Raw genomic sequence first — 56,065 nt, forward strand, 5'->3', positions numbered from 1 at the left:
AGCGCGTCGGCGAGCATGCGCTGCGCTGCCACCTGGTCGCGGATCGTCAGGTACGGGAAGCGCGAGCCCCACTCCGAGCCGTCGGGGCTGAACGATGCGGGCCCCGTCGAACCCTGGCAGCCGCCGAGCACGTTGGGGGCGAGCACGAACCAGCGGTCGGTGTCGATCGCGAGCCCCGGGCCGACGATGCCGCCCCACCAGCCCGCCGTCGCGTGGCCCGGGCCGGGAGGGCCCACGAGGTGGCTGTCGCCTGTGAGCGCGTGCGGCACGAGCACGACGTTGGAGCGGTCGGGGGCGAGCTCGCCCCAGGTCTCGTAGGCGAGGCGCAGGTGCGGCAGCGAGCGGCCCGACTCGAGCTCGAGCGGCCCGAGGTCGGCGAAACGGCGCTCGCCGGGGTCGTCGCCTTCGCGCCACGCGCCCGTCGTGGGAGGAGTGCCGCGCAGGGCGCGACGGCTCGCCTCAGTGATGAAAGCCGAGGGCACCGTGTCTTCGCTCGTCTGCCAGTCCATGCTCAGACCATTCTGTCGCAGTCGCGCCCGGTCGCTCGTCGCATGACGACGGGCGACCGGGCGCGGTGCGGAGACGAGCGCTGCTAGCGGGAGCTCGCCGCCGAGACGGCGCGCGCTGCCGCGAAGCCCGACTCGAGGTCGGCGAGGATGTCGTCGACGTTCTCGAGGCCCACCGAGAGGCGCACGAGGCCCGGCGTGACGCCCGCGGAGAGCTGCTGCTCGGGCGTGAGCTGCGAGTGCGTCGTCGAGGCGGGGTGGATGATGAGGCTGCGCACGTCGCCGATGTTGGCGACGTGGCTGAACAGGCTCACGCTGTCGACGAGCGCGCGGCCGGCGTCGACGCCGCCCTTGAGCTCGAAGGAGAGCACCGCGCCCACGCCTTTCGGCGCGTACTTCAGACCCGCCGCGTACCAGGGGCTCGAGGAGAGCCCCGCGTAGTCGACCGTCGCGACGTCGTCGTGCGCCTCGAGCCACTCGGCGACCGCCTGCGCGTTCTGCACGTGGCGCTCGAGCCGCAGGCTCAGCGTCTCGATGCCCTGGATGAGCTGCCAGGCGTTGTCGGGCGAGATCGCCGAGCCGATGTCGCGCAGCAGCTGCACGCGTGCCTTGATGATGTACGCGATGCCGTCGCCGAGCACGCCCGTGTAGCTCGCGCCGTGGTACGAGGGGTCGGGCTCGGTAAGGCCGGGGAACTTCTCCACGTTCTGCGACCAGGCGAACTTTCCGCCGTCGACGATGAAACCGCCGATGACGGTGCCGTGCCCGCCGAGGAACTTCGTGGCCGAGTGCACGACGATGTCGGCGCCGTGCTCGAGGGGGCGGATGAGGTACGGGGTCGCGATGGTGTTGTCGACGATGAGCGGCAGGCCGTTCTCGTGGGCGACCCCGGCGACCTTCTCGATGTCGAGGATGTTGACCTTCGGGTTGCCGACCGTCTCGCCGAACAGCAGCTTCGTATTCGGGCGGATGGCCGCCTGCCATGCCTCGGCGTCGTCCTGGTCCTCGACGAAGGTCACCTCGACTCCGAGCTTGGCGAGGGTGTACTTGAACAGGTTGTACGTGCCGCCGTAGACGCTCGAGGAGGACACGATGTGGTCGCCGGCGTTGGCGATGTTGAGCACCGCGTAGGTCGTCGCCGACTGCCCCGAGGAGAGCAGGAGCGCGGCGGTGCCGCCCTCCAGCGCGGCGATGCGCTGCTCGGCGACATCCTGCGTGGGGTTCTGGATACGCGTGTAGATGTTGCCGAACTCGGCGAGCGCGAAGAGGTTCTTGGCGTGCTCGGCGTCGTTGAAGACGTAGGCGGTCGTGCGGTAGACCGGGGTCGCTCGCGCGTTCGTCACCGGGTCGGGCTGGGCCCCCGCGTGGATCTGCTGCGTTTCGAACTTCCAGGTGTCGGTCATGGTGGCGCTCCCTCGGGTCTGCGGTACGTGACTGCGACCGTACGGCCACGGTTGCGCGCGGTCAACGGTGGCCGACACACGCCGTAACGTGGGCGTCTCCCCGCTGCGCTCAATCCCGGCGTGCGCCGGTCGGGTCGGTGCGGGAGGGCCCGAGCCGCATTGGTCCCGTCGTCGTGTCGATCTCCTTGTGCAGCAGCCACCGGGGCCGCGGCTCGACGAGGGGCCGCGCCGCCCACCGCACCCAGGGGCTCGCCAGGGCGAAAGAGATGCCGACAGAGATCACGGTCATCACGAGCAGCCACGGCCAACCGGTGAGCTCGTCACCGATGGCGCCGGACTCGCGGATCGGGTAGAGCACGAACGAGTGCAGCAGGTACACGTACATGGTCGCCTGCCCGAGCGGCGTGATGGCGAGCCGACGGCGCGGCACGAGCGCGAACACGCACGCCGAGAGCAGCGTGGCGAGCGCGATCAGGCTCAGGCGCACGGCACCCGCCCACCACTGGTCCTCCCCGAGCGCCGCGTAGGAGTCGGCATAGAAGAACCAGAAGCGCAGATCGGCGGCGCGCCAGGTATCGATGAAGGCCCACAGCACGGCAGCCCAGATCGCGAGGATGCCGAGGGCACCCAGGCGCACGAGCGCCGCAGGAGCCTCGACGGCGCGCCAGCGCTCCACGACTCCCCAGTCGCTCAGCTTCCAGCCGAGCACGAAGAACGGCAGGATGCCGAGGGCACGCGAGAGGGAGAACGTCGAATCGACGGCGGAGAGGTACCCGACGCCGACGGACACGATCACAGCCCACAGGAGCGGCCAGCGCAGCAGCGCGAGGTACGGCAGGATCAGCCGGAAGATTCCGAGCGCGAGCAGGAACCACAGGGTCCACGACGGAGTGGTCGGGTCGAGGGAGACGCGCCCCTCGACCACGTAGTGCAGCAGGCTCCAGATCGACTCGAAGATGATGTAGGGCACGACGATGTCGGTGATGACGCGCCGCATCTGGCGTGCCGTGGGCGGCCCCGACTTCGAGAAGTAGCCGCTGATGATGGCGAACAGCGGCATGTGGAACGCGTAGATGAACAGGTACGCGACGAGCCCGGCATCGGAGTCGTAGGTGAAACGCTGAATGCCGTGCCCGACGACGACGAGTGTGATGGCGATGAACCGCGCGTTGTCCCACACGGGCACGCGCGAGGTCGCGGTCGATGGAGCCCCCATGGGCAGGAGGGTACGCCGCCGGGCTCGGAGTACCGTGGGCGCATGCACAGCAGACGCGCAGTCATCACCGGAGCAAGCTCGGGCATCGGCGCGGCGACCGTGCGCCGACTGCGTGAGGCAGGCTGGTCGGTGCTGGCGGTGGCCCGCCGGGACGACCGCCTCGCGGCGCTCGCGGAGGAGACCGGATGCTCGGTGCGCGTCGTCGACGTCACGAGCGACCACGATGTGGCCGCCCTGCGTACCGCGCTCGCCGACGACATCGCCGAGTCGGGCCACCCGCTCGATGCGCTCGTGCTCAACGCCGGCCTCGCGATCGGCGTCGACCCCGTTGCGGAAGGAGACGCCGCCGACTGGGCGCGCATGTTCGAGGTGAACGTGCTCGGAGCCCAGCGGGTGCTCGCCGCCCTGCTGCCTCTGCTGCGCGAGGGAGCCCACGCGCGGGGATTCGCCGACGTGCTCGCCGTCACCTCGACCGCCGGCCAGCGCGCCTACGAGGGCGGCGGCGGTTATGCGGCGTCGAAGTTCGGCCTGCGGGCCATGATGGACACGCTGCGTCTCGAGCTCGCCGGCGAGCCGATCCGGGTCGCGCAGGTGGCCCCTGGCATGGTGCGCACCGATGAGTTCACCCTGAACCGCCTCGGCGGGGACGCCGAGCGTGCTGCGGCTCTCTACGATGGGGTCGAGCATCCCCTCACGGCCGACGACGTCGCCCTCGTGATCGCGCAGACCCTCGCCCTGCCCGGCCACATCAATCTCGACGAGATCACCATGCGCCCGCTGGCCCAGGCCGCGCAGCACAAGCTCATTCGGGGTCCGCTGCGGCCGCGCGAGGCGCCGTAGGAGTGACCAGCGCCGCCTCGCCCGCGACGACCTCGTCGCTGAAGGCGAGCTTCGGCACGGCGAGCAGCAGGATCGCGCTGAGAAGAGCCGTGCCGCCGCAGATCGCGAACACCGTGAGGTACCCCGCGTAGGTTCCGACGGTCTCGATCGCGGCCTGGCCTCCCGCGTAGATGAGGACGACCGCGAAGACGGCGGAGGCGAAGGAGCCGCCGATCGTCTTCGTCGTGTTCGTGAGCCCGGCGGCGATGCCGGTCTGGCCGAGCGGCGCGGCGGCGGAGGCGGCGGCGGGCAGCGCCGCGACGAGCGCACCCGATCCGATGCCGGCGACGACCATGTTGAGGGTCACCTGCAGGGGTGTGGAGTTGAAGGGCAGGAACAGCAGGTAGCCGGCCGCGATGAAGCTCGTGCCCACGATGAGGGCGATGCGCGGGGTCGTGCGGTTCGACAGCACGGGGAACAGCAGCGCGCCGACGATCATGGCGATGAGGTAGGCGCCGATGATGTTCGAGATCGCCGAGGAGGACAGCCCCAGGCCGTAGCCGACGACGGGGTCGGTGCCGGCGTACAGGCTCAGGGGAGCTTGGGCGCCGAGGATGCTGATGCCCAGCAGGCCCGCGACGAGCTGGATGGGCCACATCGACGGCTGGCGCAGCACGCGCAGGTCGATCGCCGGGTCGGGGTGGCGCAGCACCCAGCGGCCGAAGGGCAGCAGCAGCAGAACCCCGACGAGCATGAGCAGGTACACCCACCATGCCTCCGGCCCGTTGATGCGCAGGAAGGTGAGGCCGCTCGTGATCGTCAGCAGCGCGATCGTGAGCAGCACGAAGCCCACCGTGTCGAGGCGCCGACCCGGGATGGGCGTCGACTCGGGAACACCAAAGAGGATCGCGAAGAACGCGGCGGTCGTCGCCGCGGCGGGCACCGAGAGCGCGAGGGGCACGTTGCCGCCGACCGCTTCGAAGAAGCGGCCGCCGCCGAGCGCGCCCGCGATGGCGCCGGCTTCGAGTGCGACGACGAGGAATCCTGCCGCGCGGCGCGTCTGCGAGGCGCCGCGCTTCTCGCTGCGGCCCCGATCGAAGATGAGGGCGACCTCCAGCGGCAGCCATACGACGTAGAAGCCCTGCAGTGCCCACGCGGCCAGGAAGCTCCAGAAGTCGGCGGCGAACACGAGCCACCAGCTCGCACCAGCGGTGAGCACGGTGGAGATGAGCAGCACCTTCTTGTGCCCGATCATGTCGCCGAGCTTGGCGAGAATCGGCACCACGAGGGCGCTCAGCAGCAGCTGCGCCGCCTCGAACCAGTTGAAGTCGGGGTCGCGGATGCCCAGGTACTCGACGAGGTCGGGGATGAGCGGGATGTAGTAGCCCTGCAGCACCCCGCTCACGAACTCGACGAAGAACAGGTACCCGACGAGCCCGAGCGTGATCGCTCCCGACCGTCCGCGCAGCAGCTGTGCCATTCGGCGATGCTAGCGTGCGGCATCCACAGGTCGATGCCCGGCCCGCTAGCGTGATCGGATGAGCACGCCCCGGCCCCTGCGCGACCTTGTCGCGGCCGATTGGGCGGATGCCCTCGCCCCCGTCGCGCCGGGCATCGAGCAGCTCGGCCACTGGTTGCGGGCCGAGGTCGCCGAAGGTCGCCCGTATCTGCCGGCCGGGCCCGCCGTGCTGCGGGCGTTCAGCACTCCGCTCGCCGACGTGCGCGTGCTCATCGTCGGGCAAGACCCGTACCCGACGCCCGGCCATCCGATCGGCCTGAGCTTCGCCGTGGAGCGCTCGGTGCGGCCGCTGCCGAGGAGCCTGGTCAACATCTACCGCGAGCTGCACGACGATCTGGGCGTCGCACCTGCCGAGCACGGCGATCTCTCGGCGTGGCAGAGCCAGGGCGTCCTTCTGCTGAACCGCGTGCTCACCGTGCGGGCGGGTGCGAGCGGCTCGCACCGCGGCCGCGGTTGGGAGGAGGTCACGGAGCATGCCGTCCGATCTCTTGTCGACCGCGGCGGCCCGCTCGTCGCCGTTCTGTGGGGGCGGCAGGCGCAGTCTCTGGCGCCCGTGCTGGAGGGTGTGCCGATCGTCGCGAGTGCGCACCCCAGCCCGCTCTCCGCGAGTGCGGGCTTCTTCGGGTCACGGCCGTTCAGTCGCGTCAACGAGCTTCTCGACTCCCAGGGCTCTGCGGCTATCGATTGGTGCCTGCCGTCGTAGGCTGAGGGCGTGCTGGAGGAGGAGTACCAACCGCGTCGGCGGCTGCCGCGCCATCTGCGCCCGGCCCCGCCGCCCGAGCCGACGTTCAGCTTCAGTGTGCGGCCCGCGACGGAGGCCGACCTGCCCCACATACGCGAGATCTACAACCACTACGTCGCGAACAGCACCGTGACCTTCGACGAGAAGCGCTGGACCCTGCGCGGTCTGCGCGCGAAGTTCGCGCACGTGCAGAAGCTCGGCTTTCCCTTCATCGTCGCCGTCTCACCGACCGATCAGGTGCTCGGCTTCGCCTACGTCTACCCGTGGAAGGAGAAGGCGGCCTACCGGTACACGGTCGAGAACTCCATCTACCTCGGGCCCGCGTCGACCGGCAAGGGGCTCGGCACGGCACTCCTGGAAGAGCTGATGGAGCGCTCGCGCGAGGCCGGGGTCAAGGAGATCATCGCCGTGATTGCCGACCGCGGTGCGGACGCGTCGATTCGCCTGCACGAGAAGTTCGGGTTCCGCCAGACCGGCGCCATGGGGCGCGTGGGCTTCAAGTTCGACCGCTGGCTGGGCATCGTGCTGCTGCAGAAGTCGCTCGGGCCCTCGAAGAGCCAGTCGGCGGACGCACGCCGTTGAGCGCCCGCCGACCGAGCTACTGGTAGACCTCGCCGCGAATCTCCTCGGCGAACATGACCGCCTCGTCGTAGAACACCTGGCCGCCGAAGGCGCTGATGACGGAGATCCAGCTGTCGGCTCGCACCTCGTTGTAGATGGCGGGGGCGCCCTGCTCGTCGCCGAGCAGACCGTAGGTGATCGCGCCGTCCTCGAGGGTGCTTTCGTTGAGGCCCTGCGCGGTGAGGTCGTCGACCACTCCGGCGCGCGTCGCGGGGTTCAGGGGCGCGACGCTGATGAGCAGATCGGCGATCTCGCCATCCGGATTCGCCCAGATGCAGCTGATGCCGCCCACGCGCTGCTCGGGTGTCGGGTCGGCGAAGACGTCGTTGCCCTCGGTGCTGCCCGGGCCGCCGCGCAGCACCAGATTCTGGCCGGCGAGGTTGTCGAGGCGCTCCTGCGGGAAGATCTGGGTGCAGTCGGAGGGCATGCTGAATGCCTCCGGCTCGGGCTCGGCCGTCGGCTCCGGCTCGGGCTCCGTCGACTCGGTGGGCACGACCTCCGGCTCGTCGACCGGCTCGTCGTCGGCAGCGCACGCACTGAGCCCCGCCAGCAGCACCAGGGCGGCGGCGCCGCTCAGCACGCGGTGGCGCAGCAGGGGGCGTCGCTCGAGCATGAGTCTCCTCCACGGTCGGCCTCGTGCGCAGGGTCTGGTGCGCAGGGTCTGGTGGGCGAGAATCTATCAGCCGCGGTGGGCGGGGAGCGCCTCGATCGGCGACGGAGGGCAGGGCATCCCGCGTTCGTTGCGCAATCGATACGAACCCGCCCCGCGTAGGCTCGACGGCGTGTTCGAACTCCACCATCTGACAGCGCTCGAGCAGTGGCAGTGGCTGCAGGAGGGCCAGATAGAGCCTCGCGAGCTGGTCGATCACTACCTCGCGCGCATCGAGCGCCTCAACGACGACGTCGGGGCCTTCACGGTCGTGGAGGCTCAGCGCGCGCGGGAGCTCGCGCAGCGTCTGGGGCGGGAGGTGCCCCGCACCGCGCCCCTGTGGGGTCTGCCGATCGCCGACAAAGAGCTCGTCCCGCGCGCGGGTCAGCGCACGACGTTCGGCTCGCGCCTCTTCGCCGATCATGTGCCCGACGAGTCGGACGAGCTCGTGCGCCACCTCGACGACGCCGGGGCGATCAGCCTGGGGGCGACGGCCGCGCCGGAGTTCGGTCTGCCCTCGTACACCGAGAGCCTGGTGGCCCCACCGGCGCGCACGCCTTACGCGCTCGAGCGCGGCGCGGGAGGCTCCAGCGGGGGAGCGGCCGTCGCGGTCGCCGCCGGTCTTCTGCCCTTCGCACCCGGCTCCGACGGAGGAGGGAGCATCCGCATTCCGGCCGCAGCCTGCGGTCTCGTCGGCCTCAAGCCGTCCCGTGGACGCATCCCCTCCGGCAGCGGCCTCGATCGCCTCGCGGGTCTCGTCGTGCCGGGGCCTCTCGCGCGCACCGTCGCCGACGCCGCGCTCATGCTCGACGCGCTCGTCTCCGCGGCTCCGTGGGAGTTCGCGACGCGCGCGCCCGCGCCCCACGACGGCCCCTTCCTCGGCGCCGCGGTGCGCGGCGAAGGCCGGTTCCAGCTCGGGATCATGACCGACACCCCCTGGGAGGGCTTCACCGACATCACGATCGCGCCCGAGTCACGGGATGCTCTCACGACAGCGATCGCGGGCTTCGAGCGCCTCGGCCACGGCGTGGAGGAGCTCACGCTGCCCGCCGAGCCCCACTACGCCCGGCACTTCCGCACGGTGTGGATGGCAGGCGCGGCGAGCATCCCCGTGCGCACGGATGCCGAGCTCGCCCTGCTCGAGCCGCTCACGGCCTGGCTCGTCGGCCAGGGCCGGGCGCTGCCCGCGACGGCGCTCGCGGAGGCGCTCGCGTGGCTTTCCGGGTTCGAGCGCCGCGTCATCCGCCGGCTGGGAACGGTCGACATCGTGGTCACGCCCGCACTGGCGATGACGCCGCGCCCACTCGGCTGGTTCGACGCGGAGGACGCGGAGCGCAACTTCGCTCAGCAGGTGCAGTACACGCCGTGGACGAGCTTCGTCAACGTGGCGGGGCTGCCCGCGCTCACCCTGCCCATCGGCCTCACCGGCGCCGAATCGGAGGTGCCGGGCGTGCCCATGGGGGTGCACCTCATCGGACGCCCCGGGGGCGAGGCCGACCTGCTCGCGCTCGGCGCGCAGTGGGAGCGAGCGCATCCGGAGCGCCTGCATCCGCCGCAATGGTAGGCGGCTCGACGGCCGTGGGCTCGACGGCGGGGGGCTCGACGGCCGCGGCCCCGGCCGCACGGGGCCGGGTGGCGCGGCGGTAGCCGCCATCCTCGAGGCCTGCCTCGATCTCGAAACGATTGTGCAGGGGATCGCGCCCGGCGGCCAGGTACAGCACGATGAGGGCGAGGCCGTAGCGGCGCCACTGCTGCCGGTGCACGGCCTCGTGCCTCAGCACGGCGTCGCTCACGGAGTCCCGCGTCAAGTAGACGGCCCCCAGGGTCGTGCCGCCTCGCCCGAACGCCCAGCGCGGCAGCCCGGCGCACACGAGCAGATCGCCGTGACGGGCGACCCGGAACTGCGCGAGCGGCGCCCCCCAGGAGAGCGCGAGCGCGGTCACGAGCCAGTAGCTGGGCAGCGCGAGCACGGCGCGCACGATCCGCACGCCTCAGCCCGTCGCGCTCGCCCGACCGTACTGCTCGAGCAGCCGTAGCCAGATCTCGCTGAGGGTCGGGTAGGCGGGCACGGCGTGCCACAGGCGTTCGAGGGGCACTTCGCCGACGACCGCGATCGTCGCGGCGTGCAGCAGCTCGGCCACGTCGTCGCCCACGACCGTGAATCCCACGATCACGCACCTGCCCTCGTCGACGACCATGCGGGCGGTGCCGCGGTAGCGGTCGGCGTGCACGCTCGCGCCGGCGACGTGCCCGAGCTCGTAGTCGACGGCGCGCACCTGTAGACCGCGCTCGGTCGCCTCGGCGAGGGTGAGGCCCACGCTCGCGACCTCGGGCGAGGTGAAGGTCACCTGGGGCACGGCGGCGTGATCGGCGGTCGCGACGTGCGCGCCCCAGGCAGACTGCTGCAGGGATGCCCCGCGCGCGCGCGCCGCGATCGCATCGCCCGCGGCGCGCGCCTGGTACTTGCCCTGGTGGGTGAGCAGCGCGCGATGGTTGACGTCGCCGACGGCGTAGAGCCAGTCGCTCGCGCGCCCCTCCGCGTCGAGGGCCCGCAGCGTGTCGTCGACCTCGATCCAGTCGCCGGGGGCGAGCCCGACCGTCTCGAGCCCGATGGCGTGCGTCGCCGCGCGGCGGCCGGTGGCGACGACGACCTCGACGACGAGCAGCTCGCGGCCCTCGGGCAGCGCGAGGCGCACCGTCCCGTCGGCGAGCCGGTCGACGCGCTCGGGCGTCGTGCCGATGAGCACCTCGGCGCCGTCGGCACGCAGGCGCTCGGCGACGGCCTCGCCGGCGAACTCCTCGACCCCCGAGAGCAGGCGGCCGCGGCTGAGGAGCGTCACGCGCGAGCCGAGCGAGGTAAACGCGGTCGCCATCTCGCAGCCGACGACCCCGCCGCCGATGATCGCGAGGCGATCGGGCACGGTCTCCGTGCTCGTGATCTCGCGGGAGGTCCAGCCAGCCGCCTCTGCGAGCCCGTCGATCGACGGCACGGCGGCCTCGCTCCCCGTGCAGATCGCGACCGCGTGCCGGGCGAGCACGGTGCGCTGCGAGCCGTCGTCTGCCTCGATGATGACGCGGCGCTCGCCGTCGAGCCGCGCCCGTCCGCGGGCGAGCGCGATGCCCGCCTTCTCGAGCCAGCGCACCTGGCCGGAGTCGTCCCAGTGGCTCGTGAAGGCATCGCGCCGCGCGAGCACCGCCGCGGTGTCGAGCTCGCCCGTGACGGCCTCTCGTGCGCCACCGACGGCGTGCGCGGCGCGCAGCGCGCTCGCGGAGCGCAGGAGCGCCTTGGAGGGCATGCACGCCCAGTAGGAGCATTCGCCGCCGACGAGCTCGCTCTCGACGATGAGCGCCGTCAGGCCGCCCTGCACCACGCGGTCGGCGACGTTCTCGCCGACTGCTCCCGCGCCGATCACGACGATGTCGTAGGTCTCGTGCGCGGTGTCGCTCCCAGCGGCGGCGCCAGCCGACGGCACGCCGCTACCGTCCCACGAACTCGGGATCGGTGCGCGTGAGGAACGCCTGCATGCCGATGCGGGCATCCTCGGTCTGCGCGAGCCTCACGAGCTCGTGCGGCAGGCGCGCCTCGGCGGCCGCGACCCCCTCGCGCACCGCCAGACGGGCGTTGGCAAGGGTCGCCTGCACGGCGAGCGGTGCCTGGGCGGCGATGCGCCCCGCGAGCTCCCGCGCCCTCTCGAGCTGGTGCCCCGGCTCGACGACCTCCTGCACGAGCCCCATGCGGTGCGCCTCGGCAGCATCGAAGCGGTCGCCCGTGAGCATCCAGCGCATCGCGTCGCCCCAGCCGGCCGTGGCGGCGAAGCGCGTCGTCGCCCCGCCAAACGGCAGGATCGCCCTGGCCACCTCGAGCTGCGCGAAGACGGTGTCGGAGGCGGCGATCGTGATGTCGGAGGCGAGAGCGAGCTCAACGCCGAGCGTCAGGCACGTGCCCTGCACCGCCAGCACGACGGGCTTGCTCACTCGGGAGCCGTCCATGCCCCACGGGTGGATGCCGCCCTCGGGCACCATCGCGAGCCCCTCGGGGCCGATACGCGGGGCGACGTCGGCCAGGTCGAGGCCGCCCGTGAAGTGGTCGCCGTGCGCGTAGACCACCCCGACCCGGGCGGTGTCGTCGCGGTCGAGCTCGCCGTACGCGAGCGCGAGCTGCTCGAGCATGGCGACATCCGCGGCGTTGCGCTTCTCGGGGCGGTTGAGGCCGATGAGCAGGAGGGAGCCGTCGCGGTCGACGGTGACGCGCTTCTCAGTCATGCTCGCCAGGGTACTGAGGCGCACCGCTCAGCGGGTGAATGCCCCGATGATCCGCAGGATCGCGGCACTGTCATCGACCGCGTCCTCCTCTCGAGCGCCTTCCGCGGGGGCGTACTCGCACAGGCCCGCGCCGCCGAGCGGCAGGGCGCGTCTCGCCGCGACCAGCGCATCGCAGAGCTCGCCGAGCTCGAGACCGAACGGGGCGGGGAACCCGACTCCCGCGAAGACCGAGGGGTCGAGCACGTCGAGGTCGACGTGCAGGTACAGCAGGGCATCCGCACCGTCTCCCGCGCGCTCGGCGACCGCGTCAGCCACCTCGGGCACGGCGACCCGGCGCAGGCCGAGGCTCTCGATCGCCTCGGCCTCCGCATCGTCGAGGTCGCGCACGCCGAGCAGCAGAACATCCTCGGGGGCGACGACACCGTCGTCGAGGAGCGCGCGCAGCACCATGCCGTGGAACGCGCCGCTCGGAGAGCTGTCGGGAGAGTTCAGGTCGGCGTGCGCATCCGCCCACAGCAGCACAGGGCGCGCCCGCGCGGCGACCGCGTCGATGCTCGCGTACTCGACGCCGCAGTCGCCGCCGACGACGATCACGGGGTTGTCGTGGTCGCTCTCGTGCTCGGCGAGGGCGCGACCGAGGCGCTCGCGCACGAGGCGGATCGAGCTCCAGCGCTGCACGCCCGTGCCCTCGTGATCGCCGGCCTCGAGGGGCACGTCCACGCGAACCGTGGCGGCGGCGGGAAGGTCGGCGAGGATCGCCTCGGCGCCGTCCACGAGGCGCATGGCGCGGTCGGAGCCGGAGCCCTGCCACTGCGGCACGACGAGAAAGCGAGCGGGCATGCCGTCAGTCTCGCATCGAGCGCGGGGCGGGCGGTAGCGCCGCGCGGCCGGCGGCCGCTGCCGCCGAGCTGAGGAGCGCCTCGAGCGGCCCGCGCCGCCCGAGCGCCGTGCAGGCGAGACCGAACAGAATGCCCGCCCCGACGAGCACGAGGGCGACGGTCTCGCCGACCGGGCTCGAGAACAGCCCCGCGGGCCCGAGCGGTGCGAGCATCGCGATCACGACGACCTGGCCGACATAGACCGTGAGGGCGACGCGGCCCAGAGCCGCGAGCGGGGCGAGCACGACGCGAGGCCACCGCGAGGGCGCGCCGCTGTCGAGCACGACGAGCAGCAGCCCGATGATCGCGAAGGCGAGCCCGCCCGAGCCGACGAGCTCGGCCGTGGAGCCGCTGTGCGCCTCGGCCGAGACGCCGGGCAGGAGGGTGGCGCCGTACCCGCCGAGGGCCGCAGCAGAGCCCCCGCCGACCATCAGCACGCGGGTGCGGGTGCGCTGCAGATCACCGCGCGCCACGAGCAGGCCGATGCTGACGAGCGGCAGCCACAGCACAGCCGGGTAGAAGCCCGTGAACAGGTAGTCGATGAGGGGCTCGAGCGGGCTCGAACCCGCTGCCCCCGCCGCCACGATCGCATCGCGAGCGAGGGGCGCGACGGCGAGCAGCACGATGCCCACCGCGGCGAGCAGCCATCTCGCGGCGAACAGCAGCGGCAGGGCGAGCACGAACAGCACCCCGTAGTAGTCGAGGATGACGGCGATGCCGCTGGGGAGCATCCAGAGCAGAAGCCCCATCGCAAGCAGGATCGCGGCCCGCACGAGCAGGCGCACGCGCTGCTCGCGACGGGCGCCCTCCGGCGCACGCGGCGCGGCCGCGCGCGCGGTCACGAAACCGAGGGAGACGCCCGCGACGACGACGAACAGCACCGAGGGGCGGCCGTCCACGAGCAGCTCGCCAGAGTCCTCCCGGGGCCAGGCGTGGGCGGCGATCATGCCGATGATCGCGAGACCGCGCGCCGCGTCAACGCCGTGCCACCGTGAGCCCTCAGCGCCGCGAGCGGAGGCGCCCTCCCCGCCGTGCGCGGAGAGGGCGACGCCGGATGCCCTACTGATCGATCGCCTGCGGAGCGTTGCCCTGCTTGAGGGCGGCGAGCCGCGCGTCGACCTCCGCCTGCACCCCGACGTCTTCGAGCGCCTCGAACTGGGCATCGAGGCTCGACGAGGCGAGCTCCTGCTGGCCGAGCACCTTGGCTTCCTCGCGGCGGATCTTCTCCTCGAACCGGCCGAGCTCGCTCGTCGGGTCGAGAATGTCGATGCTCTTCACAGCATCGAGTACCTGCGACTGCGCGTCGGCGATCTTCGCGCGCGCCACCAGCTGGTCACGCTTGGCGCGCAGCTCCCCGAGCTTGCCCTTCATGCCCTCGAGCCCGCTCTTGAGCTTGTCGACGACCTCGGTCTGCGACGCGATCGTCGGCTGGGCGGCCTTCGCCTGCGACTCGGCGGCGAGCTGCTTGCCGAGGGCGACCTTCGCGAGGTTGTCGAACTTGTCGGCGTCGGCGGAGTTCCCTCCGCGGCGCAGCTCGTCGGCCTTGGCGCTCGCCGCGAGGGCCTTGCGGCCCCAGTCCTGCGCCGATGCGACGTCCTCGGCATAGTCCTGCTCGAGCAGCCGCAGGTTGCCGATGGTCTGCGCGATCGCGGCCTCCGCCTCCTGGATGCTCGCGGTGTAGTCGCGCACCATCTGGTCGAGCATCTTCTGCGGGTCCTCCGCAGAGTCGAGCAGGGCGTTGATGTTGGCCTTCGCGAGCTGGGCGATGCGGCCGAAGATGGACTGCTTGGTCATGACGGGTGATGCCTTTCTGTGGAGTCGTGCCGGGCGGAGCGTCGGTGGTAGCGGAATCAGAAGCGCCCGCCGCGGCTGCGGCCGGAGCGGGAGCGCGAGGAGCGCGCGGGGCGGGCGGGCGAGCGAGAGGATCGGGAGCTCGTCGAGCGTCGCGAGCCCGACGACCCGAACCGTGGACGGGAGGGTGCGCCGCCGGAGCCGATGAGCCCCCCGAGCAGTCCGCCGACGAGCGCACCACCCCCGCCGGTGGAGCCTGCCCGACTCAGGCCGCCGAGGGCGCCGCGCGGCTCGAGCGCTCCGCGCACATCCCGCTCGGCGTCGTCCAGGGCGCGCTGGGCGAGCTCGTGCGCACCCTGGGCCGTCTGGAGGGCGGAGACGGGGTCGGTCGTGCGCGCATTGACGGCGACCTCGAGCTGCGCCTGGGCCTCGGCGAGACGCCCTCGAGCGCCCGCGCCGACAGCGCCGCGATGGGACGCGATGTACTCTGCAGCGCTGAGGATGGCGCTGCGGGCGGAGGCCAGAGTGCGCTCCAGGGCCGCTTCTGCCGAGGCGCGACGCTCCGACTCCTCACGCGCGTCGGCGAGCTCGGCGTCGAGGGCCCGGTCGGCGGCGACGAGACGGGTGAGCGAGGCGACGGGGTCGCGGTCGTCGACCTCGTCGAGGGCCGACTGCGCGGCGGCGACCGCCGCGGCGAGCTCCGGAGAGCGTGCAGTCGTCGGGGGGATGGCGCGGGCTGCCTCGAGGCCGGAGGCCAGGTCGGTGCGCTGAGCGGCGACGGCCGTCCGCGCGTCGGCGAGCTCGGCCGAACGGCGCTCCACCGCTTCCGCCGTGCTGTGCAGCTGGGCCAGCACGAGCTGCGCCGACCGCACCTCGATGGCCGCCGCGGAGGGCTCCTGGCGCTCGTGGGCGGCGAGCGCGGCCTGCAGCTCGTCCTCGGCGAGCTGCAGCAGCCGGGGCAGCTGCTCGGGAGCATCCGCGATGTCGCTCAGCGCCGCCGCTGCGTACTCCTCGCGCAACCGATCAACGGTCGTGCGGGCTGTCTCGACAGCGGAGGCGGCCCCGTCGAGGGCACCACGGGCCGTCGTGATCGACCCGGAGAGGTTCTGCTCGACCTCCCGCAGTGCTTCGAAGGCCTCCTCCTGGGCGGCGAGCAGAGCATCCGCCTCGTCGCACTGAGCCACGATGCGCAGCAGAGCCTCGCGCCGCGGACCCGCTTCGGCGGTTCCCTCGTCGAGCGCACGGCGGGAGCGGAACGCCTCGGTGACGATCGCACGGGCACGGGTCAGGGCATCGCGGAATCCTGCAGTGGGCTCGGCGCCGAACTGCGCCTCGGCGAAGCCGAGCTCCTGCTCGCTCGTCGCGAGGGCGTCGTCCAGCTCGACGAGCCGACGCGCCGCCGTCTGGTCGATCTGCTCGAGCGACTGCTTCTCGGGCGCGCGCGCCGTGCCGGTGCCGCGTCGTCGCGAGCGCACGACGACGACGATGATGACGATGATGCCGCCGACGATCGCGGCACCGATGAGGAACGGGACGATGGAGCCCTGCGGTGCGGCGAGCCGCTCGGCGTACGCCACGATGCCGTCGGCCCAGCGATCGTCGCGCAGCGCCGGGATGAGCGCGTCGGTCTCCGCGCTCGCGAGGGCGGCGTCACCCACCGGGAACTCGGCCCCGGGCGCGACGCCGAACGCTCGGTCATCGACGGCGATCGCGAGCAGGGCATCCCGCTCACCGAGACCGGAGGCGATGGCCGCGGCCTCCGCCCAGTCGGCGCCGCTTCGCGGGGCCTCGAAGGTGTCGACGAGGACGACGATGAGCGGCGCACCGATCTCGTCGAAGAGACTCTCGAGGGCCGCCTCCACGCGCGGGGCATCGTCACCGAGCACCCCCGCCTCATCGAGCACGTAGGCGCCGCCGGCATCCACCGGTTCGGCAGCGTGCGCCGGGGCGGCGAACAGCGCGCCACCCAGGATTGCGCCGAGCACGAGCGAGACCCGGGTACGCGCTCGGTTCGTCGACGGCGTGGTCGGGGGTGTCCTGATCGATGGGGCGTGCATCGCACCGTTCTCTCTGGGCTGGTGCCGCGATTCTAGCCACCGCCCCCGTCCCACTGTCGAGACCTGACTGGCAGGGCGCCAACGCTAGCCCTCTGGCGGCTCCAGCACGAGGGGCTCGGGCGCCGAGACGAGGGGCGTGCGCACCTGCGGCGCGTCGTCCACGACGATGTCGAGGACGGCCGAGACGGCGTACTCTCCCGGGGGAAGCGGAGCGAGCCCGGCGTCGAAACCCTCGCTCGCGCGCACCTCGTCGTCGATCGTGCACAGCAGGGGGCGCAGCACGGCGGCGAACTCGCGCGACTCGCCGGGGTCGAGCGCGATCGTCCGCTCGCCCTGCTCTGCCACGCCCGAGGTGTGCCAGACAGTGAGGCCGCCCGACGCAAGAGTGATCGCCGGCGACGACGAGACGCGCCCGGAGACCCGTTCGCCGCTCGTGTTCGTGACGCGCACCGTGCCCTCGACGCGGTCATCGGCCGTCGTCGCCCGCGCCGGAAAGTCAATCTCGAGCAGCAGCCCGGCGTCGGGAACATCGGCAGGCGTCACAGGGGCCGAGCCGCAGCGATTCTGCAGCCAATCGGGGGCGAGCGCCGACCCGCCGTCGGCCGCCTCACCTCCGTCCATCTCGGGTGAGCCGCCCTGCTCGACAGCGGCCTCCTCAGCGGTGGAAGCGGTGTCGGCAGCAGTGAGGTCGTTCGGCACGAGGCTGCCGAGCGCGCCCACGCTGAGCCCCCCGATACCGACGATCAGCACGGTCGCCACGACACCCGTGCCGATAAGGGCGGGGCGGCGTCGTGCCCGGCTTCGGCGCACGATCGCGTCAACGTCGAGCGCAGAGCGCGGGGCAGAGCGCTCCGCCTCCTCGGCAAGGCGCGCCGCGAGGTCATCCTGCGGGGTCATGGACGTCTCCTTCCTGAGGCGCGAGCGCATCGGCGAGCTTCGCGTGGGCGTCGCTGAGGTAGCGCTTCACCGCTCCCGCGCTGATGCCGAGCCGGTCGGCGATGTCGTCGACCTTGAGGTCTTCGTAGTAGCGCAGCACGACGCACGCTCGCTCCCGGGGGCTCAGCGTCTCGAGCTGGGCCCGCACGTCGAGCTGGAGGTCGACGGCACGGGCCGCCGAGTCGACGCTCTCGGGTCGCGCCTGGAGGTGCACGATGCGTCGCCACCTCGTCGCACGTCGACCACGATCGAGATAGGCGGAGGCGATCGCGCGACGCACGTACGACTCGGCGCGCTCGAGCGCGAAGCCGTTGCGCAATCGCCCGAACGTTGCGACGAGGCCGGTCTGCACGAGATCGGCCGCGTCATCCGGGTCGCCGCAGAGCAGGTACGCGTAGCGCACGAGCGCGTCGCCGCGATCGGCGATGAGCGCTTCGAGCACGCCCTCCCAACCGGCGCGAGCCGTCTCCTGCACGAGTGCCTCCCGATCGCCCGGCCAGCGCGCACTGCGCTGTCGCGTGCCCCTACCTTCTCAGACGCTCGACTCGTCCCTTTCGTTGGGGAGGGCGCAGGCATCTCCCACTACCGGTGCGAGCCGAATACTGCCACGCTGTGCGCGGACGCCGCTCCACCCCCGTGGCGGCACCGGTTCGACCGTGAGGAGACATCATGACTGCACGCGTGCGCAAGGATTCCGCGAACTGGAGGATCTTCGGCGGTGGGGCGATGCTGGCGGGCTCGGTCGCCTGGCTCATCGCACTGCTCATTCAGGCGGCCGGGCAGGGCGGGGAGATCTCAACCTGGCTCACGATCATCGGGTTCCTGCTGCTGGCAGCCTCTGGCTTCTTCCTGGCCTTCGGTCAGACTGGCTCCAACGGCGTCGTCGGCGGCTCGGTTCTCGGCAAGCTCGGTTTTGTCGCGTTCGGCGTGGGTTTCCTGCTGATGGCCATCGTGCCTTTGCTCGCGGCTCTGGGCGTCGCGCTACCCGGCGAGCTCGTCACCGTTGGTGCGATCCTCCTGGTCGTCGGCGGCATCGTCGGCGCTATCGTGACCTATCAGAAGGGCGTGGCGCGCGGGTCCGCACGATGGTTCTTCGCCATTCCGGCCGTCGTTGCGTTGATCTGGGTTGCCACCACTCTGGGATGGATCGCGATTGGCGGGAACATCCTGGTGACGATCCTGGTGATCGCGTACGCGGTCGCCGGTCTACTCTTCTTGCTCAACCGGCGCTGAGCACGACCGCACCGGCCCTACTCGCTGCCGAGGCGACTCCGCAGCAGCTCGAGCTGGCGGTACAGCTCGGTCGGCAGGCGGTGACCGAAGGTGCCGAAGAACTCCTCGATGTCGTGCGTCTCGAGCTCGAGAGCTCCCGGGTCGATGCGGAAGAGCTCGGTGAGCTGCTCCTCGGCGATGTCGAGCCCGTCGAGGTTGAGTCCCTCGGCCGTCGGCACGAGGCCGAGCGGGGTCTCGACGGCGCGCTGTGAACCCTCGAGCCGCTCGATCATCCACTGCAGCACCCGGGCGTTCTCGCCGAAGCCCGGCCACAGGAAGGAGCCGTCGGCTCCCTTGCGGAACCAGTTCACCTGGAACACCCGCGGAACGCGGGCCGAGGTGCGCAGGCGGGCGCCGAAGTCGAGCCAGTGGGCGAAGTAGTCGGCCATGTTGTAGCCGGTGAAGGGCAGCATCGCGAAGGGATCGCGACGAAGCTCTCCCACAGTGCCCTCGGCGGCCGCCGTCTGCTCGGAAGCGATCGTGGCGCCCATGAAGACACCGTGATCCCAGTCGCGCGCCTCTACCACCAAGGGCACGTTGCTGGCTCGGCGGCCGCCGAAGATGATGGCGTCGATGACGACGCCTTCCGGGTCCTCCCAATCGTCCGAGATGCTCGGGCACTGGCGGGCGGACACGGTGAAGCGTGAGTTGGGATGCGCGGCGGGGCGCCCTGACTGGGGGGTCCAGGGCTCTCCCTGCCAGTCGGTGAGATTCGCGGGCGGCGTCGACGTGAGCCCCTCCCACCACACGTCGCCGTCCTCGCGGAGCGCCACGTTGGTGAAGATGGTGTTGCCCCACAGGGTGTCGACGGCGGTGCGGTTGGTGTCGGGGCCGGTGCCGGGCGCGACACCGAAGAAGCCGGCCTCGGGGTTGATCGCGCGCAGCCGACCGTCTCGCCCGATACGCAGCCAGGCGATGTCGTCTCCGACCGTCTCGACCTTCCAGCCGGGAATCGTGGGGGCGAGCATGGCGAGGTTCGTCTTGCCGCACGCGCTCGGGAAGGCGGCCGCCAGGTGGTAGCTCTTTCCGGAGGGGGCCGTGACCTTGATGAGCAGCATGTGCTCGGCGAGCCATCCCTCGTCGCGCGCGATGACGGAGGCGATGCGCAACGCGAACGCCTTTTTCGGCAGGATGGCGTTGCCGCCGTAGGCGGAGCCGTATGACCAGATCTCTCGGGACTCGGGGTAGTGCACGATGTACTTCGTGTCGTTGCACGGCCACGGCACATCGGCCTCGCCCGGTGCGAGCGGGGCACCGACGCTGTGAACCGCGGGCACCCAGTCGGCGCCCCGCGCGATCATGGACAGCGCGGCATCGCCCATCCGGGTCATCGTTCCCATGCTCACGACGACGTAAGGAGAGTCGGTCACCTGCACGCCGTACTTGGTCATCGGCGAGCCGACCGGACCCATGGCGAACGGCACCACGTACATTGTGCGCCCACGCATGCTGCCGGTGAACAGCTCGTCCAGCTCGGCGCGCATCTCAGCGGGGTCGCGCCAATTGTTCGTCGGCCCCGCGTCGCCCTCGTCGGCGGAGCAAATGAACGTGCGCGACTCGACGCGCGCGACGTCGCTCTCATCGGAGCGAGCGAGAAAACTGTAGGGCCGAAGATCGGGGTTGAGCTGCACGATCGTGCCGCTCGCGACGAGCCCCTGCAGGAGCGCGTGGCGCTCGCGCGCCGAGCCGTCGACCCAGTGGATGTCGTCGGGTGTCATGAGTTCAGCGAGCTCGTCGACCCAGGCGACCACATCTCGCGGGCGGTCCATACCGATGCCGATGGCGCCCTGCGAAGGCGTGGCGGGCTCAGAACCGCGAGGCGTTGACTGAAGGTCGCTGTTCTCGCGCGTGCGCTGGTCGATGATCGTCATGGTCTTCTCCCGTGAGCGGCGGTGTCGGCGTGTGAGGATCAGCCGCTATCACCATCCTGAGGGTGCTCCGGAAGCATTTGGCGCCATCACGACTAGAAAAAAGACGCATTCTTTCGATAATGTCAATCCATGAACGATCTCGTGACTCTCGGCCAGCGCTTGCGCCACTTCCGCAATGCTGCGGGCCTGACCCTGGACCAGCTCGGAGATCGCGTGGGTGTGGCGGGCAGCCAGCTCTCCCTCATGGAGAACGGTCGACGCGAACCGCGCGTGACGCTCCTCGGCTCCCTGGCCGACGCGCTCGAGGTGACGGTGGCCGACCTGCTCGACGACACGCCTCCCACGCCGCGCGCCGCGCTCGAGATCGAACTGGATCGCGCGCAGCGCAGTGCGCACTACGCGGCGCTCGGCCTGCCGAGCGTCCGCGCATCCCGATCGATGCCGGATGACGTGCTCGAATCCCTCGTGGGGCTGCACCGAGCCCTCATCGAGCGCCAGCGCCAGGCGATCGCGACACCCGAGGAAGCGCGGCGCGCCAACACGGCCCAGCGGCTGCACATGCGCACGCTCGACAACCACCTGCCGGAGATCGAGGAGCTCGCCGAGCGCATGGTCGCCGACACCGGCCACGTGAGCGGCGCGCTCACGCACCGCGAGGTGGGCGTCATGGCGACGCGCCTCGGGTTCGAGCTCGTCTACGTCAACGACCTGCCGCACTCGGCGCGCTCCGTCACAGACCTGGAGAACGGCCGCATCTACCTACCGCCGGCCTCGATCCCCGGCGGCCACGGGCTGCGCTCGATGGCGCTGCAGGCGATCGCACACCGCTTGCTCGACCACCGGGTGCCGGCGACCTACGCCGAGTTCCTGCAGCAGCGACTCGAGATCAACTACTTCGCCGCAGCGTGCCTGATGCCTCGCGAGCAGTCGGTCGCCTTCCTGACTCAGGCGAAGGCCGACCGCAACATCGCCGTCGAAGACTTCCGAGACGCGTTCGGCGTGACCCACGAAGCCGCGGCGCTGCGGTTCACGAATCTCGCGACGACCTACCTCGACCTCTCGCTGCACTTCCTCCGCGTCGGGGACGACGGCGCCGTCTACAAGGCCTACGAGAACGACGGGCTGCGACTACCGGTCGATGTCACAGGGTCGACGGAGGGCCAGCTGGTCTGCCGCAAGTGGAGCGCTCGGGTGGCGATGACGCGCACCAACCGCACCACGGAGTACTACCAGTACACGGATACTCCTGAGGGCACCTTCTGGGAGTCGACGCAGACGGGCACGACGAGCGCGAACGATGAGTTCTCGATCACGGTGGGCGTGCCGTTCGCCGACGCGAAGTGGTTCCGCGGTCGCGAGACGAGCAACCGCGAGCACTCGACATGCCCCGATCCAGCATGCTGCAAGCACCCGCCAAGCGATCTCGCGCAGCGCTGGCGGGGCAAGGCCTGGACGAGCGCGAAGCTGCATGCGCACATCCTCTCGCCGTTGCCCAGCGGCACTTTCCCCGGCGTCGACGATCAGGAGCTGTACGCGTTCCTTGAGGAGCACGCCAGCGACGGCGACAGCTGAGGAGGTCTCCGCGGGGATCTCAGGGTGTGCGAGGGGGCTGCTTCGGTAGCTTGCGCACGGTGGCGCGGCGGCGCCGACGTGACGGCGTCATCGACCGCATCTCCTCCATCTTGCCGAAGCACAGTAGACGGTCGCCGGCTTCGAGCACCTGCCTCATCCGGGGGTTCGGGATGACGGTCGCACCGCGATTGAGGGTCAGCACGGTGATGTCTTTGTCGAGGATGCCCGACTCGCCCAGGGTGCTGCCGACGACGTCGGCGCCGGCGTGCACGACGAGCTCGGCCACGCCGTAGCCCGTCGACACCGCGAGCCTCTGGCGCACGTCGATGTCGGGGAAGGCGACCTCGTGCGAGATGTAGTCGATGATCGCGCCCGCCACGTCGAGCTTGGTCGCCGTTTCGATGCCCTGGAGCCCGGGCGACGAGTTGACCTCCATGACGAGGGGTCCGTCGTTGCCTTCCAGCATGTCGACGCCCGCGACGCGCAGTCCCATGATCTGGGCGGAACGCACGGCGGTGCGCACGTACTCGGGGCTGAGGTCGACGGCTTCGACGCTGCCCCCGCGGTGCACGTTGGAGCGGAACTCGTCGCCCTCGGCGGTGCGGCGCATGGCGGCCACGACCCGGTCGCCCACGACGAGCGCGCGGATGTCGCGGCCGCGGCTCTCCGCGATGAACTGCTGGATGAGGACGTTCTGGTTGGTCGAGTGCAGGGTCTCGATGATCGCTTCGGCGACCTTCACCTGGGGGGCGAGAATCACGCCGATGCCCTGCGTGCCTTCGAGCAGCTTGATGACGACGGGGGCCCCGCCCACGTGCTCGATGGCGGGGCGCACGTCTGCACGATTGCGCACGAACGCCGTGGCGGGCATCCCGATGCCGTGTCGGGAGAGCACCTGCGTCGCACGCAGCTTGTCGCGGGCAGTGCTGATGCCGTTCGCGGTGTTCGGCGTGAACACGTCCATCTGCTCGAATTGCCGAACGACAGCGGTGCCGAAGTACGTGATCGAGTTGCCGATGCGCGGTAGCACCGCGTCGTAGGTGGAGAGCGGGCGCCCGCGGAATTGCAGGTCCGGTTCGTCCTGAGAGAGGTCGATGGCGAATCGCAGCGTGTTGAGCACCTTGACGTGGTGCCCGCGATCGACGGCGGCGGCGCGCAGCCGTTGCGTGGAGTACGACTTGGGTGCGCGCGACAGGATGCCGAGTTTCATGAACTTCCCTGGAATGATGGCCGGGTGACGGACAAGGCCCAGTCAAGCATTGTTGCGGGGTGGCGCGAGTGGGTGAGCCTGCCGAGTGCCGGGGTGCCGTGGATCAAGGCGAAGCTCGATACGGGCGCCCGCAGCTCTTCAGTGCACGCCTACGATGTCACGATCACGGGAGAGGGCTCTGAGGAGCGGGTGCGGTTCCGGTTGCAGCCGTGGCAGGAATCGCGCGAGGACGCGGTGGTCGTCGAAAGCCCCATCCGTGATCGCCGCCATGTGCGCTCCTCCTCGGGGCATGTCGAAGAGCGCATCGTCGTGATCATGCGGATCGCCCTGCTCGGCCGGGAGATCGAGACGGAGATGACGCTGTCGAACCGTGATGAGATGGGTTTCCGGATGCTCATCGGCCGCCAGGCGTTGCGTCAGGGCTTCCTCGTGGACCCCGCGAAGTCGTTCCTCGGTGGCCGTGCTCCGCGCGAGGTGCGTCGCCGCAACCGCAACCGCTGATGGCGGCCAGCGCCCCCGACAGGAATCGAACCTGCGACCTTCAGTACCGGAAACTGGCGCTCTATCCCCTGAGCTACGGAGGCGGGATGCGTCGATCCTACCGGCTTCCGTGCCAGCATGTGCGCATGACGATCCCGGTGAGCGGCCCTGACCGTCGCGCGGTCGGCTGCTCGTTGAGCGCCTCGGTGGGGGAGCCGACGAGCATCGTGCTGGCGGTCGCGGTGGCGCGTTCGGCGGGGGTGCGCGTCGACGAGTCGCTCGCGGTGACGGTCGACGGGCGTCCCGTGGAGGTGCGGGAGCTGGAGGGTCGCGCGGGCACGCGCTGGCATCGGGCGATAGTGCCGACCGGCGAGCTGGAGGTGCGGTACGAGGCGGAGGTCGAGGGTCGGGCGGCACCCGCGACGGTGGAGGATCGCGATCTGGTGGAGGATGTGCGGCCGAGCCGCTATGTGCAATCCGACCTGCTGCCCGGGGTTCTTCTGGACGCCGAGGAGGTCGCCGCGCTGGGGGCGACGGATCCGTTCGAGCGCATCGCTGCGGCGCGGGCGATGGTGGGCGAGCTGCTCGACTACTCGCCGGGTTCGTCTGCGTCGACGGATGGTCTCCCTGAGGTGCTCGCGACCGGCCGAGGAGTGTGCCGCGACTTCGCCCACCTGTTGGCCGGGCTCTTGCGAGCGACGGATCTGCCGGCGCGGATCGTGTCGGTGTACGCGCCTCAGCTCGTGCCCATGGATTTTCACGCTGTCGTCGAGGTCGGGATTGAGGGACGCTGGTGGGTCGTGGATGCGACGGGGCTCGCTCCGCGCTCGTGCATGCTGCGCATCGCGACGGGCAGCGACGCGGCAGACACCGCGTTTCTCGCGAACGACGGTTCGGCGCTCGCGCTGCGGGGGTTGAGCGTGCGTGCGACGGTCGGCAGGGACGGTCCTGCGGGCGTGGAGGCCGAGCACCCGGGTGATCTGGTCGCTCTGGGCTGAGCCGCTCGTTCGGCTCGCGCCCGGGACCTTGGTCCTCATTACCGGTCAAGCACTTGCGGCGTCGCCCGCCCGGTGAGAGCGTGAGCACTCGTGTTCGAGCAGGAGATCGACCCCGTGTTCGGCTCGCTCGCGCTCTCGGCCATCGCGGCGGCACTGCCGCTTCTGCTGCTGTTCGTGCTGCTGGGCGCCGTCAAGGTGCGCGCACCGTTCGCGGCTCTGGCGGCTCTGGCGCTGTCGATCCTTCTGGCGGTCGTGGCGTGGCGCATGCCCCCGGTGCAGGCGCTGAGCGCGGCCGCTGAGGGTGTCTTCTACGGGCTTTTTCCGATCCTGTGGATTCTGGCCAATGCGCTGTGGATCTACCGATTGACCGTCGTAACGCCCTGGTTCGCGGTGTTCAGCCGCACGATTCGCTCTGTGAGCGACGACCTGCGCATCCTGTCGATCCTCATCGCTTTCTGCTTCGGGGCTCTGCTGGAGTCTTTGGCCGGTTTCGGCGCCCCGGTGGCCATCTCCGCCGCGATGCTGCTCGCGGCGGGAATGGCGCCCCTCAAGGCTGCGCTCGTCTCTCTTCTCGCGAACACTGCTCCGGTGGCCTTCGGTGCGCTTGCCGCCCCCGTCATCGCGCTGGCGGGCGTGACGGGTTTGCCGCTCTCCGACATCGCGGCGATGACGGGCCGTCAGACACCGTTCATCGCGGTTCTCGTGCCGCTGATTCTCGTGTTCCTCGTGGATGGCCGCCGCGGCCTTCGCCAGACGTGGCCGATCGCCCTCATGGCTGGCCTCGTGTTCGGCGCAGCGCAGTTTGTGACGGCGAACTTCTTCGCCGTCGAGTTGACCGACGTCGTCGCAGCGGTGCTCACGATCGTCGCTGTCCTGCTGATGCTGCGGGTCTGGCAGCCCGCCGAGCTTGTCGGCATGAACGGGGCTGTGGAAGTGGGCGCTGTCGCGATCGAGAGGCCCGCGGCGCGGGAGGTGCTCATGGCGGTCGCGCCGTACGCGATCGTGATCGCTGTGTTCTCTCTCGCCCAGGTTCCCGCCGTGGCGCAGTGGCTCGCTTCGGTCGGCACGGTCACATTCGCCTGGCCGGGCCTGGATGTCGTGACGGCGGCCGGTGAGCCGGCGAGCGCGCAGACGATGCACGTCGATACCCTTCGCGCCACGGGCACGCTCCTGCTCCTCTCCGGCCTGCTGACGGTGGCGCTCTACCGGCTGGCCCCCCGTGTGGCGCTGCAGGCGTACGGCGCGACGCTGCACCAGCTGCGCTGGACGATCGTGACGGTCACGGCGGTGCTCGCGCTCTCCTTCGTGATGAATCTCTCGGGGCAGGCGACCACGATCGGTGTGGCGCTGGCGTCGGCGGGCGGTTTCTTTGTGGTGCTGTCGCCGATCATCGGGTGGATCGGGGTGGCCCTGACCGGTTCTGACACGTCCTCGAACGTGCTGTTCGGCCCCGTGCAGGTCGCGGCCGCCGCGCAGGTGGGGCTTCCGCCGGTGCTGATGGCCGCCGCCAACTCGTCTGCCGGCGTGCTGGGCAAGATGCTGTCGGTGCAGAATCTGGCGGTGGCGGCCGCCGCCGTCGGTCAGCCCGGCTCGGAGGGCGCCCTGCTGCGGAAGCTTCTGCCGTGGAGCCTCGGCCTGCTCGCCCTCATCACGGTGCTGATCGTGCTGCAGTCCACGCCCGTGCTCGGCTGGATGGTGCCCTGAGCTGGGCGCTGGGCCCGGTGCCCGCCCGATAGGATCGGCAGTCGTGAATCCCGCCGACCTCGCCTCCGCTCTGCTCACCGTCGTCCAGGGCGCGGTGGAGCGACGCGGCGCTGATGTGGCGGCCTCGCTGACGGTGGACGACATCGCCTTGGAGCGCCCGCGCAACCGCGACCACGGCGACTGGGCGACCTCGATCGCCCTCAAGTGGGCGAAGCGACTCGGGATGCCCCCGCGCGAGTTCGCGGAGGAGCTCGAGCAGGGCATCCTCGCGATCGAGGGTGTCGCGGCGGTCGACATCGCCGGCCCGGGTTTTCTCAACATTCGTCTGGAGGCCGGCGCTGCCGGTGAGCTCGCGCGGGCGATCGTCGAGGCGGGCGATGCCTATGGGCGCAACGACGCGCTCGCCGGCGAGGTCATCAACCTCGAGTTCGTCTCGGCGAACCCGACGGGGCCCCTCCACATCGGCCACACGCGCTGGGCCGCGCTCGGCGACTCCCTGCGCCGTGTTCTCGCGGCGTCCGGCGCGGCGGTGACGAGCGAGTTCTACATCAACGACGCGGGGGCACAGATCGATACGTTCGGTGAGTCGGTGCTCGCCGCCGCCCTCGGTGAGCCTGCGCCGGAGGGCGCCTACCCTGGCTCGTACATCGGCGAGCTCGGGGCTCGGGCTCTCGTCGAGCGCCCCGACCTGGGCGAGCTGCCGCGCGCTGAGGCGATCCACGTGACTCGCGAGCTCGCCTACGCCTGGCAGCTGGCCGAGATCCGGTCGTCGCTGGAACTGTTCAACGTGCACTTCGATGTGTGGTTCAGCGAACGCACGCTGCACGCTGCCAACCCGGTGTCGGGCGCGAGCCCCATCGATGAGGCGGTCGACCGCTTGCGCGAGCAGGGTCACGTGTTCGACGAAGACGACGCGATCTGGGTGCGCACGACCGACTTCGGCGATGACAAAGACCGCGTGATCCGCCGCGGCAACGGTGTCTTCACCTACTTTGCGGCTGACGCCGCGTACTACCTCTCGAAGCGCGACCGCGGCTTCGGTCTCACCATTTACCTGCTGGGCGCCGACCACCACGGCTACGTGCACCGCCTCAAGGCTCTCGCGGGCGCGGCGGGTGACGACCCCGATCGCGACATCGAGGTGCTCATCGGCCAGCTGGTGAGCATTAACGGCGCTCGCCTGTCGAAGCGCGCGGGCAACATCATCGAGCTCGACGACCTGCGCGACTGGTTGGGCACGGATGCTCTGCGCTACTCGCTCGGTCGGTACCCGGCCGACTCTCCGCTCACACTCGACCCGGAGCTGCTGCGCAAGCGCACGAACGACAACCCCGTCTTCTATGTGCAGTACGCCCACGCGCGCACCCACCAGGTCGCCCGCAACGCCGCGGCGGCCGGCGTCGACGCGGCCAGCTTCGACGCCGACCTGCTCACGCACGAGACGGAGAGCGTATTGCTGGGCGTGCTCTCCGAGTTCCCGCGGATCGTGGCGCAGGCCGCCTCTCTGCGAGAGCCCCACCGCGTTGCGCGGTACCTCGAGGAGCTCGCCGCGGCTTTCCACCGCTGGTACGACTCGTGCCGGGTGACGCCGCAGGGCGATGATCCGGTCGAGCCGGTGCACGGAACGAGACTCGTGCTGAGTGATGCAACGGGCCAGGTGCTGCGCAACGGCCTGACGCTGCTGGGCGTCTCCGCCCCGGAGAGGATGTAGTCGTGACCGATCCGGCGATGCAGGAGCGTGGGCCCGAGAAGCACACACCCGAGCAGGAGCAGTCTGCCAGCGAGGCGACGCCGCACGACCGCCGCCGCCGGCGGCGCATTCTCATTGCCGTGGGGGTCGTCCTCGCTCTTCTCGGCGCCCTCGTCGCCGCGGCGCTCGTGGGGGAGTCGATCGCCCGCCAGCAGGGATCTCTGCTCATCGCGACGGAGGTGCGAGAGGTCTTCGGCCTCGATGAGGACCACCCCGTCGAGGTGGAGTTTGTGGGATTCTCCGTGCTCGCGCAGGTCGCGGGCGGCGAGCTCGACGGGGTGACCGTCGGGGTTCCCGGCCTGCCGGTCGGAGAGCTTCGCGGCGATCTGGAGATCTTCGCGTCGGGCGTGCCGCTCGACCTCGAGCAGCCCACCGAGCGGCTCCAGGCTGTCTACCGCGTCGCGGAGGGCGACCTCGCAGGTCTTTCCGGCTTCCTCGCGGGCACCGTCGTGAACGACATCGCGCTCGATGACCGCCTGATCCGATTCGGCACGGGGTTCGATCTGTTCGGGGTGAGCTTCGAGCTGGCGGTCGGCGTCGAGCCCGCGGTGCGGGACGGTCGTCTTGCATTCACCCCGAGGAGCATCGAGTTCAATGGTCAGAGCATCGACGTCGCGGCGCTGCGGTCGCAGTTCGGCGGCATCGTGGATCCGTTGCTGGAGTCTCGCGACTTCTGCGTCGCCGAGCTGCTGCCTGCCGCGCTGACCCTCACTGCCGTGCAGGTGGGCGACGAGCAACTCGTGATCGTGCTCGACGCTGAGGAAACCGCTCTGGGCGGCCCGGGCTTCTCGGAGCTCGGCACCTGCGGCTGAGGTGCGGGAGCGCCTGGAGCGTCGCGGCTAGACTGGGTGCGGCTTCAGGGACCAAGCCGGGTTCGCTCGCCTCACAACACATGCAGATTTCCCCCGTGAGGTGTTTCCCGTGCTCGACAATCCGCTCGCTCCGCCGTGGCTGATCCGCCCCGGCGACGCGAACACGCTCGACCAGCCGCTCTGGCCGGCCACGGCGCGGCGCACGCCCTCCGGCGAGCTCGAGATCGGGGGAGTCGTCGCGAGCCGCCTCGCGGCCGACCACGGCACTCCGCTCTACGTCGTCGATGAGGCGTATGCCCGCGCCCGCGCAGGCCGCACGCGCGAGGCCTTCGTCTCGGCATTCGCCGCGCACGGTACGAGTGCGACCGTCTACTACGCGTCCAAGGCGCTTCTGACGACGGAGATCGCCCGGTGGATGATGGAGGCGGGGCTCCGGCTGGATGTGGCGAGCGGCGGCGAGCTCGCGGTCGCGCTCGCCGCAGGAGTGGACCCGGCGCGGCTCGGCCTGCACGGCAACAACAAGTCGCTCGCCGAGATCGACCGCGCGGTCGCCGTGGGCGTGGGCACGATCGTTCTCGACAGCGTTGCGGAGGTCGAGCGCGTTGCGGCTGCTGCTCACCGCCACGGCCGCACCCAGCCGGTGCGGCTGCGCATCAACTCCGGTGTGCACGCCCACACCCACGAGTACCTGGCGACCGCGCGGGAGGACCAGAAGTTCGGCATCCCGCTGGCCGACGCCGCCGAGGTGGTCAGCGCGATCCGAGAGCACGACTCGTTGCGCTTCCTCGGCCTACACTCCCACATCGGCTCGCAGATCTTCCGTGTCGACGGCTTCCTCGAGGCCGCGCGACGTCTGCTCGCCGTGCACGCCGAGCTCCTCGCCGGCGGCGACGTTCCCGAGCTCAACCTCGGCGGCGGCTTCGGGATCGCCTACGTCGTCGGTGACGAGCCGCCCGCGATCGAGGACGTCGCGGCGGGGCTCGCCGATGCGGTGGCGGACGTGTGCCGCGAGCTGGGCATCCCGATGCCAGCCGTCGCCGTCGAACCGGGCCGCACGATCGTGGGGCCAGCGGGCATCACCCTCTACGAGGTCGGCACGACGAAGGATGTCGCCGTCGCGCTCGAGGACGGCGGCAGCGCCGTGCGCCGCTACGTGAGCGTCGACGGGGGCATGAGCGACAACGCGCGGCCCGCGCTCTACGGCGCCGACTACGCGGTGCGGCTCGCAAGCCGTAGCTCGAGCGTCGAGCCCGTGCTCGTGCGCCTCGCCGGCAAGCACTGCGAGAGCGGCGACATCGTCGTGCACGCCGACTGGCTGCCCGGCGACGTCGAGGCGGGCGACCTCGTGGCCGTGCCCGCGACGGGCGCCTACTGCTTCTCGCTCGCCAGCAACTACAACTACCTCACCCGGCCCGCGATCGTCGCCGTGCGCGACGGCGCCGCCCGCACCCTCGTGCGCAGGGAGACCGAGCACGACCTCCTGCGCCGCGACACCGGCTTCGACCCCACCGACGATCAAGGAGACACCGAGTGATCGAGTACCGCAACCTCCGCATCGCCCTCCTCGGGGCAGGCAGCGTTGGCGCCCAGGTCGCCGATCAGCTGCTGACCCACGCCGACGAGCTCGCCGCCCGCATCGGCGCCGGTGTGGAGCTCACCGGCATCGCGGTGCGCGACGTGGATGCTCCGCGCGACGTCGAGCTGCCGCACGACTTGCTCACGACCGACGCCGAGTCGCTCATCCTCGGCTCCGACATTGTTGTCGAACTCATGGGCGGTCTCGAACCGGCCCGCACGCTCATCCTCCAGGCCCTCGCCTCGGGGGCGGACGTCGTGACGGCCAACAAGGCGCTCATGGCGACTCACGGCCCCGAGCTGTTCGAGGCGGCCGGCCAGGTCGGCGCGCAGCTGTACTACGAGGCCGCTGTCGGCGGGGCGATCCCGATCATCCGCCCCCTGCGCGATTCGCTCGCCGGGGACCGCGTCGAGCGCATCCTCGGCATCGTGAACGGCACGACGAACTTCATCCTCGACCGTATGGACACGCGCGGCGAGTCGCTCGAGCAGGCGCTCGCGATCGCGGGCGAGCTCGGCTACGCGGAGGCCGACCCTACCGCCGATATCGAAGGGTACGACGCCGCTCAGAAGGCCGGAATCCTGGCCAGCCTCGCCTTCCACACCCTGGTGCCGATCGAGTCTGTGCACCGCGAGGGCATCACGGGCGTCACGCTCGACCAGGTGGTGGCCGCACGCAAGGCCGGGTACGTCGTCAAGCTGCTCGCCATCTGCGAGCGCCTGCGCGACGCCGACGGAGTCGACGGCGTCTCCGCCCGCGTGTACCCGGCGCTGGTTCCCGACACGCACCCGCTCGCCGCCGTGCACGGGGCCAACAACGCCGTGTTCGTGGAGGCGGAGGCCGCCGGGCCGCTGATGTTCTACGGGGCGGGCGCCGGCGGCATCCAGACGGCGTCGGCCGTGCTCGGCGACGTCGTCTCGGCCGCCCGTCGGCACGTCGTCGGCGGTCCCGGCGTGGCCGAGAGCACGCACGCCGACCTCCCCGTGCTGCCCATCTCCTCCATCATGACGCGCTACCAGATCACGGTCGAGGTGCTCGACGAGCCCGGTGTGCTCGCGGCGATCGCCGCGGTCTTCCTCGAGCACGGGGTCTCGGTCGAGACGCTCGAGCAGACCGTCCCCGAGGCTGAGCCCGGTTCGGAGTCATCAGCCGCCGCCGCTACCCTGGTGATCGGTACTCACCGGGCCGCGGAGGCCGATCTCGCCGCAACGGTCGCGGCACTGACCAGCAGCAGCGTGGTGCACCGCATCGCCAGCGTGCTGCGAGTAGAAGGGCTCTCATGAGCAGGCAGTGGAAGGGCGTGCTGCGCGAGTACGCCGATCGTCTCGACATCAGCGAGGCGACCCCCATCATCACGCTCGGGGAGGGCGGGACGCCTCTCATTCCGGCGCGATATCTCTCCGACCGCACCGGCGCACGCGTCTTCGTCAAGTACGAGGGCATGAATCCCACCGGGTCGTTCAAGGATCGCGGCATGACCATGGCGATCTCGAAGGCAGTCGAGCACGGTGCGAAGGCCGTTATCTGCGCCTCGACCGGCAACACCTCGGCCTCGGCCGCCGCGTATGCGACGCACGCCGGCATCACGGCCGCGGTGCTCGTGCCGGATGGCAAGATCGCGATGGGCAAGCTCAGCCAGGCCGTCGCTCACAAGGCGGAGCTGATCCAGATCCAGGGCAACTTCGACGACTGCCTCGATATCGCGCGCGACCTCGCTGCCAACTACCCCGTCCACCTCGTCAACTCGGTCAACCCCGACCGCATCGAAGGCCAGAAGACCGCCGCGTTCGAGGTCGTCGAGGTGCTCGAGGACGCGCCGGACTTCCACATCGTGCCGGTCGGCAACGCCGGAAACTACACGGCGTACCACCGCGGCTACCGCGAGGAGGCGGAGCGCGGCACGGCGACGAAGATGCCCCGCATGCTCGGCTTCCAGGCGGCGGGCAGCGCACCCATCGTGCTCGGCGAGCCCGTCAGGCATCCCGAGACGATCGCGAGCGCGATCCGCATCGGCAATCCGGCGTCCTGGGAGCTCGCGCTCACCGCCCGGGATGACAGCCGGGGCTACTTCGGGGCGATCGACGACGCCGGCATCCTCGAGGCGCATCGCCTGCTCTCGCAGGAGGTCGGCATTTTCGTGGAGCCGGCCAGCGCGATCTCGGTCGCAGGGTTGCTCGAGCGCGCCGAGGCCGGCGCAATCCCCGCGGGCTCGACCGTCGTCCTCACCGTGACCGGCCACGGGCTGAAAGACCCGCAGTGGGCTCTCAAGGGTCCGGACGGCGTCGATGTGCAGCCGACCGTTGTCGGAGTCGATACTTCCGAGGTCGCCTCCGTGCTCGGCCTGCAGCGGGTGAGCGCGTGAGCACTCTCGACCCCCGGCTCACCGGGCGCAGCGTGCACGTCAAGGTGCCGGCCACGACCGCGAACCTCGGCCCCGGCTTCGACACCCTCGGTCTCGCGCTGTCCGTGTACGACGAGCTCGAGGTGACGGTGCGCCAGGCTCCCGGCGCGACCGTCGATGTGCGCGGCGTGGGGGCGGGTGAGGTGCCGACAGACGACTCGAACCTCATCGTGCGCGCGATCCGGCACACCTTCGACCACTACGGCGTGCCGGTGCCCGGGCTCGACCTGGTGGCGCACAACGTCATTCCTCACGGTCGCGGCATGGGGTCCTCCGGCGCGGCGATCGTGGCGGGCGTCATGGCGGCCAAGGGACTGCTGGCCGGCATCGTCGACCTCGATTCCGACGCGCTGCTCGCTCGTGCGACCGAGCTCGAGGGTCACCCCGACAACGTGGCACCGGCGCTCTTCGGGGGCCTCACGATCGCCTGGGTAACCCCGGAGGGACCCCAGCACAAGCGACTCACCGTCCACCGAGGCGTCTCGCTCCTCGTGTGCGTTCCCGAGTCGAGCACGATGTCCACGGCGCTCGCTCGCTCCCTCCAGCCCGAGTCGGTGCCCCATCAGGACGCCATCTTCAACGTGTCCCGCTCCGCCCTGCTCATCGCTGCCCTCATCCAGAGCCCCGAGCTGCTGCACGCCGCCACCGAGGACCGCCTGCACCAGAGCTATCGGGCCAGCGCCATGCCCGAGACGGATGCTCTCATCCAGCTCTTGCGCACCGCGGGCTTTGCGGCCGTGGTCTCGGGCGCGGGCCCGTCGATCCTCGTCCTGTGCAGCGATCCGGCGCAGCGGTTGAAGGCCGCGGAGCTCGTGCGCGGGCACGCCACCACGCCGTGGGAGTCGCACATGCTGGCCGTCGATTTCAGGGGTGCTACAGTTATCGAACGTTCGGCGGACGCTGCGGCCTAGCCCACGATCCGACCGAAATTCACCCTCAGCTCTGAGTTTCCCCGTCTCGTGCGCGCCACGCGTGAACGACACCGTCACCGGTTTCTTCCTCGCGTCGTCTCTCGATCGAGGGGGCTCAATGCAGAGCATCCTCCCTGAGCGCTTCCTCGCCAGTGGAGACGAAAGGAACCTGAACCCCGTGACCGATTCCCCAGCACCGTCGTCTGCGACGGGCACCCCCACCGACCTGAGCACGCTCAAGCTCGCCGACCTCCAGCGTCTGGCGACCGAGCGCGGCATCCCCGGTGTGTCCAAACTGCGCAAGGGAGACCTCGTGGCCGCCATCCAGAACAGCTCGCCGAACGACACCGCGAGCGACACCGTGACCGAGGCCGCCCCGGCGGCCGACCAGTCGGAGCAGACCGCCCCGGCGGCCGAGGGTTCCGCACCGCGCCGCCGCGGCTCGCGTCGTGCGACGACCGATACGGTGACGCCGCAGGCCGCCCCCGCAGAGTCGGAGCAGCCCGCGAGGGCCGAGAAGTCCGAGAGCGCCGCACCGTCCGAGAGCGCCGCGCACGCCGAGTCGGCTGCGCAGGCCGAGAAGGCAGCTGAGTCCGACTCGAGCGACAGGGCCGCGCGGTCCGAGTCGACCGACTCGTCCGAGACGGCGCAGAGCGACGACGCCGAGAGCGACGACGCCTCGCAGGGCGGCCGGGGTCGCGGTCGTGGCCGCAGCCGCAGTCGCGGTGGCGAGCGCTCCGAGGGCGACGACGCCGACGGCGGCGCGCGCGGCGGTCGTGGCCGTGGCGGCAATCAGAACCAGGGTGCCAAGGGTGGCCAGAACGACGGCGGTCAGCCGGACGGCAACCAGGGTCGCGGCAACCAGGGCAACCAGGGCAACCAGAACCAGGGCGGCAACAAGGGCCCCGAGAGGTCCGAGCGCGCCGATCAGGACTCCGAGGGCCGCGGGCGCGGCCGCGGCCGCGACCGCAAGCGCGGTCGGGGCCCCGGCGGCGACGACGCCGAGCCCGAGGTGAGCGACGACGACGTGCTCATCCCCGTGGCGGGCATCCTTGATGTTCTCGACAACTACGCCTTCGTGCGCACGACCGGCTACCTGCCCGGCCCGAGCGACGTCTACGTCTCGCTCGGCCAGGTCAAGAAGTACCAGTTGCGCAAGGGCGACGCGGTCGTCGGCGCGATCCGTCAGCCGCGGGAAGGCGAGAACCAGGGACGCCAGAAGTACAACGCTCTCGTGCGCGTCGACTCGATCAACGGTCAGACGATCGAGGAGGCCGCCGCGCGCGTCGAGTTCAGCAAACTCACCCCGCTGTACCCGACTGAGCGCCTGCGTCTGGAGACCGACCCGACGATGCTCTCCACGCGCATCATCGACCTCGTCGCGCCGATCGGCAAGGGCCAGCGGGGCCTGATCGTCTCACCGCCCAAGGCCGGCAAGACGCTCGTGCTGCAGGCGATCGCCAACGCCATCGCCAAGAACAACCCCGAGGCGCACCTCATGGTCGTGCTCGTCGACGAGCGGCCCGAAGAGGTCACCGACATGCAGCGCTCGGTCAAGGGCGAGGTCATCGCCTCGACGTTCGACCGGCCCGCCGAGGACCACACGACGGTCGCCGAGCTCGCGATCGAGCGCGCGAAGCGTCTCGTCGAGCTCGGCCACGACGTCGTCGTGCTGCTCGACTCGATCACCCGGCTGGGTCGCGCGTACAACGTGACGGCGCCCACGAGCGGGCGCATCCTCTCGGGCGGCGTCGACTCAGCCGCGCTGTACCCGCCGAAGCGCTTCTTCGGCGCGGCGCGCAACATCGAGGACGGCGGTTCGCTCACGATCCTCGCGACGGCGCTGGTCGAGACCGGCTCCAAGATGGACGAGGTGATCTTCGAGGAGTTCAAGGGCACCGGCAACATGGAGCTGCGCCTTTCGCGTCAGCTCGCCGACAAGCGCATCTTCCCGGCCGTCGACATCTCCGCCTCGGGCACGCGCCGCGAGGAGATGCTGCTCGGCACTGACGAGGTGAAGGTCACCTGGCAGCTGCGCCGCGCACTGGCGAGCCTCGACACCCAGCAGTCGCTCGACATGGTGCTCGGCAAGCTGCGCGAGACGAGCTCGAACGTCGAGTTCCTCGTCGCCGTGCAGAAGTCGCTGCCGGCGGCGGGCGCGCACAAGGTCGACTAGGCCGTGTTCGAGTCCGTCGACGCGCTCATCGCAGAGCACCGCGAGCTGCAGAATCAGCTCGCGGACCCCGCGGTGCACGCCGACCCGGCGAGGTCGAAGAAGCTCAACCGCCGCTACGCCGAGCTCAGCCGCATCGTGTCGGCGCACGAGCACTGGCAGCAGGCGGGGGAGGACCTCGCGGCGGCTCGGGAGCTCGCGAAGGAGGACGAGGCGTTCGCGGCGGAAGTGCCGGCGCTCGAGACCGAGCTCGTCGACCGCACCGAAAACCTGCGTCGTCTCCTGATTCCGCGCGACCCTGACGACGGCCGCGATGTGATCATGGAGATCAAGGGCGGCGAAGGCGGCGAGGAGTCGGCGCTGTTCGCGGCCGACCTGCTGCGCATGTACACCTACTATGCCGAGTCGCGCGGCTGGAAGGTCGAGCTGCTCGACTCGACGACGAGCGACATGGGCGGCTACAAGAACGTGCAGGCGGCGATCAAGTCGAGCTCGACCGACCCTGCCCAGGGCGTGTGGGCGAGCATGAAGTACGAGGGCGGCGTGCACCGCGTGCAGCGGGTGCCGGCGACCGAGTCGCAGGGCCGCATCCACACCTCGACGACCGGCGTGCTCGTGTTCCCCGAGGTCGACGAGCCTGAAGAGGTCGACATCAACCAGAACGACCTCAAGATCGATGTCTTCCGCTCCTCCGGCCCCGGAGGCCAGTCAGTGAACACGACCGACTCGGCGGTGCGCATCACGCACCTGCCCACCGGCATCGTCGTGTCGATGCAGAACGAGAAGAGCCAGATCCAGAACCGCGAGGCCGCCATGCGCGTCCTGCGCGCGCGCATCCTCGCGAAGCAGCAGGAGGAGCTGGATGCCGCGGCGAGCGACGCGCGCAAGAGCCAGATTCGCGGCATGGACCGCTCGGAGCGCATCCGCACCTACAACTTCCCCGAGAACCGCATCGCCGACCACCGCACGGGGTTCAAGGCCTATAACCTCGACGCGGTCATGAACGGGGCGCTCGGCCCCGTCATCGAGTCGTGCATTGCCGCCGATGAAGAGGCCCGCCTGGCCGCTCTCGGCGACGAGACGGCGTGAGCGGGCGCGACGGGGGCGTGACCGTCGGCCCCGCGCTCGCGACCGGTCTCGCGGGTGTGCGCGCCGACGCGATCGAGCGCCTGCGGGAGGCGGGCGTCCCGACTCCGGAGGCGGACGCCGACCTGCTCATCGGCCACGTGCTCGGCTGCAGCCGCGGCCAGGTGCAGGCGAAGGCGCTCATCGCCGCGCCGGTCGATGCCGAGCAGCGCATGATCATCGCCGAGTCGATCGAGCGCCGCGCGACCCGCGAGCCGGTGCAGCACATCACGGGGCGCGCGCCGTTTCGCGCGCTCGAGCTCGAGGTCGGCCCCGGCGTGTTCGTGCCGCGGCCGGAGACCGAGCAGGTCGTGCAGCACGCGATCGATGCCCTCGCCGCCGTGGCCTCGCCGCAGCCCCTCGCGGTCGATCTCGGTGCGGGCAGCGGTGCGATCGCTCTCGCTCTCGCCGTCGAGGTGCCGCACGCGCGGGTCGTCGCCGTCGAGAACTCGGCCGCCGCCTTCGTGTGGACGACCCGCAACGCGCGCCGCTGGGGCGACGAGCGGGTGCGCTGCGTCTTCGCCGACTTCGCGGATGCCCTGCCGGAGCTCGACGGCACCGTCGACGTCGTCGCCTCCAACCCTCCGTACATTCCTCGCGATGCGGTGCCGCGCGACCCCGAGGTGCGCCTCTTCGACCCCGCGCACGCGCTCTACGGGGGCGAGGACGGGCTGGATGCCGTGCGCGCCGTCTCGACGACCGCCCGGCGCCTGCTCCGCCCCGGCGGCACCCTCGTGCTCGAGCACGGCGAGCTTCAGGCCGCCGAGATCGCGGCGCTCCTGCGTGCCGACGGCTGGAGCGCCATCGCGCACCACCGGGACCTGCTCGGCCGCGACCGCGCGACGACCGCCCTGCGCTGAGCATCGCATCCCGCTTTTCCGGGGTATAGCGCGGTGATGTATTCGGCGCGCGGCCGACTATCGACCGTCGTTGCCCCTCGCCGACTTCGCCGACCAGATCAACGCTCCCGCGGCACGGCGGGGGATCGAGCGGGTTCGGGTCTTCGGCTCGACGGTTCGCGCAGAAGACCACTTCGACAGCGACATCGATCTCATCCTGTCGACTGGACCTCGCGTCGACCTCTTCGACCTGGCGCTGTTCGCGCAGGAGGTGCGCGCCTTGACCGGGTTCCCGGTCCACGTCGTCACAGACACCGCCGATTCTCCTCAGGCCGCCGAGGCGACACTCGAGGCCGTTGCACTATGAGCGACGCTGGCGACGCGCGTCGCTTCGTGCCGCGGCCACGAAGCGACATTGATCGACGCTCGCGCACGGACGCGCAGAATGTTCGCGACGAGCTGCTGCGTATCCTCCACCGGTGCGAGTCTGTCATCGAGGCGGGTCGCGAGTCGTTCGCAGAGGGAGCGCCTCACGACGACGTCGCGAGCATGGTCGTCATGAACGACGACCTCGTCTGGGCGGCAGTCACTGTTCGCATCCCGGCGATCTTGCTTGGTCCTCTCTCCGAGCACTGAGATCGCAGGGTAGCGTGCAGACATGAATCCAGTGGGTGTGATCGTCACAGCTGCCCTGTTCGCAATCGGAGTGCTGACGCTGGTTTTCGCTCGACAGGCTGCCGCTGCGAACCGGAAGGTGCTGGAGTCAGCATCGACGAATTCGTCCTTGAAAGCGGCGGAGCGATCAACGCCGGCGCAAATGGGAATCGCCGGCGGGGGAGCGTTGGTGATGTCGCTCACGGGCTTCTTGTACGGGATTCTCCCGCATCTTCTCGAGTGACTACGTCGCGTACGGATACTCCGTCGAACGCCCCTGGAACGTCAGGATCGCCTCGTTGCGCACGCGGCCGTCCTCGATCTCGATCGCGCGCCGGATGGTGTCGGACTCGGCCCACGACGCCGGACCCTCCATGACCGTGCGCAGGAAGGGCAGGAGCGCCTCGCTGATCTCCCACGTCGCCGAGTTCCACAGCAGCGAGGGGGTGTGATCCACCGCGTAGTAGTTCGTCGAATAGCCGACCGTGAACATCGGCTCAGCGAAGGAGGTCGGCCTCGCCCAGCTGAATCCCATGCCCTCGTCGATCGACACGTCGACGATGAGGCTTCCGGGGCGGAAGGCATCGAGGTCGTCGAGTCGCAGGTACGTCAGCGGCGAATTCGGGTCCTGCAGCGTGCAGTTGACGACGATGTCGTTCTTCGCCAGGTACTCAGGCAGGGCGACCGGTCCCTCTTCGGTGTTCACCGTGCTCGCGGAGGGCGAGGCGTCGTCATGCTCGAACTGCACGATGTCCACGGAGGGGATGGGTGAGCTGACGGCGGCGATATCCCGGTTCGTGAGCACCCGCACATCGTGGATGCCGTGGGCGTTCAGGGCAGTGACGGCGCCGCGCGCGGTCGCCCCGAAGCCGATCACGATCGCGCTGAGGCGACGACCGTAGTCGCCCGTCGAGCCGCACAACTGCAGGGCATGGATGACCGCGCAATACCCGGCGAGCTCATTGTTCTTGTGGAACACGTGCAGGCCGAAGCTGCCGTCGCCCCGCCAGTGGTTCATGGCCTCCCAGGCAATGAGCGTCAAGCGCTTGTCGATCGCCAGCTGCGTGATCGCGGGATCCTGAACGCAGTGCGGCCAGCCCCACAAGACCTGCCCCTCCCGACAGGACTGCACGTCTGAGGCCTGCGGCTTGGGCAGCAGCACGACGTCTGCGCGGTCGATCACCTCCGCCCGATCGAGCATGCCGCCCACGAGGGGCTCGAGTTCGGCATCCGCGACGCCGAAGCGCGCGCCGTAGCCGCGCTCGAGAAACATGCTCGCGCGCAGGTCCGCGTCGACGCGCTCGAGGTGCGCAGGGTGGATCGGCAGGCGTTGCTCATCGGCCTTGCGCGAGGTCGCCACCACACCGAGGCGCAGCAGCTCGGGGGAGGCATGGGGAGGGGTCATGTCTGAAGCCTAGGCTTCGGCGGGACGAGCACGTGCCAGACCCAGACCCAGACCCAGACCCAGGGCCGGTGCTAGGCGGCGGCCTCGCGCTCGGCGGCGAAGGCCTCTACCGCCGCGAGCATGCCGGTGGCATCGCGGTAGTGGTGCGCAGTGATGCCGAGCGACCGCGCGCCCTCCACGTTCTCGAGCCGGTCATCCGTGAAGAACGTCATCTCGGCGCGCGCGCCGTAGTGCGCCATGGCCCGGGCGAATACGACCGGGTCGGGCTTGCGCGCGCCGAAGAAGGCGCTCGCGTGCAGGTTCTCGCGACCCATGATCTCGACGAGCTCGCTGGCGACCTCGTGCAGGTGTTCGTGGATGAGGATGCCATTGTTGGTGAGCAGCGCGACGGTGCCGAGCTCGGCGGCGCGGCGCACTGCAGCCAGAGCCTCGGGCCGCGCTGTGGTCGTGTCGGCGCGGAACCGCACCCAGTCCTCGCGCGAGATTGCGGTGCCGATCACCTCGCACACGCGAGCGAGGTACTCGTCAGCGTCGGCGGGGTCGCCCGCCTCCGCCCGCCACTCGAGACCGTTGATCCACCAGCGGCGCCGCAGCTCGGCGAGGTCGTGCCCGCTGCGCTCCGTGACCGCCGCCATGCGCGCCCGCCAGTCGTAGTCGTACAACACATCATCCATGTCGAAGAGGAACAGCAGGCTCATGAGAGGGCCAGTCTGCCCTACTACGATGAGAGGCATCATGGCCACGGTCTACGACTGCTCGAACGAGAGCGAACTCCTCGACGGTCTGCGCGCCGCCCGCGGTGCGATCGGTCGTGGCGAGCTCGTGGTGCTTCCCACCGACACGGTCTACGGCGTCGCCGCAGACGCGTTTCGCGCCGAGGCCGTGCAGAGGCTGCTCGAGGCGAAGGAGCGTGGGCGGGATGCTCCGCCTCCCGTGCTCATTCCGGGCATCCCGACGCTCGCGGCGCTCGCCGAGACGGTGCCGGACGAGGTGACGGCGCTCGTCAAGGAGTTCTGGCCAGGGGGCCTGACGGTCGTCGTCGAGGCGCGCGAATCGCTCGCCTGGGATCTCGGCGAGACACGAGGCACCGTGGCACTGAGGATGCCCGACAACCGCTATGCGCTGAATCTGCTCGCCGACACGGGTCCACTGGCTGTCTCGAGCGCGAACATCAGCGGCCAGCCCGCCGCGCGCACCGTTGATGAGGCGCAGGCCATGCTCGGCGAGCGCGTCAGCGTCTACCTCGACGGTGGCCAGGTCGGGGCTCCCCCCGCAGAGGGCGCTGACCCGGGATCGACCATCGTCGACGCGACGAGCCTTCATCTCCCCGAGGGCAGGCTGCGCATCCTTCGACAGGGCGTGATCTCCGCCGAGGAGATCGCGCGCGTCGTCGGCACGGAGCGCGTGGCGTGACCTTCTACGTCCTCGTCGCGTTCATCGCCGCCGTGGTGAGCCTTGGTGCGTCGTGGGCGGTCATCCGGTTGAGCCACCGGTTCAAGCTGTACCCGGGCATCCGGGATCGCGATGTGCACACGACCCCGACGCCACGCCTCGGCGGGATCGCGATCGTCGCAGGAATCCTCGTCGCGCTCGCCGTCGCCTCCCAGATCAGCTGGTTCCGGCTCGTGTACGCCGACCCTTTCCCTCTGCTCGCGATCGTCGTCGGCGCCCTCGTCATGCTCGTCATCGGGGTCGTCGACGACCTCTACGATCTGGACTGGCTCACCAAGCTCGCGGGTCAGCTGCTCGTGGGCGGGTTCCTCGCCTGGGCGGGCGTGCAGATCCTCTCCCTGCCCATCGGCGGCATCACGATCCTCTCGCCCAACCTCTCCCTCATCATCACGGTGCTCGCCGTCGTGCTGGTGATGAATGCCGTCAACTTCATCGATGGACTCGATGGCCTCGTCGCCGGGGTCACCCTGCTCGCCGGGGGCGTCTTCTTCATCTACAGCTACCTGCTCGCCATCAACACCTCCCAGACCGCGTTCAACCTGGCCTCGCTGCTCATGGCCGTGCTGCTGGGAGCCGTCGCCGGGTTTCTGCCCTTCAACTGGCACCCCGCAAAGATCTTCATGGGAGACGGCGGGGCGCTCGTCGTCGGCCTCCTGCTCGCCGTCTCGACCGTCACCGTCACGGGGCAGATCAACCCAGCGGCCGTCGACGCCAACCAGCTGCTGCCCGCCTTCATCCCGATCCTGCTGCCGTTCGCGGTGCTGGTTGTGCCGTTGCTCGACTTCGGCCTCGCCGTGCTGCGACGTCTGCGCGCCGGCAAGTCGCCGTTCAGCGCTGATCGCAAGCACCTCCACCACCGACTGCTCGACATGGGCCATTCGCACCTGCACGCCGTACTCATCTTCTACGCGTGGACAGCCGTGGTCGCCATCGGCACTCTGCTCTTCATGTTCGTCGCGTGGGGGTGGGCGCTCGCTGCGATCATCGTCGGTCTCATCGCGTGCGCCTTCGTGACCCTGGCCCCTCTCACACGCGAGAAGCGCCGAGCCGTCGAGTCCTACGACGCCGACTCGCTCGAGGCGGAGGCAACGACGGACGACGACACCACCGCCCCCACGACCCCTGCGGAGACCCCCCGATGACCACCACACCCCCGCGCTCGAGCGCGGCTCCCGTCCTGCGGCTCTCGCTTCTCTACGGCGCCGCTCTCTTCGCCGCGATCGCCGTGGTCGGCAGCGTCGTCGGTGCCCTGGTGAGCGAGTTGCCCGGGCTCCTGAGCGGGCTCATCGGTGCAGGCATGGGGTTCGTCTTCCTCGCGGTGACCGCGGCGAGCATTCTGCTCGCCGACCGGATCACGAAGGGCGACCTCCTCTCACCCGTGTTCTTTGCTCTCGTGCTCGGCGCGTGGCTGCTCAAGTTCGTCGTCTTCCTCGTGCTCGTCTTCACGCTGCGCGAGGCCTCGTTCGTCGACCCCGTCGTGCTGTTCGTGACCCTCGTGATCGCCGTGCTCGGCGGTCTCGTCACCGATCTCATCGCCGTCGCACGGGGGCGCGTGCCCTACGTCAGCGACATCACCCTGCCCGGGGCACCGGAACGCTGACGACGATTCGGCCGCCCGCTCCAACTGTTGGTAGGGTGGAGGTATCGATGCCGATCGCCGTGTCATGACCCCGTGACACCCCGATTCTGGAGACTCCCCTGAGCGCTGCCGCCCTGACCCCGTTCCTGCCAGTGACGACCGTTGACGGTTCGGACGGGCCGGAGTTCAGCGGCCCCTCGATCGCAGACTTCTTCCCCCCGGCGATCTTCTTTGAGGGCAACGAGTTCTTCCAGATCGACCGCATCATGCTGCTCCGCCTCGTCATTGCGGGTCTGCTCATCCTCCTGTTCTGGCTGGGTACGCGCCGCATGCGCATCGTGCCGGGGCGCTTCCAGGGCACGATCGAGGTGGCGCTGGACTTCGTGCGCATCAACATCGCGGAAGATCTGCTCGGCAAGGTCGACGGCAAGCGCTTCCTGCCGCTTCTCACGACGATCTTCTTCCTCGTGCTCTTCTTGAATCTCACCGGCATCGTGCCGGGCATCAACATCGCGGGCACCTCGGTGATCGGTCTGCCGCTCGTGCTCGCCGCCGCCTCGTACCTCGCGTTCGTCTATGCGGGTCTACGCAAGCATCCGGTCGCGTTCTTCAAGAACGCGCTCTTCCCGCCCGGGGTTCCGTGGCCGCTCTACATCATCGTGACGCCCATCGAGCTTGTCTCCATGTTCGTCCTGCGCCCCGTCACTCTCACGCTGCGACTTCTCATGAACATGGTCGTCGGCCACCTCCTGCTCGTGCTGTTTTTCTCGGCCTCGGCCTTCTTCATGGTCGATCTCGGCGGCTGGTGGATCCTCGCCGGTGTCGGCACCCAGGCGTTCGGCATCGTGTTCACCTTTTTCGAGATCCTCGTCTCGCTGCTGCAGGCCTACGTCTTCACTCTTCTCACCGCTGTCTACCTCCAGCTCGCGCTGGCGGACGAGCACTAACAACGCAAGAGCCGGGCAGCCGCTCGGCTCGTCCCTCACCGGAAGGAAACACCCCTCGTGGACGCAAACACCGTTCTCGCCGAGATCAACGGCAACATCGCGACCGTCGGATACGGCCTCGCCGCCATCGGCCCGGCCATCGGCGTGGGCATCGTCGTCGGCAAGACGATCGAGTCGGTTGCTCGCCAGCCGGAGCTGCAGGGTCGGCTGACCGTTCTCATGTACATCGGTATCGCCTTCACCGAGGCGCTCGCGTTCATCGGTATCGCGACCTACTTCATCTTCGTCTAAGGCTCACTTCATGCTCACTGAACTCGTCATTGCGGCGGAACCGGGGGAGGCCGTCAACCCCCTCATCCCGGCGTGGTACGACATCGTCTACTCGATCATTCCGTTTGCGCTCGTCCTGCTGCTGTTCTGGAAGGTCGTCCTTCCTCGCATGCAGAAGATGCTCGACGAGCGCGCTGCCAAGATCGAGGGCGGCATCGAGCAGGCGGAGTCGGCCCAGGCCGAGGCCAAGGAGGCGCTCGAGAAGTACAACGCCATGCTCGCCGAGGCGCGCGCTGAGGCCGCGAAGATTCGCGAGCAGGCCCGGATCGATGGCGGCGCCATCCTCGCCGAGCTCAAGGAGCAGGCATCGAGTGAGGCGGCGCGCATCACCGCGACTGCGCAGGCCCAGATTGAGGCAGAGCGCCAAGCTGCTCTCGTCTCGCTGCGCTCCGAGGTGGGGTCGCTCGCGATCGACCTCGCGAGCGGTGTCATTGGGGAGTCCCTCGCCGACGACAAGAAGTCCACCGCGCTCGTCGACCGCTTCCTCGCCGACCTCGAGAAGGCTGAGTCTCAGAAGACTCAGAAGGCGGCGAAGTAGTCATGGGCTCTGCGACGCGGAGCGCGCTCGAGGCGGCGCGCACGGCTCTCGCCGACGCGACGGGCGTCGATCTGGCGACGGGGGAGCAGCTGCTCGCGGCGTCGCGCACGATCGGCACGTCGACGCAGTTGCAGAGTGCGCTCACCGACCCGTCAGCGTCGCCGGAGGATAAGGGAGCCCTGCTCTCGGCTCTCTTCGGCAGCCTCTCGCCCGCCGCGCTCGCACTGCTCACGGCCATGGCGCAGCAGCGCTGGTCGACGGCGGAGGAATTCCTCGCCGGGCTGGAGGAGATCGGCATTCGTGCTGTCGCGTCCTCCGCGTCGGCGGAAGCGGGTCTCGAGGCAGAGCTGTTCACCTTCGGCGCCGCCGTCGCGTCCGACGCGGGGCTTGAGCTGGCGCTCGGCAGTAAGCGCGGCTCCGCCGAAGGCAAGCGCTCCCTCGTCGAGAGTCTGCTCGCGGGCAGTGCGAGCCCGCAGGCGGTCGCGATCGCCGGCCACCTCGTGCAGCAGCCCCGAGGCCGTCGCATCGGTGAGCTCGTGCGCACAGGCGCGAAGATCGTCGCCGACTCCTTCGGCAAGGGCATCGCGACGGTGAGCGTCGCACGCCCGTTGAGCGACGACCAGCGCGCGTCGATCGGGGCCATGCTGCGAGAGCGCTACGGCCGCGACCACACCCTCAACCAGGTCATCGACCCCGCGCTCGTCGGCGGGGTCCGCGTTCAGGTCGGCGACGACGTGATCGACGGCAGCGTTGCTGCACGCCTGTCAGAACTCACACGTCGGCTGGCCGGCTAGGTCCGCTCGAGAACACCAGACGGAGCCCCGCAGAGCCGGGGCTGCGAACGAAAAGGGAAGAACATGGCAGAACTTTCGATCAGCCCGGATGAGATCCGCGACGCGCTCAAGAAGTTCGCGCGCGACTACGCTCCCGGAGCCGCCGCTGCGACCGAGGTCGGCCGCGTGGTCGATGCCGCTGACGGCATCGCGCACGTCGAGGGGCTGCCCGGCGTGATGGCCAACGAGCTCATCCGCTTCTCCGACGGCACGCTGGGCCTGGCCCAGAACCTCGACGAGAGCGAGATCGGTGTCGTCGTTCTCGGCGAGTTCTCCGGCATCGTCGAGGGCATGGAGGTGACCCGCACGGGCGAGGTGCTCTCCGTTCCCGTCGGTGACGGCTACCTCGGCCGCGTCGTCGACCCGCTCGGCGCGCCGATCGACGGTCTCGGCGACATCGCCGACGAGGGCCGCCGCGCCCTCGAGCTGCAGGCGCCGGGCGTCATGCAGCGCAAGAGCGTGCACGAGCCGCTCCAGACCGGCATCAAGGCGATCGACGCGATGATCCCGGTCGGGCGCGGCCAGCGCCAGCTGATCAGCGGCGACCGCCAGACCGGCAAGACGGCGATCGCGGTCGACACGATCATCAACCAGAAGGCCAACTGGGAGTCCGGCGACGAGAACAAGCAGGTGCGCTGCATCTATGTCGCCATCGGCCAGAAGGGCTCGACGATCGCCGCTGTCAAGGGTGCGCTCGAGGAGGCCGGCGCCATGGAATACACGACGATCGTCGCGGCTCCCGCCTCCGACCCCGCGGGCTTCAAGTATCTCGCTCCCTACACCGGCTCGGCCATCGGTCAGCACTGGATGTACGGCGGCAAGCACGTGCTCATCATCTTCGACGACCTGTCGAAGCAGGCCGAGGCCTACCGCGCCGTCTCGCTCCTTCTGCGTCGCCCGCCGGGCCGCGAGGCGTACCCCGGTGACGTCTTCTACTTGCACTCCCGCCTCCTCGAGCGCTGCGCGAAGCTCTCCGACGAGCTCGGCGCCGGGTCGATGACGGGCCTGCCGATCATCGAGACGAAGGCCAACGACGTCTCGGCGTACATCCCGACCAACGTGATCTCGATCACGGACGGCCAGATCTTCCTGCAGTCCGACCTCTTCAACTCCAACCAGCGCCCCGCGGTCGACGTCGGCATCTCGGTGTCGCGCGTCGGCGGCGACGCCCAGGTCAAGAGCATCAAGAAGGTCTCCGGCACGCTCAAGCTCGAGCTCGCCCAGTACCGCTCTCTCGAGGCCTTCGCGATGTTCGCCTCCGACCTGGATGCGGCGAGCCGTCGCCAGCTGTCGCGCGGCGCGCGCCTCACCGAGCTGCTCAAGCAGCCTCAGTACTCGCCCTACCCCGTCGAGGAGCAGGTCGTCTCGATCTGGGCGGGCACGAAGGGCAAGCTCGACTCGATCGCTGTGAGCGATGTGCTGCGGTTCGAGCGCGAGTTGCTCGACCACCTGCAGCGCAACACTGAGATCCTCACCACCCTGCGTGAGTCCAACGTGCTCGACGAGACGACCGAGGGCGAGCTCGAGAAGGCCATCGACGCCTTCCTCGAGGAGTTCCAGGGCGGCGGGACGGATGGCGTGCAGGCCGGCTCCGAGGAGTTCGACGAGACCGAGGAAGCCGACATCAACCAGGAGAAGATCGTGCGGAGGAAGCGCTAGAGCCCTGCTCGACACGCGACCGACTGCACGACGACACCTAAGGAAAGACGACACACATGGGAGCGCAACTTCGGGTCTACCGGCAGAAGATTCGTTCTGCCCAGACGACCAAGAAGATCACGCGCGCGATGGAGCTCATCTCCGCCTCGCGGATTCAGAAAGCTCAGGCGCGCATGGCCGCCTCGGCGCCGTACGCCCGTGCGGTGACGCGCGCCGTGTCGGCCGTCGCGACGTATTCGAACGTCGACCACGTCCTGACGACGGAGCGCGAGAAGCCCACACGAGCCGCCGTGGTCGTCTTCTCCTCCGACCGTGGACTGGCCGGCGCCTTCTCCTCGCAGGTCATCCGTGAGGCGAACGAGCTGCGCACTCTGCTCGAAGACGAGGGCAAAGAGGTCGTCAACTACCTCGTCGGGCGCAAGGCGGTGCAGTACTTCGCCTTCCGTCGCCGCGCTGCGGCCAAGGAGTGGACGGGCAACACCGATCAGCCGGAGTTCGCCACCGCCAAGGACATCGCCGACACTCTCGTCGACGCGTTCATCGCCGGCGGCGAGAGCGGTGAGGGCGTGGACGAGATTCACATCGTGTACAACCGCTTCGTCAATCTCGTCTCGCAGGTGCCGGAGATCGTGCGCGTGCTTCCGCTCGAGGTCGTCGACGGCGTCGAGGAGCCTGGCGACGCCGAGATCCTCCCGCTGTACGAGTTCGAGCCCGAGGTCGACCAGGTGCTCGACGGCCTCCTGCCGGTGTACATCGAGAGCCGCATCTTCAACGCCATGCTGCAGTCCGCCGCCTCGGAGCACGCTGCCCGCCAGAAGGCCATGAAGTCGGCGAGCGACAATGCCGACAAGCTCATCCTCGACTACACCCGACTGGCGAACAACGCACGCCAGGCGGAGATCACCCAGCAGATTTCCGAGATCGTGGGCGGCGCAGACGCCCTGAGCTCGGCTAAGTGAACGCGGCAAGGACGCGTTCACCAGTCAGCACAGTGCACTAGACACTTTCCAGACAGAAAGAGAGCTCATGGCTACCGCAACCAAGAAGAAGCCCGCCGAGGAGACCGCCGTGCACGGCGTCGGCCGCGTCGCCCGCGTGACGGGTCCCGTCGTGGACATCGAGTTCCCGCACGATGCGATCCCGGGCATTTACCACGCCCTCAAGACCGACATCACGATCGGTGAGGACACGACCACGCTGACCCTCGAGGTCGCGCAGCACCTCGGCGACGATCTGATCCGCGCTATCGCGCTCAAGCCGACAGACGGTCTCGTCCGCGGACAGGAGGTGCGCGACACGGGAGCCCCGATCTCGGTGCCCGTGGGCGATGTCACGAAGGGCAAGGTGTTCAACGTCATCGGCGAGGTGCTCAACGCCGAGCCCGGCGAGACCATCGAGGTCACAGAGCGCTGGCCGATCCACCGCAAGCCTCCTGCCTTCGACCAGCTCGAGTCGAAGACGCAGCTCTTCGAGACCGGCATCAAGGTCATCGACCTGCTCACCCCGTACGTGCAGGGCGGCAAGATCGGTCTGTTCGGCGGTGCGGGCGTCGGCAAGACGGTGCTCATCCAGGAGATGATCCAGCGCGTCGCGCAGGACCACGGCGGTGTCTCCGTGTTCGCGGGCGTTGGCGAGCGCACCCGTGAAGGCAACGACCTCATCATGGAGATGGAGGAGGCGGGGGTCTTCGACAAGACCGCCCTCGTCTTCGGGCAGATGGACGAGCCGCCGGGCACGCGTCTGCGCGTCGCGCTGTCAGCGCTCACGATGGCCGAGTACTTCCGCGACGTGCAGAAGCAAGACGTCCTGCTCTTCATCGACAACATCTTCCGCTTCACGCAGGCCGGCTCTGAGGTCTCGACGCTCCTCGGCCGCATGCCCTCTGCGGTGGGCTACCAGCCGAACCTCGCGGACGAGATGGGCATCCTGCAGGAGCGCATCACCTCGACGCGCGGTCACTCCATCACCTCTCTGCAGGCGATCTACGTGCCCGCCGACGACTACACCGACCCGGCACCCGCGACGACCTTCGCGCACCTCGACGCGACGACGGAGCTGAGCCGCGAGATCGCCTCGAAGGGTCTCTACCCCGCGGTCGACCCGCTCACGTCGACGAGCCGTATCCTCGACCCGCTCTACATCGGTGAGGACCACTACCGCGTCGCGACGACCGTCAAGCAGATCCTCCAGAAGAACAAGGAGCTGCAGGAGATCATCGCCATCCTCGGTGTGGACGAGCTCAGCGAGGAGGACAAGATCACGGTGTCGCGTGCTCGGCGCATCCAGCAGTTCCTCTCGCAGAACACCTACATGGCGAAGAAGTTCACCGGCGTCGAAGGCTCCACGGTGCCGCTCAAGGACACGATCGAGTCGTTCGACGCGATCGCCAAGGGCGAGTACGACCACGTGGCCGAACAGGCCTTCTTCAACGTCGGCACCATCAGCGACGTCGAAGAGCGCTGGGCGCAGATCCAGAAGGAGAACGACTAGTCGTGGCCGAGCTCACGGTGAGCGTCGTCGCCGCCGACCGCGAGGTGTGGTCGGGGGTGGCGAAGCAGATCGTCGCGCGCACCACCGAGGGCGAGATCGGCATCCTGCCCGGTCACGAGCCCCTGCTGGGCATCCTCGGCGCCGGCGAGGTGCGCATCACACCCACCGAGGGTGCCGTTGTGACCACCCGAGCCGAAGACGGCTTCCTCTCGGTCGAGAACAACACGGTGACGATCGTCGCGGGCGCGGCCGAACTGCTCTAGTGCACGGCCTCGCGATCGGGCGTACGCGCTTCGGTGCGATGGTGCGGCGCTTCTGCCACCGCGCGTGATTCTCTTCCTGCTGCCTCCCTCCGAGACGAAGCGCGACGGGGGAGCGCAGCGTACGCGGCTGGGGCTTACTCGGTTGTCCCACAGGTCCTTGACCGGGCAGCGGACTCTCGTGCTCGACAGGCTCGCCGAGGTGTGCGGAGACGGTGACGCGGCAGCCCGGGCCCTCAAGCTCAGCGCCCGAGCGGCGCCGGCCGAGCTCGAGCGCAATCGGCGCATACGCATCAGCCCCACTCTGCCCGCGATCGAGCGCTACACGGGCGTGCTCTTCGACGCGCTCGGCGTGAGCGACTGGGATGACGCGGCGCGAGAGCGCGCAGCGCAGCACGTGGCGATCCAGTCGGCTCTCTTCGGCCTTATCGGTGCGGGTGACGCGATTCCGGCCTACCGGCTGTCGCACGACTCCCGGTTGCCGGGGCTGCGGCTCGCCGCCCACTGGGCGGATCCGACGCGCGCGATCCTGGCAGGCCATCGTGGGCCGATTCTCGACCTGCGCTCAGAAGCGTACGCGGCGCTCGGCCCGGCCCCTGCGCGGGACGACTCCCTCTTCGTGCGCGTGGTCACCGTGGGCGAGGACGGTGTCTCCCGCGCGCTCTCGCACGCGAACAAGGCGGGCAAGGGGCGATTCCTGCGCGCCATGCTCACGGAGGGGCCGCTGCCGCCCACACTCGACGCGTTCATCGACCACGCTGCGAGTCTGGGGTGGACACTGCGGCCCGGCGCGCACGGCGAACTCGAGCTCGTGGTCGACCACCCCTAGGGCGCGGCGTACCGGGGACGATGAGGCCCTCACGGCGAGGCCCGCCAGCAGCCCGCGAGGTGATCGTCGACGAGGCCGGCGGACTGCATGAGTGCGTAGGCCGTGGTCGGGCCCACGAAGCGCCAGCCGACCGACTTGAGCGCGCGCGAGAGAGCACTCGACTCGGCGGTCGTCGCTGGCAGTTCGGCGAGGCGACGCGGGCGCTGCGCACGGGGTTCGGGGGCGTGGCGCCAGACCAGGCCGTCGAGCCCACCGGGCTCGTGCGCGATGCGGGTGACGAGCAGCCGGGCGTTCGCGATCGTCGCCTCGACCTTGCTGCGATTGCGGATGATCGACGCGTCGTCAAGCAGGCGGGCGACGTCCTCCTCGTCGAAGGAGGCGACCGCCGTGGGGTCGAAGCCCGCGAAGGCCCGGCGGAAGCCCTCGCGGCGGCGCAGGATCGTGATCCAGGAGAGCCCCGACTGGAAGGCCTCGAGCGAGAGCTTCTCGAAAAGCGCTCGGTCGCCGTGCAGAGCGAACCCCCACTCCTCGTCGTGGTACCGGCGGTATTCCTGGTCGTCTCCCACCCAGCCGCACCGCGGCAGACCGTCGCCGCCGGTGAGAACATCCGGTGTGAGGCTCACCGGTGCGAGATGCCCTCGTGGTCGAGCAACCAGATCTTGGTCGGCACTCCGTCGCCCGCGCTGTAGCCGGTGATGCGCTGATCGCTCGCGAGGACGCGGTGGCACGGCACGATGAGCGGCACGGGGTTCGCGCCCACGGCGCCGCCGACCGCGCGCCCGGCGGTCGCGCGCCCGGTCTGCCGCCCGAGCTCCCCGTAGCTGAGCGTGGCGCCGAAAGGAATGGCGCTCAGGCTCTGCCAGATGGCGCGCTGGAACAGCGTGCCGTCGAGGCGCACCGGCACGTCGAAGGCCTGTCGCGACCCCGAGAAGTACTCGGCGAGCTGTTCGACGGCGCGACGCGTGAGGTCGTCCGGGGTGTCGGGCTCGCCGTCGGTGGAAAGGGTGCCAGCGCGCTCGATCTCGAGGCGCGTGACCGCAGTGCCGTCACCCTCGACGACGATGCGACCGAGCGGCGACGCGGTCGTGAGCCTGCAGGTGCTTCTCGCGTCGGAGGAGCCTGAGGCGGGGATGCTGGCTGGCGCGGTGTGGACCGGTGTCATACCGAGCAGACTACGGCCCCGAGCATCCGGTGACCGGCGGAAAACGGACACGGGGATCGTCGCGTCCGTCCGCCTGTCTGGGGAGGGAGCGCAGAGGCTCGTGCGCGAGGATGGGGTCATGACGACCATGACCTACCGCTCTCTCGGGCGCAGCGGACTGCGGGTCTCCGCCGTCGGTCTCGGCTGCAACAACTTCGGACGGCCAGGTTCGGCGACCGAGACCCAGGAGGGCACCGCACGGGTGCTGCATGCCGCCCTCGATCACGGCATCACCCTGCTCGATGGCGCCGACGTCTACGGCTACGAACATGGTCGCAGCGAGACCATGATGGGTCATGCTCTGCGTGGCCGACGCGACGAGGTCGTGCTCGCCACGAAGTTCGGGCACGCCGGCTACGAGAGCCCTATTCCGCACTGGGGAGCCAAGGGAGCGCGACGGTACATTCGCCTCGCCGTCGAGGGCAGCCTGCGCAGGCTGCAGACCGACTCGATCGACCTCTACCAGTTCCACACGCCCGACCCTCTGACGCCTCTCGAGGAGACCCTCGCAGCGCTGCACGAGCTGATCGACGCGGGCTCGGTGCAGTACATCGGCCACTCGAACTTCGCTGGCTGGCAGCTCGCGCGCGCCGACCTGCTCGCCGAGCTGCACGGCCACCCGCGATTCATCTCAGCGCAGAACGAGTACAGCCTGCTGCGGCGCGGTGCCGACCGCGAGCTGCTGCCGGCCGCCGAAGCCCACGGGGTGGGATTCCTGCCCTACTACCCGCTCTACAACGGCCTGTTCACGGGCAAGTTCTCGCGCGAGGGCGGGCCCGCCGACACGCGCATCATGCGGCAGCGGCCGCACCTCGTGGCGAATGCACCCTGGGATCGACTGGAGGCTTTCGAGGCCTTCTGCACAGCGCGGGGCATCGGGATGCTCGAGGCGACGATCGGCTGGCTGCTGAGCCGCCCCGCACTCGCGAGCGTCATCGCCGGCGCTACCACGGTCGAGCAGGTGGCGCAGAACGCCGCCGCCGCTCAGGCGTGGACGCCGACGGCCGAGGACCTCGCCGAGATCGATGCGCTGTTCCCGCCGGGCGACGACCTGGCGGCACCGTCCCGATAGGCGCCCAGCGGCGGACCCCGTCAGTCTGCGAGGTCGTCGTCCGTTCCCTGAGAGGGCGGCAGCGGCTCGGCGTCGACATTGATCGAGCGGTTGAGCTCGGCGGCCTCCGCGTTGAGCTCCTCGAGCTCATCGAGCAGCGCGTTGTACTCGTCGACCGCTGCGTTGAGGGACTCCCGCTCGGCCTCCAGTGCGGACTGGCGGTCGACCAGAGCCTGGCGGTCGGCCTGGAATGCAGATTGGCTCGTGTAGCCGCCGGGCCGCGAGGCCCGATCGTTGAATGCGCCGATGTCGCGCTCCAGCGCCGCGGCGGCCGCAGCGTACGCCGCCTGGTCGGCCTCCAGGGCGGCGAAGCGCGCGTCGAGCTCGTCGCTGAGATTCTGCAGCCTCTCCTCGAGGCCGTCGAACACGGCGGCGACCTGCGCGTACAGCTCGGTGGTCAGCGAGCGGTCGTCGAAGTAGCGGGCGTAGTGCTCCTCGAGTGCGGGCGCGAGCGCCGGAACCTCGGTGCCGAGGATCGCGTAGAGCTCAGGGATGCGCGATGACGGATCGAGCGCCTCGTACTCGGCGATGCGCTCGACAAGCTCGTGCTCCGGCCCCAGGGCGGCGAAGTCCGCCTCCAGCAGCACGGCGAGCGCGTCTCGCGCGTCGACGCTGAGGCGATCCCACGCGGCATGCAGCATCTCGTGCGCCGCGACGACGACCTCGTAGCCATCGAGCTCGTCGTTCGTGACGTCGTAGAGGAAGATGCGGCCGTCGGCGAGGGTGTAGCAGCCGAGAACCCCCAGCCCGGTTTCCTCGAAGGAGCAGAACAGGTCGAAGCGCTCGGGGGGGAGAATCTCGGGCACGCTCGCGTAGAGCAGGAATCTGCCCTCGTCGCTCAGGCCGGCACGATCGGCGTACTCCACGATCGCGGGGTCGGGCTCGTAGCTCCAGACCGTGAGCTGATCATCCACCAGGCGAGGATTCGCGACCGCCCATGCGGCACCCCCGAGGACGAGCCCCTGCGCCGCGATGCAGATGCCCGCGAGGCCGAGGAGCGCGGCGCGTCCGGCGCGCGCGCCTCGATCACGCCGCGCGTGCTGCAGCCCGGCCGAGAAGTGGCTCATGGCTCCACGGTACTGTCGCGGGCAGGGTCAGGCCGCGAGCACGGCGATCGCGGCGTTCAGCGTCGTGGCGAAGAGGGTCCAGAACCAGTACGGGATCAGAAGCGCCGCGGCGGGCTTGCTGAGGTCGGCGAACCGGATGATGGCGGCGAGGATCGCGACGTCGAGGGCGACGATGATCGCGAGCGCGACCCACAGCCCGCTGGCGCCGATGAGCCCTCCCAGCCCGAAGAAGGCCGGGGTCCAGAGTGCGTTGAGCACGAGCTGCAGGGCGTATGCCGAGAGAGCACGGCGACGGGCGGTCGAGGCCGGGTGCCGCCAGACGAGCCAGGCGGCGATGGCCATGCTCGAGTAGAGCACGGTCCACACGGGGCCGAAGACGGCCGTCGGCGGCGTCCACATGGGCTTGGCGAGGTCGTCGTACCAACCCGAGATGGCGGGGACGGACACGGCGCTGCCGATGATGCCGACAAGGAAGGACGCCGCGAGGAAGCCGGTGAGCGCGAGGGCGGATCGTGCGGCGGAGTGATCGCCGGAAACGGCGATCGCGGACTGCTGCGTCCGTGCTTCGGTCATGCTCACCTCCTGGTCCGCGATCCTCGAGGACCAGGTCGACAGTAGGCGCTCATGCTCCGAACATCCTGCGCGCGCGACACGCGCGCGCTGTGGCTGTCACGACCTCCCGCTCAGTGCCCGATGAGCGGCGCCATCGCGCGTGCCACCAGCGACGGCCGACCGGTCGCGCGCTCCTCGGCGTCTGCCGCCGTCATCGCGAGCAGGCCAGCGTTGGCGCCGAGGAAGCGCAGAGGCTCCGGCTCCCACCGCGGTGAGCGGTGACCGACCCACGGCAGACGCGTGAGGTCGGTGTCGGCTCCCGTCACGAGGTCGGCGAGCGTGCGCCCCGCCAGGTTGGTCGTGGCCAGGCCGTCGCCGACATAGCCGCCCGCCCGCCCGAGCCCTGTGCTCGGGTCGTAGTGCACGCTCGCGTGCCAGTCCCGGGGCACGCCGAGCGGGCCGCCCCACGCATGCTCGATCGACAGTTCGGGCAGCACGGGGAAGAGTTCGCGCAGAGTTGCCGCGAGGTGCGCGAAGACCCCGGCGACGCGGTCGTACTCCGGCCGGATCGCGCTGCCCCAGTGGTAGCGCGCCCCGCGCCCTCCGAAGGCCATCCGGTTGTCGGCCGTGCGCTGGCCGTAGATGACGAGATGCCGGCCGTCGGAGAACGTCTGGCCGTGCTCGATACCGAGCTGCTGCCAGACATCCTCGCCCAGCGGCTGCGTCGCGATCATGAGCGAGTACAGCGGCAGCACGTGCCGGCGCAGGGGCGCCACGCGGGCGCCGTAGCCCTCCAGCGCCGAGATGATGTGCCGAGCCCGCACGACTCCGCGGTCGGTGTCGACCCGGCCGGGCGCCCACGTCGTGACCGCCGTCTGCTCGAGGATGACCGCACCGCGCGATTCGACGATGCGCGCGAGCGAGCGCGTCAGAGCCGCGGGGTGCACGCGTGCGCAGGCCGGGTCGTGCACCGCTCCGAGGGCTCCGGCGGCGTGAACCCGATCGGCGCTCCACAGCTCGAGCGCGTCGACGCCGAACTCTCGTGCCTGGGCGACCTGGGCGCG

Annotated in this window: 57 protein-coding genes and 1 tRNA gene (2 of these 58 running past the window's edge); 34 read left to right on the forward strand and 24 right to left on the reverse strand. The window is 70.1% G+C overall.

All coding sequences use genetic code 11. From position 1 onward, the window contains the following. From metX to RJQ01_RS05710, 3 genes are all read right to left on the reverse strand, one after another. Positions 1-509: the beginning of a homoserine O-acetyltransferase MetX gene (metX, locus tag RJQ01_RS05700; protein WP_350475759.1), read on the reverse strand. Its footprint begins 691 nt before the window's first position; the window shows 509 of its 1,200 coding nt (coding positions 1-509); its start codon is at positions 507-509; its stop codon lies off the left edge, out of view. 83 nt (positions 510-592) lie between these two features. After that, a complete protein-coding gene (locus RJQ01_RS05705) occupies positions 593-1,987 on the reverse strand; it encodes a bifunctional o-acetylhomoserine/o-acetylserine sulfhydrylase (protein ID WP_350475760.1) in 1,395 nt (464 codons plus the stop codon). Positions 1,988-2,018: 31 nt separating this feature from the next. Next, positions 2,019-3,125 carry an acyltransferase family protein gene (locus RJQ01_RS05710; RefSeq protein ID WP_350475761.1) on the reverse strand — a complete coding sequence of 369 codons (1,107 nt, stop codon included), beginning with the start codon at positions 3,123-3,125 and terminating at the stop codon, positions 2,019-2,021. A gap of 42 nt (positions 3,126-3,167) precedes the next feature. On the opposite strand from RJQ01_RS05710, the gene RJQ01_RS05715 reads away from it, so the two are divergent. Continuing rightward, positions 3,168-3,965, forward strand: a complete 798-nt coding sequence (locus RJQ01_RS05715) for an SDR family oxidoreductase (RefSeq protein ID WP_350475762.1) — start codon at positions 3,168-3,170, stop codon at positions 3,963-3,965. Here the strand turns inward: RJQ01_RS05715 and RJQ01_RS05720 are convergent. After that, complete coding sequence (locus RJQ01_RS05720; protein ID WP_350475763.1) at positions 3,928-5,424, reverse strand: MFS transporter; 1,497 nt, start codon at positions 5,422-5,424, stop codon at positions 3,928-3,930. The genes RJQ01_RS05715 and RJQ01_RS05720 overlap by 38 nt on opposite strands. 58 nt (positions 5,425-5,482) lie before the next feature. On the opposite strand from RJQ01_RS05720, the gene RJQ01_RS05725 reads away from it, so the two are divergent. Then, positions 5,483-6,166: a uracil-DNA glycosylase gene (locus RJQ01_RS05725; protein ID WP_350475764.1), complete on the forward strand. Its 684-nt coding sequence runs from the start codon at positions 5,483-5,485 to the stop codon at positions 6,164-6,166. Between the two features lie 9 nt (positions 6,167-6,175). After that, on the forward strand, positions 6,176-6,787 hold the full coding sequence (locus RJQ01_RS05730) for a GNAT family N-acetyltransferase (RefSeq protein ID WP_350475765.1): 612 nt from the start codon (positions 6,176-6,178) through the stop codon (positions 6,785-6,787). A 16-nt stretch (positions 6,788-6,803) separates the two neighbouring features. Here RJQ01_RS05730 and RJQ01_RS05735 read toward each other — a convergent pair whose 3' ends face one another. Continuing rightward, positions 6,804-7,439 (reverse strand): hypothetical protein, encoded by a 636-nt coding sequence (locus RJQ01_RS05735; RefSeq protein ID WP_350475767.1) that lies wholly within the window; start codon positions 7,437-7,439, stop codon positions 6,804-6,806. Positions 7,440-7,608: 169 nt separating this feature from the next. Between RJQ01_RS05735 and RJQ01_RS05740 the strand changes: the two genes are divergently transcribed. Next, positions 7,609-9,039 carry an amidase gene (locus tag RJQ01_RS05740; protein ID WP_350475768.1) on the forward strand — a complete coding sequence of 477 codons (1,431 nt, stop codon included), beginning with the start codon at positions 7,609-7,611 and terminating at the stop codon, positions 9,037-9,039. Here RJQ01_RS05740 and RJQ01_RS05745 read toward each other — a convergent pair. The 9 genes from RJQ01_RS05745 to RJQ01_RS05785 all read right to left on the reverse strand — a co-directional run bounded on the left by RJQ01_RS05745 (position 8,945) and on the right by RJQ01_RS05785 (position 17,875). Then, on the reverse strand, positions 8,945-9,463 hold the full coding sequence (locus tag RJQ01_RS05745; protein ID WP_350475769.1) for a hypothetical protein: 519 nt from the start codon (positions 9,461-9,463) through the stop codon (positions 8,945-8,947). The two genes, RJQ01_RS05740 and RJQ01_RS05745, sit on opposite strands and share 95 nt — an antisense overlap. 3 nt (positions 9,464-9,466) lie before the next feature. Continuing rightward, a complete protein-coding gene (locus RJQ01_RS05750) occupies positions 9,467-10,948 on the reverse strand; it encodes a dihydrolipoyl dehydrogenase family protein (protein WP_350475770.1) in 1,482 nt (493 codons plus the stop codon). A gap of 4 nt (positions 10,949-10,952) precedes the next feature. Continuing rightward, a complete protein-coding gene (locus tag RJQ01_RS05755) occupies positions 10,953-11,738 on the reverse strand; it encodes a crotonase/enoyl-CoA hydratase family protein (protein ID WP_350475771.1) in 786 nt (261 codons plus the stop codon). A gap of 27 nt (positions 11,739-11,765) precedes the next feature. After that, positions 11,766-12,578: an arginase family protein gene (locus RJQ01_RS05760; protein ID WP_350475772.1), complete on the reverse strand. Its 813-nt coding sequence runs from the start codon at positions 12,576-12,578 to the stop codon at positions 11,766-11,768. A gap of 4 nt (positions 12,579-12,582) precedes the next feature. Further along, positions 12,583-13,563 carry a DUF418 domain-containing protein gene (locus tag RJQ01_RS05765; protein WP_350475773.1) on the reverse strand — a complete coding sequence of 327 codons (981 nt, stop codon included), beginning with the start codon at positions 13,561-13,563 and terminating at the stop codon, positions 12,583-12,585. A gap of 112 nt (positions 13,564-13,675) precedes the next feature. Then, positions 13,676-14,410: a PspA/IM30 family protein gene (locus RJQ01_RS05770; protein ID WP_350475774.1), complete on the reverse strand. Its 735-nt coding sequence runs from the start codon at positions 14,408-14,410 to the stop codon at positions 13,676-13,678. Between the two features lie 56 nt (positions 14,411-14,466). After that, a complete protein-coding gene (locus RJQ01_RS05775; RefSeq protein WP_350475775.1) occupies positions 14,467-16,464 on the reverse strand; it encodes a TPM domain-containing protein in 1,998 nt (665 codons plus the stop codon). Positions 16,465-16,548: 84 nt separating this feature from the next. After that, positions 16,549-17,361 carry a hypothetical protein gene (locus RJQ01_RS05780; protein ID WP_350475776.1) on the reverse strand — a complete coding sequence of 271 codons (813 nt, stop codon included), beginning with the start codon at positions 17,359-17,361 and terminating at the stop codon, positions 16,549-16,551. After that, positions 17,345-17,875: an RNA polymerase sigma factor gene (locus RJQ01_RS05785; protein ID WP_350475777.1), complete on the reverse strand. Its 531-nt coding sequence runs from the start codon at positions 17,873-17,875 to the stop codon at positions 17,345-17,347. The genes RJQ01_RS05780 and RJQ01_RS05785 overlap by 17 nt, the downstream gene beginning before the upstream one ends. A gap of 194 nt (positions 17,876-18,069) precedes the next feature. Here RJQ01_RS05785 and RJQ01_RS05790 point away from each other — a divergent pair, with 194 nt between their 5' ends. Then, on the forward strand, positions 18,070-18,633 hold the full coding sequence (locus RJQ01_RS05790) for a hypothetical protein (protein ID WP_350475778.1): 564 nt from the start codon (positions 18,070-18,072) through the stop codon (positions 18,631-18,633). Between the two features lie 17 nt (positions 18,634-18,650). Here RJQ01_RS05790 and RJQ01_RS05795 read toward each other — a convergent pair whose 3' ends face one another. Then, complete coding sequence (locus RJQ01_RS05795) at positions 18,651-20,543, reverse strand: phosphoenolpyruvate carboxykinase (GTP) (RefSeq protein ID WP_502885230.1); 1,893 nt, start codon at positions 20,541-20,543, stop codon at positions 18,651-18,653. Between the two features lie 129 nt (positions 20,544-20,672). Between RJQ01_RS05795 and RJQ01_RS05800 the strand changes: the two genes are divergently transcribed. Then, positions 20,673-22,115 carry a helix-turn-helix domain-containing protein gene (locus RJQ01_RS05800; protein WP_350475779.1) on the forward strand — a complete coding sequence of 481 codons (1,443 nt, stop codon included), beginning with the start codon at positions 20,673-20,675 and terminating at the stop codon, positions 22,113-22,115. Between the two features lie 19 nt (positions 22,116-22,134). Here the strand turns inward: RJQ01_RS05800 and RJQ01_RS05805 are convergent, their stop codons facing one another. Further along, positions 22,135-23,325, reverse strand: a complete 1,191-nt coding sequence (locus RJQ01_RS05805) for a RimK family alpha-L-glutamate ligase (protein WP_350475781.1) — start codon at positions 23,323-23,325, stop codon at positions 22,135-22,137. Between the two features lie 24 nt (positions 23,326-23,349). Between RJQ01_RS05805 and RJQ01_RS05810 the strand changes: the two genes are divergently transcribed. Further along, positions 23,350-23,826, forward strand: coding sequence for an ATP-dependent zinc protease family protein (locus tag RJQ01_RS05810; protein ID WP_350475782.1), 477 nt, complete (start codon positions 23,350-23,352; stop codon positions 23,824-23,826). Positions 23,827-23,836: 10 nt separating this feature from the next. Here RJQ01_RS05810 and RJQ01_RS05815 read toward each other — a convergent pair. Then, a tRNA-Arg gene (locus tag RJQ01_RS05815) sits at positions 23,837-23,909 on the reverse strand. A 42-nt stretch (positions 23,910-23,951) separates the two neighbouring features. Between RJQ01_RS05815 and RJQ01_RS05820 the strand changes: the two genes are divergently transcribed. The 14 genes from RJQ01_RS05820 to RJQ01_RS05885 all read left to right on the forward strand — a co-directional run bounded on the left by RJQ01_RS05820 (position 23,952) and on the right by RJQ01_RS05885 (position 38,992). Continuing rightward, entirely contained in the window at positions 23,952-24,803 is an 852-nt protein-coding gene (locus RJQ01_RS05820; protein WP_350475783.1) for a transglutaminase-like domain-containing protein, read from the forward strand. Between the two features lie 90 nt (positions 24,804-24,893). Continuing rightward, complete coding sequence (locus tag RJQ01_RS05825) at positions 24,894-26,507, forward strand: L-lactate permease (protein ID WP_350475784.1); 1,614 nt, start codon at positions 24,894-24,896, stop codon at positions 26,505-26,507. A 43-nt stretch (positions 26,508-26,550) separates the two neighbouring features. After that, complete coding sequence (gene argS, locus RJQ01_RS05830; RefSeq protein WP_350475785.1) at positions 26,551-28,218, forward strand: arginine--tRNA ligase; 1,668 nt, start codon at positions 26,551-26,553, stop codon at positions 28,216-28,218. Between the two features lie 2 nt (positions 28,219-28,220). After that, on the forward strand, positions 28,221-29,069 hold the full coding sequence (locus RJQ01_RS05835; RefSeq protein ID WP_350475786.1) for an LmeA family phospholipid-binding protein: 849 nt from the start codon (positions 28,221-28,223) through the stop codon (positions 29,067-29,069). Positions 29,070-29,178: 109 nt separating this feature from the next. Next, complete coding sequence (lysA, locus tag RJQ01_RS05840; RefSeq protein ID WP_350475787.1) at positions 29,179-30,603, forward strand: diaminopimelate decarboxylase; 1,425 nt, start codon at positions 29,179-29,181, stop codon at positions 30,601-30,603. Further along, entirely contained in the window at positions 30,600-31,928 is a 1,329-nt protein-coding gene (locus RJQ01_RS05845; protein WP_350475788.1) for a homoserine dehydrogenase, read from the forward strand. The genes lysA and RJQ01_RS05845 overlap by 4 nt, the downstream gene beginning before the upstream one ends. Continuing rightward, a complete protein-coding gene (gene thrC / locus RJQ01_RS05850) occupies positions 31,925-33,007 on the forward strand; it encodes a threonine synthase (protein WP_350475789.1) in 1,083 nt (360 codons plus the stop codon). Before RJQ01_RS05845 ends, thrC begins: the two co-directional genes overlap by 4 nt. Further along, the gene (gene thrB / locus RJQ01_RS05855) at positions 33,004-33,957 is read left to right on the forward strand and encodes a homoserine kinase (RefSeq protein ID WP_350475790.1); all 954 of its coding nucleotides are present in this window, start codon (positions 33,004-33,006) and stop codon (positions 33,955-33,957) included. Before thrC ends, thrB begins: the two co-directional genes overlap by 4 nt. Before the next feature lie 118 nt (positions 33,958-34,075). Then, positions 34,076-36,133 carry a transcription termination factor Rho gene (gene rho, locus RJQ01_RS05860; protein WP_350475846.1) on the forward strand — a complete coding sequence of 686 codons (2,058 nt, stop codon included), beginning with the start codon at positions 34,076-34,078 and terminating at the stop codon, positions 36,131-36,133. Between the two features lie 3 nt (positions 36,134-36,136). Beyond that, positions 36,137-37,219: a peptide chain release factor 1 gene (gene prfA / locus RJQ01_RS05865; RefSeq protein WP_350475791.1), complete on the forward strand. Its 1,083-nt coding sequence runs from the start codon at positions 36,137-36,139 to the stop codon at positions 37,217-37,219. Further along, positions 37,216-38,115, forward strand: a complete 900-nt coding sequence (prmC, locus tag RJQ01_RS05870; protein WP_502885231.1) for a peptide chain release factor N(5)-glutamine methyltransferase — start codon at positions 37,216-37,218, stop codon at positions 38,113-38,115. The genes prfA and prmC overlap by 4 nt, the downstream gene beginning before the upstream one ends. 70 nt (positions 38,116-38,185) lie before the next feature. Continuing rightward, entirely contained in the window at positions 38,186-38,461 is a 276-nt protein-coding gene (locus RJQ01_RS05875; protein WP_350475792.1) for a nucleotidyltransferase family protein, read from the forward strand. Beyond that, positions 38,458-38,730 carry a hypothetical protein gene (locus tag RJQ01_RS05880; RefSeq protein ID WP_350475793.1) on the forward strand — a complete coding sequence of 91 codons (273 nt, stop codon included), beginning with the start codon at positions 38,458-38,460 and terminating at the stop codon, positions 38,728-38,730. Before RJQ01_RS05875 ends, RJQ01_RS05880 begins: the two co-directional genes overlap by 4 nt. A gap of 22 nt (positions 38,731-38,752) precedes the next feature. Next, entirely contained in the window at positions 38,753-38,992 is a 240-nt protein-coding gene (locus RJQ01_RS05885) for a hypothetical protein (RefSeq protein ID WP_350475794.1), read from the forward strand. Here the strand turns inward: RJQ01_RS05885 and RJQ01_RS05890 are convergent, their stop codons facing one another. Together RJQ01_RS05890 and RJQ01_RS05895 are read right to left on the reverse strand one after the other, a co-directional pair. Then, positions 38,993-40,153: a N(5)-(carboxyethyl)ornithine synthase gene (locus RJQ01_RS05890; protein WP_350475795.1), complete on the reverse strand. Its 1,161-nt coding sequence runs from the start codon at positions 40,151-40,153 to the stop codon at positions 38,993-38,995. Positions 40,154-40,224: 71 nt separating this feature from the next. Beyond that, entirely contained in the window at positions 40,225-40,890 is a 666-nt protein-coding gene (locus RJQ01_RS05895; protein ID WP_350475796.1) for an HAD family hydrolase, read from the reverse strand. Between RJQ01_RS05895 and RJQ01_RS05900 the strand changes: the two genes are divergently transcribed. The 12 genes from RJQ01_RS05900 (at position 40,889) to RJQ01_RS05955 (ending at position 51,070) form a co-directional block, all read left to right on the forward strand. Beyond that, positions 40,889-41,566 carry an L-threonylcarbamoyladenylate synthase gene (locus RJQ01_RS05900; RefSeq protein ID WP_350475797.1) on the forward strand — a complete coding sequence of 226 codons (678 nt, stop codon included), beginning with the start codon at positions 40,889-40,891 and terminating at the stop codon, positions 41,564-41,566. The genes RJQ01_RS05895 and RJQ01_RS05900 overlap by 2 nt on opposite strands. Beyond that, entirely contained in the window at positions 41,563-42,747 is a 1,185-nt protein-coding gene (locus RJQ01_RS05905) for an MraY family glycosyltransferase (RefSeq protein WP_350475798.1), read from the forward strand. The genes RJQ01_RS05900 and RJQ01_RS05905 overlap by 4 nt, the downstream gene beginning before the upstream one ends. Then, complete coding sequence (locus tag RJQ01_RS05910; RefSeq protein ID WP_350475799.1) at positions 42,744-43,205, forward strand: Cg1360 family ATP-synthase-associated protein; 462 nt, start codon at positions 42,744-42,746, stop codon at positions 43,203-43,205. The genes RJQ01_RS05905 and RJQ01_RS05910 overlap by 4 nt, the downstream gene beginning before the upstream one ends. A 131-nt stretch (positions 43,206-43,336) precedes the next feature. Continuing rightward, complete coding sequence (atpB, locus tag RJQ01_RS05915; protein WP_350475800.1) at positions 43,337-44,131, forward strand: F0F1 ATP synthase subunit A; 795 nt, start codon at positions 43,337-43,339, stop codon at positions 44,129-44,131. 57 nt (positions 44,132-44,188) lie between these two features. Next, positions 44,189-44,422, forward strand: a complete 234-nt coding sequence (atpE, locus tag RJQ01_RS05920) for an ATP synthase F0 subunit C (protein WP_055860391.1) — start codon at positions 44,189-44,191, stop codon at positions 44,420-44,422. A gap of 10 nt (positions 44,423-44,432) precedes the next feature. Beyond that, positions 44,433-44,999: a F0F1 ATP synthase subunit B gene (locus RJQ01_RS05925; protein ID WP_350475801.1), complete on the forward strand. Its 567-nt coding sequence runs from the start codon at positions 44,433-44,435 to the stop codon at positions 44,997-44,999. Between the two features lie 2 nt (positions 45,000-45,001). Continuing rightward, positions 45,002-45,793 (forward strand): F0F1 ATP synthase subunit delta, encoded by a 792-nt coding sequence (locus RJQ01_RS05930; protein WP_350475802.1) that lies wholly within the window; start codon positions 45,002-45,004, stop codon positions 45,791-45,793. A gap of 63 nt (positions 45,794-45,856) precedes the next feature. Further along, on the forward strand, positions 45,857-47,491 hold the full coding sequence (gene atpA / locus RJQ01_RS05935; protein ID WP_350475803.1) for a F0F1 ATP synthase subunit alpha: 1,635 nt from the start codon (positions 45,857-45,859) through the stop codon (positions 47,489-47,491). 56 nt (positions 47,492-47,547) lie between these two features. After that, positions 47,548-48,450 (forward strand): F0F1 ATP synthase subunit gamma, encoded by a 903-nt coding sequence (locus RJQ01_RS05940; RefSeq protein WP_350475804.1) that lies wholly within the window; start codon positions 47,548-47,550, stop codon positions 48,448-48,450. Positions 48,451-48,517: 67 nt separating this feature from the next. Then, positions 48,518-49,981, forward strand: coding sequence for a F0F1 ATP synthase subunit beta (atpD, locus tag RJQ01_RS05945; protein ID WP_350475805.1), 1,464 nt, complete (start codon positions 48,518-48,520; stop codon positions 49,979-49,981). A gap of 2 nt (positions 49,982-49,983) precedes the next feature. Next, positions 49,984-50,244: a F0F1 ATP synthase subunit epsilon gene (locus tag RJQ01_RS05950; protein WP_350475806.1), complete on the forward strand. Its 261-nt coding sequence runs from the start codon at positions 49,984-49,986 to the stop codon at positions 50,242-50,244. A gap of 64 nt (positions 50,245-50,308) precedes the next feature. Then, complete coding sequence (locus RJQ01_RS05955; RefSeq protein ID WP_350475807.1) at positions 50,309-51,070, forward strand: YaaA family protein; 762 nt, start codon at positions 50,309-50,311, stop codon at positions 51,068-51,070. Positions 51,071-51,099: 29 nt separating this feature from the next. Here RJQ01_RS05955 and RJQ01_RS05960 read toward each other — a convergent pair whose 3' ends face one another. Then, a complete protein-coding gene (locus RJQ01_RS05960) occupies positions 51,100-51,693 on the reverse strand; it encodes a DNA-3-methyladenine glycosylase I (protein ID WP_350475808.1) in 594 nt (197 codons plus the stop codon). Next, positions 51,690-52,232, reverse strand: a complete 543-nt coding sequence (locus RJQ01_RS05965; RefSeq protein ID WP_350475809.1) for a methylated-DNA--[protein]-cysteine S-methyltransferase — start codon at positions 52,230-52,232, stop codon at positions 51,690-51,692. Before RJQ01_RS05965 ends, RJQ01_RS05960 begins: the two co-directional genes overlap by 4 nt. A gap of 118 nt (positions 52,233-52,350) precedes the next feature. Between RJQ01_RS05965 and RJQ01_RS05970 the strand changes: the two genes are divergently transcribed. Continuing rightward, complete coding sequence (locus tag RJQ01_RS05970; protein ID WP_350475810.1) at positions 52,351-53,343, forward strand: aldo/keto reductase; 993 nt, start codon at positions 52,351-52,353, stop codon at positions 53,341-53,343. Between the two features lie 20 nt (positions 53,344-53,363). On the opposite strand, the gene RJQ01_RS05975 is transcribed toward RJQ01_RS05970, so the two are convergent. From RJQ01_RS05975 to RJQ01_RS05985, 3 genes are all read right to left on the reverse strand, one after another. Then, positions 53,364-54,449: a hypothetical protein gene (locus RJQ01_RS05975; RefSeq protein ID WP_350475811.1), complete on the reverse strand. Its 1,086-nt coding sequence runs from the start codon at positions 54,447-54,449 to the stop codon at positions 53,364-53,366. Positions 54,450-54,476: 27 nt separating this feature from the next. Beyond that, a complete protein-coding gene (locus tag RJQ01_RS05980) occupies positions 54,477-55,022 on the reverse strand; it encodes a TspO/MBR family protein (RefSeq protein WP_350475812.1) in 546 nt (181 codons plus the stop codon). 110 nt (positions 55,023-55,132) lie between these two features. Continuing rightward, positions 55,133-56,065: the 3' portion of an NAD(P)/FAD-dependent oxidoreductase gene (locus RJQ01_RS05985; protein ID WP_350475813.1), read on the reverse strand. Its footprint extends 432 nt past the window's final position; only the last 933 of its 1,365 coding nucleotides appear in the window; the start codon falls outside the window, past its right edge — the gene reads right to left on this strand; it ends in the stop codon at positions 55,133-55,135.

The sequence above is a fragment of the Microcella sp. genome, from assembly GCF_040286215.1.
In the GTDB taxonomy this organism is placed as follows: Bacteria; Actinomycetota; Actinomycetes; order Actinomycetales; family Microbacteriaceae; genus Microcella.

Excerpts from the sequence above, each read along its gene's own strand:
- RJQ01_RS05710 (WP_350475761.1), bottom strand. The coding sequence starts at position 3,125 with ATGGGGGCTCCATCGACCGCGACCTCGCGCGTGCCCGTGTGGGACAAC.
- RJQ01_RS05715 (WP_350475762.1), top strand. The coding sequence starts at position 3,168 with ATGCACAGCAGACGCGCAGTCATCACCGGAGCAAGCTCGGGCATCGGC.
- RJQ01_RS05720 (WP_350475763.1), bottom strand. The coding sequence starts at position 5,424 with ATGGCACAGCTGCTGCGCGGACGGTCGGGAGCGATCACGCTCGGGCTC.
- RJQ01_RS05725 (WP_350475764.1), top strand. The coding sequence starts at position 5,483 with ATGAGCACGCCCCGGCCCCTGCGCGACCTTGTCGCGGCCGATTGGGCG.
- RJQ01_RS05735 (WP_350475767.1), bottom strand. The coding sequence starts at position 7,439 with ATGCTCGAGCGACGCCCCCTGCTGCGCCACCGCGTGCTGAGCGGCGCC.
- RJQ01_RS05755 (WP_350475771.1), bottom strand. The coding sequence starts at position 11,738 with ATGACTGAGAAGCGCGTCACCGTCGACCGCGACGGCTCCCTCCTGCTC.
- RJQ01_RS05760 (WP_350475772.1), bottom strand. The coding sequence starts at position 12,578 with ATGCCCGCTCGCTTTCTCGTCGTGCCGCAGTGGCAGGGCTCCGGCTCC.
- RJQ01_RS05765 (WP_350475773.1), bottom strand. The coding sequence starts at position 13,563 with ATGATCGCCGCCCACGCCTGGCCCCGGGAGGACTCTGGCGAGCTGCTC.
- RJQ01_RS05770 (WP_350475774.1), bottom strand. The coding sequence starts at position 14,410 with ATGACCAAGCAGTCCATCTTCGGCCGCATCGCCCAGCTCGCGAAGGCC.
- RJQ01_RS05775 (WP_350475775.1), bottom strand. The coding sequence starts at position 16,464 with ATGCACGCCCCATCGATCAGGACACCCCCGACCACGCCGTCGACGAAC.
- RJQ01_RS05780 (WP_350475776.1), bottom strand. The coding sequence starts at position 17,361 with ATGACCCCGCAGGATGACCTCGCGGCGCGCCTTGCCGAGGAGGCGGAG.
- RJQ01_RS05790 (WP_350475778.1), top strand. The coding sequence starts at position 18,070 with ATGACTGCACGCGTGCGCAAGGATTCCGCGAACTGGAGGATCTTCGGC.
- RJQ01_RS05795 (WP_502885230.1), bottom strand. The coding sequence starts at position 20,543 with ATGACGATCATCGACCAGCGCACGCGCGAGAACAGCGACCTTCAGTCA.
- RJQ01_RS05800 (WP_350475779.1), top strand. The coding sequence starts at position 20,673 with ATGAACGATCTCGTGACTCTCGGCCAGCGCTTGCGCCACTTCCGCAAT.
- RJQ01_RS05805 (WP_350475781.1), bottom strand. The coding sequence starts at position 23,325 with ATGAAACTCGGCATCCTGTCGCGCGCACCCAAGTCGTACTCCACGCAA.
- RJQ01_RS05820 (WP_350475783.1), top strand. The coding sequence starts at position 23,952 with ATGACGATCCCGGTGAGCGGCCCTGACCGTCGCGCGGTCGGCTGCTCG.
- thrC (WP_350475789.1), top strand. The coding sequence starts at position 31,925 with ATGAGCAGGCAGTGGAAGGGCGTGCTGCGCGAGTACGCCGATCGTCTC.
- rho (WP_350475846.1), top strand. The coding sequence starts at position 34,076 with ATGCAGAGCATCCTCCCTGAGCGCTTCCTCGCCAGTGGAGACGAAAGG.
- RJQ01_RS05880 (WP_350475793.1), top strand. The coding sequence starts at position 38,458 with ATGAGCGACGCTGGCGACGCGCGTCGCTTCGTGCCGCGGCCACGAAGC.
- RJQ01_RS05885 (WP_350475794.1), top strand. The coding sequence starts at position 38,753 with ATGAATCCAGTGGGTGTGATCGTCACAGCTGCCCTGTTCGCAATCGGA.
- RJQ01_RS05890 (WP_350475795.1), bottom strand. The coding sequence starts at position 40,153 with ATGACCCCTCCCCATGCCTCCCCCGAGCTGCTGCGCCTCGGTGTGGTG.
- RJQ01_RS05900 (WP_350475797.1), top strand. The coding sequence starts at position 40,889 with ATGGCCACGGTCTACGACTGCTCGAACGAGAGCGAACTCCTCGACGGT.
- RJQ01_RS05895 (WP_350475796.1), bottom strand. The coding sequence starts at position 40,890 with ATGATGCCTCTCATCGTAGTAGGGCAGACTGGCCCTCTCATGAGCCTG.
- RJQ01_RS05910 (WP_350475799.1), top strand. The coding sequence starts at position 42,744 with ATGACCACCACACCCCCGCGCTCGAGCGCGGCTCCCGTCCTGCGGCTC.
- RJQ01_RS05925 (WP_350475801.1), top strand. The coding sequence starts at position 44,433 with ATGCTCACTGAACTCGTCATTGCGGCGGAACCGGGGGAGGCCGTCAAC.
- RJQ01_RS05930 (WP_350475802.1), top strand. The coding sequence starts at position 45,002 with ATGGGCTCTGCGACGCGGAGCGCGCTCGAGGCGGCGCGCACGGCTCTC.
- atpA (WP_350475803.1), top strand. The coding sequence starts at position 45,857 with ATGGCAGAACTTTCGATCAGCCCGGATGAGATCCGCGACGCGCTCAAG.
- RJQ01_RS05940 (WP_350475804.1), top strand. The coding sequence starts at position 47,548 with ATGGGAGCGCAACTTCGGGTCTACCGGCAGAAGATTCGTTCTGCCCAG.
- atpD (WP_350475805.1), top strand. The coding sequence starts at position 48,518 with ATGGCTACCGCAACCAAGAAGAAGCCCGCCGAGGAGACCGCCGTGCAC.
- RJQ01_RS05965 (WP_350475809.1), bottom strand. The coding sequence starts at position 52,232 with ATGACACCGGTCCACACCGCGCCAGCCAGCATCCCCGCCTCAGGCTCC.
- RJQ01_RS05970 (WP_350475810.1), top strand. The coding sequence starts at position 52,351 with ATGACGACCATGACCTACCGCTCTCTCGGGCGCAGCGGACTGCGGGTC.
- RJQ01_RS05975 (WP_350475811.1), bottom strand. The coding sequence starts at position 54,449 with ATGAGCCACTTCTCGGCCGGGCTGCAGCACGCGCGGCGTGATCGAGGC.
- RJQ01_RS05980 (WP_350475812.1), bottom strand. The coding sequence starts at position 55,022 with ATGACCGAAGCACGGACGCAGCAGTCCGCGATCGCCGTTTCCGGCGAT.